The sequence below is a fragment of the Streptomyces sp. WM4235 genome (genome assembly GCF_001279725.1).
GTDB lineage: Bacteria > Actinomycetota > Actinomycetes > Streptomycetales > Streptomycetaceae > Streptomyces.
The window spans coordinates 1-57,387 of the sequence record NZ_LGDE01000170.1 but is presented as its reverse complement, the minus strand read 5'-3'; the positions used below and the strand labels follow the sequence as shown (position 1 = coordinate 57,387).

General features: G+C 70.2%; 51 protein-coding genes and 1 tRNA gene. 36 read left to right on the top strand and 16 right to left on the bottom strand.

The genetic code is table 11. The annotated features are described in order from the left end of the window. Positions 1–179: 179 nt before the first annotated feature. A tRNA-Leu gene (locus ADK55_RS14630) sits at positions 180–267 on the bottom strand. Between the two features lie 172 nt (positions 268–439). Here ADK55_RS14630 and ADK55_RS14625 point away from each other — a divergent pair. The 3 genes from ADK55_RS14625 to ADK55_RS40720 all read left to right on the top strand — a co-directional run bounded on the left by ADK55_RS14625 (position 440) and on the right by ADK55_RS40720 (position 3,087). Then, complete coding sequence (locus ADK55_RS14625) at positions 440–1,765, top strand: M20/M25/M40 family metallo-hydrolase (RefSeq protein ID WP_053678806.1); 1,326 nt, start codon at positions 440–442, stop codon at positions 1,763–1,765. Between the two features lie 137 nt (positions 1,766–1,902). Then, positions 1,903–2,136: a chaplin ChpH gene (gene chpH, locus ADK55_RS14620; RefSeq protein WP_053678804.1), complete on the top strand. Its 234-nt coding sequence runs from the start codon at positions 1,903–1,905 to the stop codon at positions 2,134–2,136. 171 nt (positions 2,137–2,307) lie between these two features. Continuing rightward, positions 2,308–3,087, top strand: a complete 780-nt coding sequence (locus tag ADK55_RS40720; protein ID WP_053678802.1) for a chaplin — start codon at positions 2,308–2,310, stop codon at positions 3,085–3,087. Positions 3,088–3,126: 39 nt separating this feature from the next. Here the strand turns inward: ADK55_RS40720 and ADK55_RS14610 are convergent, their stop codons facing one another. Then, entirely contained in the window at positions 3,127–3,315 is a 189-nt protein-coding gene (locus ADK55_RS14610) for a DUF5703 family protein (RefSeq protein ID WP_053678800.1), read from the bottom strand. Between the two features lie 47 nt (positions 3,316–3,362). Here ADK55_RS14610 and ADK55_RS14605 point away from each other — a divergent pair, with 47 nt between their 5' ends. Then, the gene (locus tag ADK55_RS14605; protein ID WP_053678798.1) at positions 3,363–4,022 is read left to right on the top strand and encodes a hypothetical protein; all 660 of its coding nucleotides are present in this window, start codon (positions 3,363–3,365) and stop codon (positions 4,020–4,022) included. A 79-nt stretch (positions 4,023–4,101) separates the two neighbouring features. Here ADK55_RS14605 and ADK55_RS14600 read toward each other — a convergent pair whose 3' ends face one another. Next, positions 4,102–6,456, bottom strand: coding sequence for an ATP-dependent DNA helicase (locus tag ADK55_RS14600; RefSeq protein WP_234350041.1), 2,355 nt, complete (start codon positions 6,454–6,456; stop codon positions 4,102–4,104). Then, positions 6,453–7,445: an aldo/keto reductase gene (locus tag ADK55_RS14595; protein WP_053678795.1), complete on the bottom strand. Its 993-nt coding sequence runs from the start codon at positions 7,443–7,445 to the stop codon at positions 6,453–6,455. The genes ADK55_RS14600 and ADK55_RS14595 overlap by 4 nt, the downstream gene beginning before the upstream one ends. 101 nt (positions 7,446–7,546) lie before the next feature. Between ADK55_RS14595 and ADK55_RS14590 the strand changes: the two genes are divergently transcribed. Together ADK55_RS14590 and ADK55_RS14585 are read left to right on the top strand one after the other, a co-directional pair. Continuing rightward, positions 7,547–8,596, top strand: coding sequence for an LLM class F420-dependent oxidoreductase (locus ADK55_RS14590; RefSeq protein ID WP_053678793.1), 1,050 nt, complete (start codon positions 7,547–7,549; stop codon positions 8,594–8,596). Positions 8,597–8,787: 191 nt separating this feature from the next. Continuing rightward, on the top strand, positions 8,788–9,576 hold the full coding sequence (locus ADK55_RS14585; protein ID WP_053678790.1) for a hypothetical protein: 789 nt from the start codon (positions 8,788–8,790) through the stop codon (positions 9,574–9,576). Positions 9,577–9,606: 30 nt separating this feature from the next. Here ADK55_RS14585 and corA read toward each other — a convergent pair whose 3' ends face one another. After that, complete coding sequence (corA, locus tag ADK55_RS14580) at positions 9,607–10,599, bottom strand: magnesium/cobalt transporter CorA (protein WP_053678789.1); 993 nt, start codon at positions 10,597–10,599, stop codon at positions 9,607–9,609. Between the two features lie 54 nt (positions 10,600–10,653). Here corA and ADK55_RS14575 point away from each other — a divergent pair, with 54 nt between their 5' ends. The 4 genes from ADK55_RS14575 to mshC all read left to right on the top strand — a co-directional run bounded on the left by ADK55_RS14575 (position 10,654) and on the right by mshC (position 14,174). Next, the gene (locus ADK55_RS14575; protein WP_053678787.1) at positions 10,654–11,361 is read left to right on the top strand and encodes a histidine phosphatase family protein; all 708 of its coding nucleotides are present in this window, start codon (positions 10,654–10,656) and stop codon (positions 11,359–11,361) included. Positions 11,362–11,444: 83 nt separating this feature from the next. Further along, entirely contained in the window at positions 11,445–12,035 is a 591-nt protein-coding gene (locus ADK55_RS14570) for a DUF3090 domain-containing protein (protein WP_053678785.1), read from the top strand. Further along, positions 11,999–12,835, top strand: coding sequence for an SCO1664 family protein (locus ADK55_RS14565; RefSeq protein ID WP_199826516.1), 837 nt, complete (start codon positions 11,999–12,001; stop codon positions 12,833–12,835). The genes ADK55_RS14570 and ADK55_RS14565 overlap by 37 nt, the downstream gene beginning before the upstream one ends. Before the next feature lie 109 nt (positions 12,836–12,944). Then, complete coding sequence (gene mshC / locus ADK55_RS14560; RefSeq protein ID WP_053678781.1) at positions 12,945–14,174, top strand: cysteine--1-D-myo-inosityl 2-amino-2-deoxy-alpha-D-glucopyranoside ligase; 1,230 nt, start codon at positions 12,945–12,947, stop codon at positions 14,172–14,174. A 97-nt stretch (positions 14,175–14,271) separates the two neighbouring features. On the opposite strand, the gene ADK55_RS14555 is transcribed toward mshC, so the two are convergent. The 5 genes from ADK55_RS14555 to ADK55_RS14535 form a co-directional block, all read right to left on the bottom strand. Further along, entirely contained in the window at positions 14,272–15,273 is a 1,002-nt protein-coding gene (locus ADK55_RS14555) for a PAC2 family protein (RefSeq protein ID WP_053678779.1), read from the bottom strand. 127 nt (positions 15,274–15,400) lie between these two features. Further along, the gene (locus ADK55_RS14550) at positions 15,401–17,008 is read right to left on the bottom strand and encodes a glycerol-3-phosphate dehydrogenase/oxidase (protein WP_053678777.1); all 1,608 of its coding nucleotides are present in this window, start codon (positions 17,006–17,008) and stop codon (positions 15,401–15,403) included. Between the two features lie 44 nt (positions 17,009–17,052). After that, on the bottom strand, positions 17,053–18,579 hold the full coding sequence (gene glpK, locus ADK55_RS14545) for a glycerol kinase GlpK (protein WP_053678775.1): 1,527 nt from the start codon (positions 18,577–18,579) through the stop codon (positions 17,053–17,055). 77 nt (positions 18,580–18,656) lie between these two features. Beyond that, entirely contained in the window at positions 18,657–19,439 is a 783-nt protein-coding gene (locus ADK55_RS14540; protein ID WP_053678773.1) for an MIP/aquaporin family protein, read from the bottom strand. A 314-nt stretch (positions 19,440–19,753) separates the two neighbouring features. Next, positions 19,754–20,521 (bottom strand): IclR family transcriptional regulator, encoded by a 768-nt coding sequence (locus ADK55_RS14535; RefSeq protein ID WP_053678771.1) that lies wholly within the window; start codon positions 20,519–20,521, stop codon positions 19,754–19,756. Between the two features lie 252 nt (positions 20,522–20,773). Here ADK55_RS14535 and metH point away from each other — a divergent pair, with 252 nt between their 5' ends. From metH to ADK55_RS14515, 4 genes are all read left to right on the top strand, one after another. Beyond that, entirely contained in the window at positions 20,774–24,286 is a 3,513-nt protein-coding gene (gene metH / locus ADK55_RS14530) for a methionine synthase (RefSeq protein ID WP_053678769.1), read from the top strand. 111 nt (positions 24,287–24,397) lie between these two features. Then, a complete protein-coding gene (locus ADK55_RS14525; protein WP_053678850.1) occupies positions 24,398–25,099 on the top strand; it encodes an HAD family hydrolase in 702 nt (233 codons plus the stop codon). 481 nt (positions 25,100–25,580) lie between these two features. Further along, entirely contained in the window at positions 25,581–27,185 is a 1,605-nt protein-coding gene (locus tag ADK55_RS14520) for an ABC transporter substrate-binding protein (protein ID WP_053678767.1), read from the top strand. A 74-nt stretch (positions 27,186–27,259) separates the two neighbouring features. Next, positions 27,260–28,837, top strand: a complete 1,578-nt coding sequence (locus ADK55_RS14515; RefSeq protein WP_053678848.1) for an ABC transporter substrate-binding protein — start codon at positions 27,260–27,262, stop codon at positions 28,835–28,837. A 78-nt stretch (positions 28,838–28,915) separates the two neighbouring features. On the opposite strand, the gene ADK55_RS14510 is transcribed toward ADK55_RS14515, so the two are convergent. Both ADK55_RS14510 and ADK55_RS14505 read right to left on the bottom strand, forming a co-directional pair. Continuing rightward, a complete protein-coding gene (locus ADK55_RS14510) occupies positions 28,916–29,590 on the bottom strand; it encodes a response regulator (protein ID WP_053678766.1) in 675 nt (224 codons plus the stop codon). A 65-nt stretch (positions 29,591–29,655) separates the two neighbouring features. Then, a complete protein-coding gene (locus tag ADK55_RS14505) occupies positions 29,656–30,582 on the bottom strand; it encodes a RecB family exonuclease (RefSeq protein ID WP_107089186.1) in 927 nt (308 codons plus the stop codon). A gap of 166 nt (positions 30,583–30,748) precedes the next feature. On the opposite strand from ADK55_RS14505, the gene ADK55_RS14500 reads away from it, so the two are divergent. From ADK55_RS14500 to ADK55_RS14490, 3 genes are all read left to right on the top strand, one after another. Then, on the top strand, positions 30,749–31,948 hold the full coding sequence (locus tag ADK55_RS14500) for a site-2 protease family protein (RefSeq protein WP_053678761.1): 1,200 nt from the start codon (positions 30,749–30,751) through the stop codon (positions 31,946–31,948). Positions 31,949–31,966: 18 nt separating this feature from the next. Further along, positions 31,967–32,881 carry a tRNA (adenine-N1)-methyltransferase gene (locus ADK55_RS14495; RefSeq protein WP_053678760.1) on the top strand — a complete coding sequence of 305 codons (915 nt, stop codon included), beginning with the start codon at positions 31,967–31,969 and terminating at the stop codon, positions 32,879–32,881. A gap of 190 nt (positions 32,882–33,071) precedes the next feature. Further along, positions 33,072–33,686 carry a hypothetical protein gene (locus ADK55_RS14490; RefSeq protein ID WP_053678758.1) on the top strand — a complete coding sequence of 205 codons (615 nt, stop codon included), beginning with the start codon at positions 33,072–33,074 and terminating at the stop codon, positions 33,684–33,686. Between the two features lie 4 nt (positions 33,687–33,690). On the opposite strand, the gene ADK55_RS14485 is transcribed toward ADK55_RS14490, so the two are convergent. Beyond that, the gene (locus ADK55_RS14485; RefSeq protein ID WP_053678756.1) at positions 33,691–34,011 is read right to left on the bottom strand and encodes a ferredoxin; all 321 of its coding nucleotides are present in this window, start codon (positions 34,009–34,011) and stop codon (positions 33,691–33,693) included. Between the two features lie 264 nt (positions 34,012–34,275). Between ADK55_RS14485 and arc the strand changes: the two genes are divergently transcribed. The 6 genes from arc to prcA all read left to right on the top strand — a co-directional run bounded on the left by arc (position 34,276) and on the right by prcA (position 40,440). Then, positions 34,276–36,042, top strand: coding sequence for a proteasome ATPase (gene arc / locus ADK55_RS14480; protein ID WP_053678846.1), 1,767 nt, complete (start codon positions 34,276–34,278; stop codon positions 36,040–36,042). A 252-nt stretch (positions 36,043–36,294) separates the two neighbouring features. Further along, positions 36,295–37,806, top strand: a complete 1,512-nt coding sequence (gene dop, locus ADK55_RS14475; RefSeq protein WP_053678754.1) for a depupylase/deamidase Dop — start codon at positions 36,295–36,297, stop codon at positions 37,804–37,806. Between the two features lie 192 nt (positions 37,807–37,998). Next, complete coding sequence (locus ADK55_RS14470; protein ID WP_030016348.1) at positions 37,999–38,211, top strand: ubiquitin-like protein Pup; 213 nt, start codon at positions 37,999–38,001, stop codon at positions 38,209–38,211. A 195-nt stretch (positions 38,212–38,406) separates the two neighbouring features. Beyond that, entirely contained in the window at positions 38,407–38,838 is a 432-nt protein-coding gene (locus ADK55_RS36380; protein WP_324611182.1) for an endonuclease VII domain-containing protein, read from the top strand. After that, positions 38,790–39,629, top strand: a complete 840-nt coding sequence (gene prcB, locus ADK55_RS14465; protein ID WP_053678751.1) for a proteasome subunit beta — start codon at positions 38,790–38,792, stop codon at positions 39,627–39,629. The genes ADK55_RS36380 and prcB overlap by 49 nt, the downstream gene beginning before the upstream one ends. A gap of 46 nt (positions 39,630–39,675) precedes the next feature. Beyond that, positions 39,676–40,440: a proteasome subunit alpha gene (gene prcA / locus ADK55_RS14460; protein WP_078998917.1), complete on the top strand. Its 765-nt coding sequence runs from the start codon at positions 39,676–39,678 to the stop codon at positions 40,438–40,440. A 57-nt stretch (positions 40,441–40,497) separates the two neighbouring features. Here the strand turns inward: prcA and ADK55_RS14455 are convergent, their stop codons facing one another. Then, positions 40,498–41,493, bottom strand: coding sequence for a LacI family DNA-binding transcriptional regulator (locus ADK55_RS14455; RefSeq protein WP_053678748.1), 996 nt, complete (start codon positions 41,491–41,493; stop codon positions 40,498–40,500). A 135-nt stretch (positions 41,494–41,628) separates the two neighbouring features. Here ADK55_RS14455 and ADK55_RS14450 point away from each other — a divergent pair, with 135 nt between their 5' ends. The 13 genes from ADK55_RS14450 (at position 41,629) to ADK55_RS14390 (ending at position 54,679) form a co-directional block, all read left to right on the top strand. After that, on the top strand, positions 41,629–42,891 hold the full coding sequence (locus ADK55_RS14450; RefSeq protein ID WP_053678746.1) for an MFS transporter: 1,263 nt from the start codon (positions 41,629–41,631) through the stop codon (positions 42,889–42,891). 58 nt (positions 42,892–42,949) lie between these two features. Further along, entirely contained in the window at positions 42,950–44,311 is a 1,362-nt protein-coding gene (gene pafA, locus ADK55_RS14445; RefSeq protein ID WP_053678744.1) for a Pup--protein ligase, read from the top strand. A gap of 130 nt (positions 44,312–44,441) precedes the next feature. Then, positions 44,442–45,446 (top strand): FKBP-type peptidyl-prolyl cis-trans isomerase, encoded by a 1,005-nt coding sequence (locus ADK55_RS14440; protein ID WP_053678742.1) that lies wholly within the window; start codon positions 44,442–44,444, stop codon positions 45,444–45,446. A gap of 69 nt (positions 45,447–45,515) precedes the next feature. Next, a complete protein-coding gene (locus ADK55_RS14435; RefSeq protein WP_053678740.1) occupies positions 45,516–45,896 on the top strand; it encodes an FKBP-type peptidyl-prolyl cis-trans isomerase in 381 nt (126 codons plus the stop codon). 151 nt (positions 45,897–46,047) lie between these two features. After that, positions 46,048–47,007 (top strand): helix-turn-helix transcriptional regulator, encoded by a 960-nt coding sequence (locus tag ADK55_RS14430; RefSeq protein ID WP_053678738.1) that lies wholly within the window; start codon positions 46,048–46,050, stop codon positions 47,005–47,007. Between the two features lie 45 nt (positions 47,008–47,052). After that, complete coding sequence (locus ADK55_RS14425; RefSeq protein WP_053678736.1) at positions 47,053–48,021, top strand: helix-turn-helix transcriptional regulator; 969 nt, start codon at positions 47,053–47,055, stop codon at positions 48,019–48,021. 15 nt (positions 48,022–48,036) lie between these two features. Beyond that, positions 48,037–48,309 carry a hypothetical protein gene (locus ADK55_RS14420; protein ID WP_078998915.1) on the top strand — a complete coding sequence of 91 codons (273 nt, stop codon included), beginning with the start codon at positions 48,037–48,039 and terminating at the stop codon, positions 48,307–48,309. A 25-nt stretch (positions 48,310–48,334) separates the two neighbouring features. Beyond that, positions 48,335–48,535 (top strand): hypothetical protein, encoded by a 201-nt coding sequence (locus ADK55_RS14415; RefSeq protein WP_053678733.1) that lies wholly within the window; start codon positions 48,335–48,337, stop codon positions 48,533–48,535. Between the two features lie 197 nt (positions 48,536–48,732). Next, entirely contained in the window at positions 48,733–49,029 is a 297-nt protein-coding gene (gene tatA, locus ADK55_RS14410; RefSeq protein WP_053678731.1) for a Sec-independent protein translocase subunit TatA, read from the top strand. Positions 49,030–49,085: 56 nt separating this feature from the next. Further along, positions 49,086–50,042, top strand: coding sequence for a twin-arginine translocase subunit TatC (gene tatC / locus ADK55_RS14405; protein ID WP_053678729.1), 957 nt, complete (start codon positions 49,086–49,088; stop codon positions 50,040–50,042). A 70-nt stretch (positions 50,043–50,112) separates the two neighbouring features. Next, on the top strand, positions 50,113–51,000 hold the full coding sequence (locus ADK55_RS14400; protein ID WP_053678844.1) for a diacylglycerol kinase: 888 nt from the start codon (positions 50,113–50,115) through the stop codon (positions 50,998–51,000). Between the two features lie 99 nt (positions 51,001–51,099). After that, on the top strand, positions 51,100–53,937 hold the full coding sequence (locus ADK55_RS14395; protein ID WP_053678727.1) for a DEAD/DEAH box helicase: 2,838 nt from the start codon (positions 51,100–51,102) through the stop codon (positions 53,935–53,937). A gap of 91 nt (positions 53,938–54,028) precedes the next feature. Further along, positions 54,029–54,679, top strand: coding sequence for a TetR/AcrR family transcriptional regulator (locus tag ADK55_RS14390; RefSeq protein WP_053678726.1), 651 nt, complete (start codon positions 54,029–54,031; stop codon positions 54,677–54,679). 63 nt (positions 54,680–54,742) lie between these two features. Here ADK55_RS14390 and ADK55_RS14385 read toward each other — a convergent pair whose 3' ends face one another. Together ADK55_RS14385 and ADK55_RS14380 are read right to left on the bottom strand one after the other, a co-directional pair. Next, positions 54,743–55,726 (bottom strand): pseudouridine synthase, encoded by a 984-nt coding sequence (locus ADK55_RS14385; RefSeq protein ID WP_053678724.1) that lies wholly within the window; start codon positions 55,724–55,726, stop codon positions 54,743–54,745. 30 nt (positions 55,727–55,756) lie between these two features. Continuing rightward, the gene (locus ADK55_RS14380; RefSeq protein WP_053678722.1) at positions 55,757–57,313 is read right to left on the bottom strand and encodes a serine hydrolase; all 1,557 of its coding nucleotides are present in this window, start codon (positions 57,311–57,313) and stop codon (positions 55,757–55,759) included. Positions 57,314–57,387: the final 74 nt, after the last annotated feature.

Below are 57,387 nucleotides of genomic sequence, written 5' to 3'. Positions count from 1 at the left end.
ACGTGATCCCGCGGCCGGGACCGCGGTCGCCCTCGGCCCGGGGCGACCGCGGGCGGCGGTCGGCGCCGTGGCCGCGACACTCGGGCCGCCCTGGGGAATCTCCGGGGCCCTTGGTCGCGTGGTCGGTCCCGCCACGGCCCGGAAAAGCAAAAGAACCCCACATGAAGTGGGGTTCCTGCTGGTGTCCGAGGGGGGACTTGAACCCCCACGCCCGATAAAGGGCACTAGCACCTCAAGCTAGCGCGTCTGCCATTCCGCCACCCGGACAAGGTGTCTGTCTCGCGTCCCTCGCGGGCCGTTCCGACGTGGAAAACATTACCAAACATTCCGGGGTCCTCGATCACACCCCCCAGGTGACCGGGGATCGCCCTTGGGGACGGCGGCCCGTGGGGCGAGGATGGGGGGAGGAAGTCGGCACTGATCAGTGGGAGGAAGCAGCGTGAGCGAATCGAGCGCGGGCAGGACCGTCTCCGGTGAGGACGAGGTCGTCGACCTCTGCCGTGACCTCATCCGGATCGACACCAGCAACTACGGGGACCACTCCGGCCCCGGTGAGCGGAAAGCGGCCGAGTGGGTCGCGGAGCAGCTGGCCGAGGTCGGGCTGGAGCCGCAGATCTTCGAATCGCACAAGGGGCGGGCCTCCACCGTCGCGCGCATCGAGGGCGAGGACCCCTCCCGGCCGGCGCTGCTGATCCACGGCCACACCGATGTCGTCCCCGCCAACGCCGCGGACTGGACGTACGACCCGTTCGCGGGCGAGATCGCCGACGGGTGCCTGTGGGGGCGCGGCGCGGTCGACATGAAGGACATGGACGCGATGACGCTGGCCGTCGTGCGCGACCGGATGCGCAGCGGCCGCAAGCCCCCGCGCGACATCGTGCTCGCCTTCCTCTCCGACGAGGAGGCGGGCGGCGTCTACGGGGCCCGGCACCTCGTCGACAAGCACCCCGGCCTCTTCGAGGGGGTCACCGAGGCCATCGGCGAGGTCGGCGGCTTCTCGTTCACCGTCAACGAGAACCTGCGCCTGTACCTGGTGGAGACCGCCCAGAAGGGCATGCACTGGATGCGGCTCACGGTGGAGGGCACCGCGGGCCACGGCTCCATGACCAACAACGACAACGCCATCACGGAGCTGTGCGAGGCCGTGGGCCGGCTGGGCCGCCACCAGTGGCCGGTGCGCGTGACCAAGACCGTGCGGTCCTTCCTGGACGAACTCTCGGACGCGCTCGGAACCCCCCTCGACCCCGACAACATGGACGCGACGCTCGCCAAGCTCGGCGGCATCGCCAAGATGGTCGGGGCCACCCTGCGCAACTCGGCGGCCCCGACGATGCTGGGCGCCGGCTACAAGGTCAACGTCATCCCCGGCCAGGCCACCGCGCACGTGGACGGTCGCTTCCTGCCCGGTTACGAGGACGAGTTCTTCGCGGACCTCGACCGGATCCTCGGCCCGCGCGTGAAGCGGGAGGACGTCCACGCGGACAAGGCCCTGGAGACGGACTTCGACGGAAAGCTCGTCGACGCCATGCAGACCGCGCTGAAGGCGGAGGACCCGATCGCGCGCGCGGTTCCGTACATGCTCTCCGGCGGCACGGACGCCAAGTCCTTCGACGACCTCGGAATCCGCTGCTTCGGCTTCGCCCCGCTCCAGCTGCCCCCGGAGCTCGACTTCGCCGGCATGTTCCACGGCGTGGACGAGCGGGTGCCGGTGGACGGGCTGAAGTTCGGTGTTCGGGTGCTCGACCGATTCATCGACAACGCCTGAGGCGCGAGATTCGGGAGGGTGTGCGGACGTCACCGAGAAGAGTGAATGCACTCATACGCTCGTAGCCCCGGTGATCCTTCCTCGTTACAGGTGGTGCGGTCCGCGGCTGGGACCGCACTTGCCTACTAGGAGGAACAATGCTCAAGAAGGTTGTCGCCGCTGCGGCTGCCACTGGTGGTCTCATTCTCGCGGGTGCGGGCATGGCTGCCGCCGACGCGGGTGCCCAGGGTGCGGCCATCGGTTCGCCCGGTGTCCTGTCCGGCAACGTCGTCCAGGTTCCGGTCCACGTGCCGGTCAACGTCTGCGGCAACACGATCAACGTGATCGGTCTGCTGAACCCGGCCTTCGGCAACACCTGCGTCAACGCCTGACGTATCTGAAGTCCCGGGCCCCGGAGCGCGTTCCAGCGCTCCGGGGCCACCGGGCTTTCCGGGCCCGATCTCGATCACGCGGCCCGGCTTCCGACATCTCGGCGCGGCAGGCGGGGGAGCCTGCAGGGCCTGCGCGTCGACCGAAACGTGCACAACAGGGGACGAGTACAGATGCGACGACCGGTAGTACAGGTCACCAGGAAGACCCTGATCACCATGGCGGCCGCGGGAGGTGTTCTCGCGCTGGGTGGCGGTGTCGCCCAGGCGGACGCCGGAGCGTCCGGCCATGCCGCGAACTCCCCGGGCCTGCTGTCCGGAAACAACCTCCAGGCGCCCGTGGACGTACCGGTGAACGCCTGCGGGAACACCGTGAACGTGGTGGGGGGCCTGAACCCCGCCTTCGGCAACCGCTGCGAGAACGCCGGCAAACCGACACGACCGAGCCACCCCGGAAACCCGGGCCACCCTGGCCACCCCGGAAACCCCGGTCACCCGGGCCACCCCGGAAACCCGGACGAGCCGTGCGACGACGACGAGCCGGGCACCCCGGGCAACCCCGGCACCCCGGGCAACCCCGGTAACCCCGGCACTCCTGGGAACCCCGGAACTCCTGGGAACCCGGGTACGCCCGGTAACCCGGGTACTCCTGGGAACCCCGGAACTCCTGGGAACCCGGGTACGCCCGGCAACCCGGGCAACCCCGGAACTCCGGGCACGCCGGGTACGCCCGGTAACCCCGGAACTCCTGGGAACCCCGGCACCCCGGGCAACCCCGGTACGCCCGGCAATCCCGGGACTCCGGGCAACCCCGGTACTCCCGTGAAGCCCGGCCAGGGCCAAGGGCTTGCCGAAACCGGCGCCGGTGACGTCCTCAGCGCCGGCGTTCCGCTCGCGGGCGGGCTGTTGCTCGCCGGCGCCGTGCTCTACCGGCGCGCCCGCAACGCCGCCTGACGGCCGTTCACGACGCGGGTCCCGCCCCCGGGACCCGCGTCACCACGTGGCGCGGACCTGGCGGATGATCCGGCGGCGCAACCGCACGCGGCGACTGCCGTCCCGGTGCAATGTCAGTCGGTCCAGCTCCCAGTGCCCGTACTCGGCATGGTCGGTCAACAGGCGGGTGGCCTCGTGGCGAGGAACCCCGCGGGGCACGTACACGTCGACAAATTCGTATTCCGGCATCGCATCTATTGTGCGGGCAGAGCCCTGCTACGGATAGCGTCTGCACTATGTCTGATGCCGCTCTGCCCACTGTTGCCGAGGTACGTGCCGCCGCCGAGGCGGTCAAGGCCGCGCTCGACCGTCACCTCGCCGCGGTCGAGAGCAGGATCGGGGACGAGGACCCGGCCGTCTACGCCGCCTTCAACGAACTCGCCGCAGCCGCCGAGGAGTACGACGAGCTCCTGTACGACCGCTACGACGAGGTCACCCCCTTCGAGATCCCGACGCCCGAGGACGGTGTCCCGTACACCGGCCCCGCCGAGCCCGCCGCCTTCAGCGTGCTCATCCGCCGCGACTACGCCGTCGTGGAACCCCAGCGACTGATCGCCCAGGCCGAGCGTGTCGCCGCGCACGACCGGGACGCCGAGCTGGTCGACGACGGCGGCACCGCGGGTGCCCTCGGCGTGCTCTTCGGGGAGTACGAGCCCGACGAGATCGCCTCCCGCTACAAGGAGTTCGGCTTGGAGGAAGGGGACTCCACGCTCTGGCTCGCCGCCTCGGAGGAGATCGCGGAACCGGGGGAGTGGCTGGACACGCCCTTCGGGCACACCGACCCGCAGGACGTCCTGCACCGGTTCGACGTGAGCGCGGTCTTCGACGAGGAGCCGGACGACTTCGAGGACGACGAGGCCGAGGAGGCCACCGCGCCGGGCCTGACCCCGGCCTGACCCCTCACCCCGCAAGTCGGTGCGCACGTCGGTGTGCCCCCGCCCGGACCCGGGCGGGGGCACACCGACGTCACCCGCGCTACCGCGGTTGTTCGGCCGAGGCCACCAGGGCCCGCAGCAGGCCCGTCAGGCGGGTCGTGCGCGGCTTCGGCAGCCCCTGGGTCACCGCCGCCGGCAGGGCCTGGTCGACGCCGTGCACCACGGACAGGTGCCGCTCGGCCCGCCCGAACGCCGTGTACACCCAGTCCCGCGACAGAGCCTCCGCCGCGTCGCCCGGCAGGACCACGACCACCGCCGGCCAGCGCACGCCCACGGCCTGGTGCGCGGTCACCGCCCAGCCGTGCCGGACCCGGGACTCCACCTGCTCCTGCGGTACGACGACCCGCTCGCCCGAGGCGTCCAGGTGCAGCCCCTCAGCGTCGGCCGACACCACCCGCGCGGGCAGCGCCCGCCCCGGCGAGGGAACGTGGACCACCCGGTCACCGGGGTCGAAGCCGCGGAAGCGGCCGGGGCCGGGGTTCAGCCGCTCCTTGAGGGCAGTGTTCAGCGCCCTGGTGCCCGCCGAGCCGCCGTGGCCGGGAGTGATGACCTGCACGTCGTCCGCCGGGACGCCGAACGCGCGGGGCACCGACTCGGCCACCAGCTGGACGGTTCGGTGCACGGCCTCCCCGGCGTCGCGCACCGGGACGATGACGACCTCCTTGCCGGGAGCCTCGACCTGGTTCAGCTCCCCGATCCCGATGCCCGAGACCAGCTCGCCGAGCGGACCGGGGTCCGGGATGCGGGAGACTGACTGCGGGCAGGCACGGGCCGCCACCACATCCGCGAACACCCGCCCCGGCCCGGCCGAGCCGAGGACGCCGGGGTCCCCGGACAGCACCAGTCGGGCGCCGTCCGGCACCGACTCCACCAGCGCGGCGGCGGTCTCCACGTCCAGCTGGGGGGCGTCCAGGACGATGAGCAGGTCCAGCGCGAACTGTCCGTCCGCGTCCCGCCCGGGCCCCTCGGCGCCGGCGAGCAGGCCCGCCACGGTCACGGCGCCCTCGTGCGGCGCGTGGGCGGCCAGGCACGCCCGCAGCCCGAATTCCCGGGCGGCCGCGAGCAGGGCCGTCGGTTCGGCGCGAGCCGCCTCGCCACCTGTATGGGTGACCAGGCCGTGGCCGGAGACCGCCCGGATCAGATCGGCGCCCGGTCCGGTGGCGGCCTTCTCCCAATCGGCCGCCCCGCCGAAGGTGTTGGCGAGCCGGGCCAGCCCGTCGGCCAGGCTCTCCTCGGCCAGGGCGCAGCCCTCCAGACCGAAGAGGACGCGCACCGGGGGCTCCTCGCCCTCGGCGTACTCGGTGCCCGGCGGGTCCAACTGCTCGTTGAACACCAGCACCGTGCCGTCCCCGATGGCCTGCTCCAGCGCCTCCCCGGCGTCCGGGACGCCGTACTGGGCCAGCGCCTTCTCCAGGATCGGCGCCTCCAGCGCGGTGTGTCCCTTCAGGGCGGCCTGGTCCAGCAGCCAGCCCACCAGGGCGGCGCTGCGGCGCTCGTCGGCCGGGCCCGCCTCGGGGCCCAGCAGGGCCCGGGCGAATCCGTCCGCCTGGGTGGGACGCACCCCGGCCACCGCCAACAGCAGCCAGGGGTCCTCGGCGAGCCGCTCGGCCGCGCCCTCGCCGAGCACGGCCGCGGCCTGAGCCGCCAAGGCCTCGGGAGCCCCACCGCGCAGCAGGACGGCGCGTACGGCGTCGACGTCGCCGACGGCGACCGCCGCGACGGGCGCGGGCGTGCGGGGCTGCGGGGGAGCGGCGGCCGGAGCGGGGCGCGGCGCGGCCGGGGCGTCGTCGAAGTACACGGGAGCGGGCTGGGCGCCGCTCTCCACGGCCCGTACGGCGGCCAGCAGGTCGGCGGCCGTCCCGCTGAGCTTCGCGCCGGCCTCGATCGGTGCCTCGCGCTCCGCCTTGCGCCGGGCGATCCGCTCGCGCTCGACCTTCTGCGCGGCCAACTCCGCCGCCGCCTCGCTGAGCGCGGGCTTGGCACCCTCCGCGTCGCCGGCGGCCGCGTCCCCGGTCGCCGTCGCGCCCGACTCATCGGCATCGGCATCGGCATCGTCGTCGGCGGCGTCGGACGCGGCCTCCGGATCGGCGTCGGCATCCTCCGCGGTCGTGTCCGTCACCGGGGTGTCGGCATCCTCCGCGGTCGTGTCCGCGGTCGTGTCGGCGGTCGTGTCCGTCACCGTCGGCACCGGGGCGTCGGCCTCCGGCCCGTCGGCATCCTGCTCGGCATCCGGTGCGGCCTCCGTGTCCGACGGGGGCTCGGACGGTGCTTCGGCGGCCTGATCCGTCTCCGGCGGAGCGACGCCGTCGGAGCCGTCCGTGGGCCCGCCCTCCGGGCCGGGGGCGGCCAGTTCATCCGCGGCGGCGGGCTCGGGGGCGTGACGGTCCGTACTCACAGCGTGCTCCAGTCCTGATCGGGGTAGCGGTGCACGGGCGCCGACACGTCGTCCAGCGCACGGCAGATCTCCTCGGGAAGACTAAGGGCCTCCACCGACAGCGCCGCGCCGAGCTGCGCCGCCGTCCGCGCGCCGACGATCGGCGCGACGACTCCCGGCCGGTCCCGGATCCACGCCAGCGCCACCTGGAGCGGGGTCACCGCCAACCCCTGCGCCGCCGTCGCCACCGCGTCCACGATCCGGCTCGCGGGATCGTCCAGGTACGGGTCCACGAAGGCCGCCAGGGTCTCCGACGCGGCCCGCGAGTCGGCGGGCGTCCCGTCCCGGTACTTGCCCGTCAGCACCCCGCGCCCCAGCGGCGACGAGGGCAGCAGGCCCACGCCCAGGTCCAGTGCCGCCGGCAGCACCTCGCGCTCCACGCCCCGCTGGAGGAGCGAGTACTCCATCTGGGTCGACGCCAGGCGGGTCCGCTGGCCCGGCGCCGCCAGCTGCCAGGTCGCCGCCTTCGCCAACTGCCAGCCGCTGAAGCCGGCCACCCCCGCGTACCGCGCCCGTCCGCTGCTCACGGCCAGGTCCAGGGCCTGGAGGGTCTCCTCCAGCGGGGTTCCCGGGTCGAAGGCGTGCACCTGCCACAGGTCCACGTAGTCGGTGCCCAGGCGGGCCAGCGAATCGTCCAGCGCGGCCAGCAGGTGGCCGCGCGAACAGTCGAAGCGCCGATCCGGGTCCCGTACGGACCCCGACTTGGTCGCGATCACCAGTTCCCGCCGCGGCGCCGCTCCGCCGATCAACTGCCCCAGGAGGTGCTCCGCCTCCCCGCCCCCGTACACGTCGGCGGTGTCGACGAAGGTGCCGCCCGCCTCCCAGAAGGTCTTCAACTGCTCGGCCGCGCCCGCCTCGTCGGGTCCTTCGGCGGACCGTCCCCAGGTCAGGGTGCCGAGGCCGATCCGGGAGACGCGCAGTCCGGTGCGGCCGAGATGCCTCTGCTCCATGAGCGCTGAGACTACTGGGGCACTGACGCGGGGCACCGTGGCGCGCTACAGTCCCCCGCAGACCAACGTTACTGATCGGTAAACCGGTAAGGGGACGACACATGCGGCTCGGCATCAATCTCGGTTACTGGGGTGCGGGCATGGACGCCGACAACCTCGCCGTCGCCCAGGAGGCCGACCGCCTCGGGTACGACGTCTGCTGGGCGGCCGAGGCCTACGGCTCGGACGCGGCCACGGTCCTGGCCTGGGTCGCGGCCCAGACGGAGCGGATCGACGTCGGCTCGGCCATCTTCCAGATCCCGGCCCGCCAGCCCGCCATGACGGCCATGACCGCGGCCACCCTGGACTCGCTCACCAAGGGCCGCTTCCGACTCGGCCTCGGGGTCTCCGGACCGCAGGTCTCGGAGGGCTGGTACGGCGTGAAGTTCGACAAGCCGCTCGCCCGGACCCGCGAGTACGTGGAGATCGTCCGCAAGGCGATGAGCCGCGAGCGGCTGAACTACGAAGGGCAGCACTGGACCCTCCCGCTGCCCGGCGGCCCCGGCAAGCCGATCAAGCTCACCGTGCACCCCGAGCGCGAGCACATCCCGCTCTACATCGCCGCGATCGGTCCGAAGAACCTGGAGCAGACGGGCGAGATCGCCGACGGAGCCCTGCTGATCTTCCCGGCGGCGGAGCACCTGGAGGAGACGGCCCTGCGACACATCCGCGCGGGCCGCGAGAAGGCGGGTCTGACGATGGACGGCTTCGACGTCTGTCCGACCGTGCCACTGGCCATCGGCGCCGACGTGGGCGGGCTCGCGGACATGTTCCGCCCGTACACCGCGCTGTACGTCGGCGGCATGGGCAGCGCCAAGCAGAACTTCTACAACCAGTTGGCCCAGCGCATGGGCTACGAGAAGGAAGCGGCCGAGATCCAGGAGAAGTACCTGGCCGGCGACAAGGCGGGCGCGGCGGCCGCAGTCCCGCACTCGCTGATCGACTCGACCACCCTGCTGGGCTCCGTGGAGCGGATCGCGGACGGGATGCGGGCCTACGCGGAGGCCGGGGTCACGACCCTGACGCTGGCCCCGGCCGGATTCACGCTGGAAGAGCGGATCACCGCCCTGCGCGCCGGCACCGAGGCGCTGGAACTGGCGGGTCTCGCCTGAGGCGAGGAGTCGGAAGTTCTGCGGCCGTGGTGGGGGCTCGGGGGGTCTTCCCCGCCACGGCCGACACCGCCAACAACGCGATCGGCGGTCCCCGGGTTACGCCCTGCGGGCATCGCCTTCGGTTCGTTCATTCGGCCGAGCGGTGCGACGTATCGGTTGCCCGTCCGCTCCATCCGCATTTGACTCGTTACATGCTCTCTGCCCGCAGCCTGTTCCAGGAGATCGTCGACCACGACGACTCCTTCCAGCTGTTCTGCTCCATCGCCGCCAGCGGGGAGTCCCAGGGAGGCTGGGAGAACGCCCGGATCGCGGCCCTCGTGCCGGCCGGCATGCGCGATCTCGCACCCAAGATCACCCGCCACGGCGCCGACGAGGACAAGCACGGTCGGATCTTCCGGGCCCTGCTCCGCAAACGCGGCCTGCCGGCGGTTCCCGTGCCGCCCGAGACCGACTACACGATGCTGCTGGAGCGGCGCGGCATCGGGCTCGCCCACGACCAGCTGCGCCGCGACGAACCGCTGACCGAGGAGGACATCGTCGTCTACCTCGCGCACAGCCGGGTCACCGAACAGCGCGCCGCGGACCAGATGGTGATGTTGGTCAAGTGCTTCGGGGACCACCCCGAGATCGGCAAGGCCATCCGCATGATCAGCAACGACGAGGACAACCACCTCGCCTACTGCCACGAGGAACTCCTGAGGCTCGCCCGCGAGGGCCACGCCCGGACCATCCAGCGGACCCTGCGCACCAGCGCGCTCGCCGAGATCGGCGTCTACCGCGACGTGAGCCTCGCCGTGATGGCGCACATGGGGCGGATCCTGCGCTGGCCCGCGCCCAAGTCCGCCGCGCTCGCCGCCGGCATCCGCGGCATGTACGCGTACGAGCGCTTCAGCGGCTGGCACCGCATGATCGACCTGCGCCTGCCCGAACGGCGCGACGCGCTGGGCGGCGAACCCGTCACCGCACCCGAGTTCGCCTGAGCGGCCCGGCGGCGCCCCGCGGGAGACGGCCTACAGCCAGCCGCGGCGCTTGAACATCCGGTGCAGGCCCAGACACAGCACCGTCATGATCACCAGCAGTACCGGATAGCCCCAGCGCTGGTGGAGTTCCCACATGTGGTCGAAGTTCATGCCGTAGACCCCCGCGACCATCGTCGGGACGGCCGCCATCGCCGCCCAGGCGGAGATCTTGCGCATGTCGTCGTTCTGTCGGACACCCATCTGCGCCAGATGCGCCGCCAGCGCGTCCGACAGCAGCCGGTCCAGGCCCTCGATGTACTCGTTCGCCTTCGTCAGGTGGTCGGCGACGTCACGGAAGAAGGGCTGGGCGTGGTCGTGCACGAACGGCACGCTGCCGAAGGCGAGGCGGTCCATCGGCTGGAGCAGCGGACTCGTCGCCCGACGGAACTCCAGCACCTGCCGCTTGAAGCCGTAGATCCGGGCGGCGGTGTTCTTCGTGTCCGTCACGTTCGGCGCGAACACCTCGGCCTCCAGCTCCTCCAGGTCGGACTGGAGCTCGGCCGCCACCTCGATGTAGTGGTCCACCACGGCGTCGGACACCGCGTACAACACGGCCGTCGGCCCGTGCTTGAGCACGTCCGGCTCGTGCTCCAGCCGGTGCCGGACGGCGGCCAGCGCGGCGCCCTCGCCGTGCCGGACGGTGACCACGAACGAGTCACCGATGAAGACCATCAACTCGCCGGTGGTCACGGTGTCCGTCGCCTCGTCGTACATCACCGGCTTCAGGACCACGAAGAGCGAGTCGTCGTACACCTCCAGCTTCGGCCGCTGGTGCGCCCCCAGCGCGTCCTCCACCGCCAGGGGATGCAGGCCGAACTCCTGGCTGACGTGCTCGAATTCCTTCTCCGTCGGCTCGTGCATGCCGACCCAGACGAAGGCGTCGCCGCCGGCCCGGGCCTCGTCCAGGGCGTCCGAGAAGTCCTTCGGGGCCTGGGAACGGCGGCCGTCCCGGTACATCGCGCAGTCGACAATCACCCGGGGCATTCTTCCCTGCGCCCAGCCCACCCGCACACAGGCGGCACCGCTTAGGCTGGGCGCATGGCCACGCTGATCCTCGTACGACACGGGCGGTCCACCGCCAACACCGCAGGCTTGCTCGCCGGATGGACCCCGGGAGTGGCCCTCGACGAACGCGGCGCCGAACAGGCCGCCGCGCTGCCCGGGCGACTCGCGGGCGTGCCCCTCGCGGCCGTCGTCAGCAGCCCGCTCCAGCGCTGCCGGGAAACGCTGGCCCCGCTGCTCGCCGCCCGACCCGAGCTGACCGAGCACACCGACGACCGGATCGGCGAGTGCCACTACGGCGACTGGTCCGGCCGCAAGCTCTCCGAACTCGCCGACGAACCCCTGATGAAGATCGTCCAGCAGCACCCCTCGGCGGCGTCCTTCCCCGGCGGCGAGTCCATGCGGGCCATGCAGGCCCGCGCCGTGGACGCCGTGCGCGAATGGGACGCGCGGATCGAGGAAGAGCACGGCGGCGACGCCGTCTTCCTCATGTGCTCGCACGGCGACATCATCAAGTCCCTTGTGGCGGACGCCCTCGGCATGCACCTCGACCTCTTCCAGCGGATCCACGTCGACCCCTGCTCGGTCACCGCGATCCGCTACACCACGACCCGACCCTTCGTGTTCCGGCTCGGCGACACCGGCGACTTCGGGTCACTGATCCCGCGCGCGTCCGCCGAAACCCCGCAGGATCCCGAAGCCGACGGGAACGCCGTCGTGGGGGGCGGTGCGGGCGCGGCCTGATCGAACGGCGCAGTAGGGTGGACGGGCCAACACAACCGCACAGCACCGCCCCTCCCCCCGCCGCCGAAACTTGGAGACTGGACGTGCCCCGTCAGGTTTTCCTTTACGACCCGCCGGACCGCTTCGTGGCCGGCACGGTCGGTCTGCCTGGACGTCGTACGTTCTTCCTCCAGGCCTCCTCGGGCCCCCGGCTCACGAGCGTGTCCCTGGAGAAGACGCAGGTCGCGGCCCTGGCCGAGCGGATGGACGAACTGCTGGACGAGGTCGTGCGGCGCACCGGCGGCAACGCCCCCGTCCCCGCCGTCGCCTCCACCGAGTCGCCCGACACCGCACCGCTCGACGTCCCCGTCGAGGAGGAGTTCCGCGTCGGGACCATGGCCCTCGCCTGGGACGGCGAGGAGCAGCGCATGATCGTCGAGGCCCAGGCACTCGTCGAACTCGACGCGGACTCGGAAGAGGATCTCGCCGAGGCGGAGGAGCGCCTGCTCCAGGACGAGGAGAACGGGCCCCCGATGCTCCGCGTCCGCCTTTCCGGCAGCCAGGCGCGGGCCTTCGCCAAACGCGCCCTGGACGTCGTCAACGCGGGCCGCCCGCCGTGCCCGCTGTGCAGCCTGCCGCTCGACCCCGAAGGGCACGTGTGTCCGCGCCAGAACGGCTACCGGCGCCAGGCGTGAGCCCCGTGACCCCGATCGAGGAGCTGCTCACCCGAGGTGAGCTGACCGTCCGCGCCCGCATCGCCGAGGCCTCCAACGCCGTCCTGTACTGCACGGTGACGCACGAGGGCGAGAGCGTCGACTGCGTCTACAAGCCGATCAAGGGCGAACGGCCGCTGTGGGACTTCCCCGACGGCAACCTCGCCCAACGCGAGCGCGCCGCCTACCTGGTCTCCGAGGCCACCGGTTGGGGACTCGTGCCGACGACCGTGCTGCGTGACGGCCCTTACGGCGAGGGCATGGTCCAGCACTGGATCGACGCCGGGGAACCACCGGAGGCCGAGCTCCTCGCGCTCGTCGAGGGCGAGGAGGCGGGGGAGGGCTGGAAGCCGGTGGCCTTCGCCGAGGTGGGCGAGGGGCGCACCGCGCTGCTCGTCCACGCCGACGACCCCCGGCTGCGCCGGCTCTCCGTCCTCGACGCCGTGATCAACAACGGCGACCGCAAGGGCGGCCACCTGCTGCCCGCCCCCGACGGGCGGCTCTACGGCATCGACCACGGAGTGACCTTCCACACGGAGGACAAGCTGCGCACCCTGCTGTGGGGGTGGGCGGGGGAGTCGCTGACGGACGAGGCACGGTCCGCGCTGGCCTCCCTGGCCGATCAGCTGGCCGACGGAGGCCCGCTCGCCACCCGGCTGGCCGAACTGATCACCGCCGTCGAGTTGGACGCCGTACGGGCCCGTGTGGCCCATCTGGTGCGCACGGGGACCCATCCGAAGCCGTCCGGGCAGTGGCCCGCGATCCCCTGGCCGCCGGTCTGAACAGGCCGGCGCGACATGCATGGAACCGGCCAGATCGCAAGAGTGTCGATCAAGCCAACAGTGCAGGTCCGGTTCGTTTCCGGAACACCAGTCCGGTTAGTCTCGATGCATGCATGCCTGGCCCGCTTCTGAGGTCCCCGCCCTTCCTGGCAAGGGCCGCGACCTCCAGATCCACGACTCCGCGACCCAAGGGACGATCACCCTCGACCCCGGTCCCGTCGCCCGTATCTACGTCTGCGGCATCACCCCGTACGACGCGACCCACATCGGTCACGTGGCGACCTACAACGCGTTCGACCTCGTCCAGCGCGTGTGGCTCGACAACAAGCGGCAGGTTCACTACGTCCAGAACGTCACCGACGTGGACGACCCGCTGCTGGAGCGGGCGCTGCGGGACGGCCAGGACTGGACCGAGCTCGCCGAACGCGAGACGGCCCTCTTCCGCGAGGACATGACCGCCCTGCGGATGCTGCCGCCCCGGCACTACATCGGCGCCGTCGAGGCCATACCCGGCATCGTGCCGCTGGTCGAACGGCTCCGGGAGGCGGGCGCCGCCTACGAGCTCGACGGCGACATCTACTTCTCCGTGGAGTCCGACCCCCACTTCGGGCAGGTCTCCCACCTCGACGCCGAGGCGATGCGGCTGTTGTCCGCCGAGCGCGGCGGCGACCCCGAGCGCCCCGGCAAGAAGAACCCGCTCGACCCGATGCTGTGGATGGCCGCCCGCCCGGGCGAGCCGAGCTGGGACGGCGGCTCGCTGGGCCGCGGCCGACCCGGCTGGCACATCGAGTGCGTCGCCATCGCCCTCGACCACCTCGGCATGGGCTTCGACATCCAGGGCGGCGGCTCCGACCTGGCCTTCCCGCACCACGAGATGGGCGCCTCGCACGCACAGGCCCTGACGGGCGAGTTCCCGATGGCCAAGGCGTACGTCCACGCCGGCATGGTCGCCCTGGGCGGCGAGAAGATGTCGAAGTCGAAGGGCAACCTGGTCTTCGTCTCCGCGCTGCGCCGCGCCGGCGTCGACCCCGCCGCCATCCGACTCGCGCTGCTGGCCCACCACTACCGGGCCGACTGGGAGTGGACGGACGAGGTCCTCGCCGAGGCGGTCGCCCGCCTCGAACGCTGGCGTGCGGCCGTGTCACGACCCGACGGCATCCCCGCCGACACCCTGGTCGAGGAGGTCCGCGAGGCCCTCGCCGACGACCTGGACGCCCCCGCCGCGCTGGCCGCGGTGGACCGCTGGGTCGAACTCCAGATCGCCGCGTCCGGCGACGACGAATCGGCCCCCGGCCTGGTCTCCCGTACGGTCGACGCCCTGCTGGGCGTGGCCCTGTAGAACGCGGGGGAGCACCGCTCCCCGACAACGAAGCGCGCCCCGGCGGTACCGCCGGGGCGCGCTTCGCTCGTTCACCACACCCCCGGCGACCGGCCGGTCAGGCCTCGGGGGTGTCCTCGTCCGTGTCCGGTGTGTCGGGTGCCTCGGGCGAGCCCGCCGACTCCTCCGGTCCGGGCCTCGGCTTCGGCTGCGGACGACCGCCGCCCGAGAGGTCGCGGAAGTACGAGCCGGAGTCGCCCGCCGTGCCCGGATCGGCCGCCGGGTCACGGCGCCGCAGGTACCGCTCGAACTCCCGGGCGATGGCGTCCCCCGAGGCCTCCGGCAGGTCCGCGGTGTCCCGCGCCTCCTCCAGCGTCTGCACGTACTCGGCCACCTCGCTGTCCTCGGCGGCCAGTTGGTCCACGCCCAACTGCCAGGCCCGCGCGTCCTCGGGGAGTTCGCCGAGCGGGATCCGAATGTCGATCAGATCCTCCAGCCGGTTCAGCAGCGCCAGCGTCGCCTTCGGGTTCGGCGGCTGCGACACGTAGTGCGGCACCGCCGCCCACAGCGACACCGCCGGCACGCCCGCGTGCGTACAGGCCTCCTGGAGCACGCCCACGATCCCGGTCGGACCCTCGTACTTGGTCTCCTCCAGGTCCATCGTGCGCGCCAGGTCGGCGTCGGACGTCACACCGCTCACCGGGACCGGCCGGGTGTGCGGTGTGTCCCCGAGCAGCGCCCCCAGGATGACGACCATCTCCACGCCCAACTCGTGGGCGAAGCCGAGGATCTCGTTGCAGAACGACCGCCAGCGCATGGACGGTTCGATGCCCCGCACCAACACCAGGTCGCGCGGTTTGGCGCCGCCGATCCTGACCACCGACAGACGCGTCGTCGGCCAGGTGATCTTCCGTACCCCGTTGTCCAGCCAGACCGTCGGCCGGTTGACCTGGAAGTCGTAGTAATCCTCGGCGTCCAGAGCCGCGAAGACCTCGCCCTTCCACTCCCGGTCCAGGTGCGTCACCGCACCGGAGGCGGCGTCACCCGCGTCGTTCCAGCCCTCGAACGCGGCCACCATGACCGGGTCGATCAGCTCGGGCACGCCCTCAAGCTCGATCACCCAGGTCTCCTTCCGAAGTTCCCTTGCGTACGTGGGTCAGCCTAAGCCTTGAAACGACACCAACCACAGCCCACGACAGAGGGGCGGTTCCCCTCGGAACCGCCCCTCTGCCCACCTGCCGAGCAGGCTAAGCCTTGTCGCCCAGCATCTCCTGGACACGGGCGCGCACCGCGTCGTCGTCCAGGCCGCGGACCGTCACCGTGGTACGGCGACGCAGCACGTCGTCGACCGTCTCGGCCCACTCGTTGTCACGGGCGTAGGCGACCTGCGCCCAGATCTCCGGCCCGTCCGGGTGGATGCGCTCGGCGAGCGCCGCGTCCTCGTTCGCCAGCCGCGCGATGTCGAAGGCCAGCGAACCGTAGTGCGAGGCCAGGTGCCGGGCGGTCAGCGGGTCCATGCGCGTCCCGGGCTCCCGGTCCACCAGCAGCCGGTGCGCCACCGCGTTCGGGTTGGCGACACCGGGCAGGGCGATCCGGCGCACGAGCGACTTCAGCGGCTCCATGTCCTCGGTCAGCGGGCTGCCCGGGAGCTTCGCCAGCTTGTCCATCACCACACGGCCGATGTGCCGGTAGGTGGTCCACTTGCCGCCGGCCACCGACAGCATGCCGCCCGCGCCCTCGGAGACCACGGTCTCCCGCTTGGCCTTCTCCACCCCGCCGGGGCCGCCGGGCAGCACCCGCAGGCCCGCGAAGGCGTACGTCATCAGGGAGCGGTCGAGGTCCGCGTCCTTCACCGAGAACGCCGCCTCGTCGAGGATCTGCTGGATGTCGGCCTCGGTGGCGCGCACGTCCGCGGGGTCGCCCTCGTACACCTCGTCGGTGGTGCCGAGCAGCAGTTGGTCCTCCCACGGCAGGGCGAAGGTGATGCGGTACTTGTCGATCGGGGTGGCCATGGCGGCCTTCCAGGGCGACTTGCGCTTCATCACGATGTGCGCGCCCTTGGACAGGCGGATCGACGGCATCGAGTGCTTGTCTTCCATGCGCCGCAGGTGGTCCACCCACGGGCCGGTGGCGTTGAGCACGACGCGCGCGTCGACCCCGAACTCGGTGCCGTCGAGACGGTCCTTGAGCTCGGCGCCGCTGACCCGGCCGCGCGTCATGCGCAGACCGGTGACCTCGGCGTGGTTCAGGACGACCGCGCCCGACTCGACGGCCGCGCGGACCGTCATGACGGCCACGCGGGAGTCGTTCATCTGGTGGTCGTAGTAGACGGCGACGGCCTTCAGGTTGTCCGTCTTCAGACCCGGGTTGTCGGCGACGGCGCGGGCCGGGGATATGACCTTGCCGATGCCGTCACCGAACGCGGAGAGCGCCGAGTACGCGAACACGCCCGCGCCCAGCTTCGCGGCGCCGACCGGGCCGCCCTTGTACACCGGGAGGTAGAACGTGAGCGGGTTGACCAGGTGCGGGGCCACGTCCTTGGCCAGCACCCGGCGCTCGTGGTGGTTCTCGGCGACCAGCTTGACCGCACCGGTCTGCAGGTAGCGCAGGCCGCCGTGCACCAGCTTGGACGAGGCGGAGGAGGTGGCGCCGGCGAAGTCGCCGGCGTCCACCATGGCGACCCGCAGACCCGACTGCGCGGCGTGCCAGGCCACCGAGGTGCCCAGGATTCCACCGCCGATGACCAGCAGGTCGTACGTGGCCTTGGCCAACTGCTCGCGGGTCTCGGCGCGGCTCGGGTTCGAACCGGCGGTCGGGTGCGTACCCAGGGCGGGAACGCTCTGCGGGCTGCTCATATCGCTTGACTCCTACTTACTCGTCGATTGCGCCGGCTGAGCGGTCAGCTGGCGTCTTCGTCGTCGACCCAGCCCATGGACCGCTCGACGGCCTTGAGCCAGCTCTTGTACTCGCGGTCCCGCTGTTCGGCGGGCATCCGCGGGGTCCACTCCGCCGCGCGGCGCCAGTTGGCGCGCAGGGCGTCGGTGTCGGGCCAGAAGCCGACGGCCAGGCCGGCGGCGTAGGCGGCGCCGAGGCAGGTGGTCTCGGCGACCATGGGGCGCACCACCGGTGCGTCCAGGAAGTCCGAGAGCGTCTGCATCAGCAGGTTGTTGGAGGTCATGCCGCCGTCGACCTTGAGGGCGGCGAGCTCGACGCCCGAGTCCTTGGTCATGGCGTCGGTGATCTCACGGGTCTGCCAGGCGGTGGCCTCCAGGACGGCACGGGCGATGTGCGCCTTGGTGACGTACCGGGTGAGGCCGGCGATCACGCCGCGGGCGTCGGAGCGCCAGTACGGGGCGAAGAGGCCGGAGAAGGCGGGCACGAAGTAGGCGCCGCCGTTGTCCTCGACGGAGGAGGCCAGGGTCTCGATCTCCGCGGCGGACTTGATCAGGCCCATCTGGTCGCGCATCCACTGGACGAGCGAGCCGGTGACGGCGATGGAGCCCTCCAGCGCGTAGACCGGCTTCTGGTCGCCGATCCGGTAGCCGACCGTGGTCAGCAGGCCGCTGTAGGAGTTGATGATCTGGTCGCCGGTGTTCATCAGCATGAACGTGCCGGTGCCGTAGGTGGACTTGGCCTCGCCCTCGGCGAAACAGGTCTGCCCGAACAGGGCGGCCTGCTGGTCGCCGAGCGCCGAGGCGACCGGGACGCCGGCGAGGACGCCCTCCTTGACGTGGCCGTAGACCTCGGCGGAGGACTTGATCTCGGGGAGGACGTTGGTCGGGACCCCCATGGACTCCGCGATCTTCGGGTCCCACTCCAGGGAGTGCAGGTTCATCAGCATGGTGCGCGAGGCGTTGGTGACGTCGGTGACGTGCACGCCGCCCTGGGTGCCGCCCGTGAGGTTCCAGATGACCCACGAGTCCATGGTGCCGAAGAGGATGTCGCCGGCCTCGGCGCGCTCGCGCAGGCCCTCGACGTTGTCGAGCAGCCAGCGGACCTTGGGGCCGGCGAAGTACGAGGCGAGCGGGAGGCCCGTCTCGCGGCGGAAGCGGTCCTGGCCGACGTTGCGGCCGAGCTCCTTGCACAGGGCGTCGGTGCGGGTGTCCTGCCAGACCAGCGCGTTGTGCACCGGCTCGCCGGTGTTCTTGTCCCACAGCAGGGTGGTCTCGCGCTGGTTGGTGATGCCGACGGCCTTGACGTCCGCGGCGGTGATCTCGGCCTTGGCGATGGCTCCGGCGACGACCTCCTGGACGTTGGTCCAGATCTCGGCGGCGTCGTGCTCGACCCAGCCCGGCTTCGGGAAGATCTGCTCGTGCTCCTTCTGGTCGACGGCGACGATGCGGCCGTCGCGGTCGAACACGATGCAGCGGGAGGAGGTGGTGCCCTGGTCGATCGCGGCGATGAAGGGGCCGGTGCTGCTGGTCATGGTGGGTGCTCCTGGCAGGTCTCTGGGTTGGCGGAATCAGGGGGCGGTGCGGATCTTGCGATACGTGCCGGTGCTGATCAGGCGAACGCGATGTTGTACAGACCACCGGCGGCGGCGGCACCGACGAGCGGGCCGACGACCGGGATCCAGGAGTATGCCCAGTCGGAGCCGCCCTTGTTGGGAAGCGGCAGCAGGGCGTGGACGATGCGCGGGCCGAGGTCGCGCACCGGGTTGATGGCGTAGCCGGTCGGACCGCCGAGCGAGAGGCCGATGCCGACGACCACGAACGAGGTGATCAGGACGCCGATGACGCCGAGGCCCTTGCCGTCGTCCTGGAGACCCTGGGTCAGGATGGCCAGGACCAGGACGGCGGTGCCGATTATCTCGGTCGCCAGGTTCTGGACGGTGTTGCGGATCTCCGGACCGGTGGAGAAGATCCCGAGGACCGGGCCCGCCACGTCGTGCGGGTGCGGGTCCTCCGGGCCGAGCTTCGCGTCCCGGATGTGCTCCGGGTCCGCCAGGTGCACACGGAACTGGCCGTAGTACGTGACCCACATCAGCACCGCGCCGAGCATCGCGCCCAGGAGCTGGCCGGCGAAGTACACCGGGACGTTGCCCCAGTCGCCGTCCTTGATCGCGAGGCCGACGGTGACCGCCGGGTTGAGGTGGGCGCCGGAGAGGGGCGCGGAGACGTAGGCGGCGATCAGTACGGCGAAACCCCAGCCGAACGTGATGGCGAGCCAACCCGCGTTGCGGGCCTTGGAGCTCTTCAGCGTGACGGCGGCGCAGACGCCGCCACCGAGCAGTGTGAGCAGGGCGGTACCGATGGTCTCGCCGATGAAGATGTCGGAGCTGGACACCCGCGACTCCTTTGTCTTACGTCCAGGGGTACGTGGACACCGGGTCCCTCCGGTGGTCCACGCACTCGGTGAGTGCTGCACCGGTCCTTGGCCTTGTCACACCCTAACGCGTATTGCCGGTAGGTGTTCGACAATGCCGACCGATGAACGGCAGTTTTCCGCCCGGGTGAAGAAGGCGTCAAGGGTTGACCAGGTCAAGAGTCGGATCGTTACCAGTCGGTGCGATCGACCAAATTCAGCCATCTGATGATCAAAAAATGGCGCAAGGCATCCGGATAGCGGAGAAAGCGCCTCCGGATGCGATCAATGCAAGGTCAGAACCGGCCCGCGCCAAGGTCGCGCGAAACCGACCTCGCGCAGTCCCGGACCGACGCGACCAGCGTCGCGAGGGGCTCGCCGGACTCCGCGCAGACCCGCTCCACGGCACCCACGACCGCCACCGCGCCCACCGGCATCCTGCGCCGGTCGTGGATCGGCGCCGCCACCGAGGCGAGACCCTCCCAGGTCTCCTCGACGTCCGAGGCCCAGCCGCGGGCCCGCGTCAGGTCCAGGATCTCCTCGAATCCGGCGCCGTCCGTGACGGTGCGGGGCGTGAACGCCTCCCGCTCGACCTCCACGACCTGCGTGTGCGCCACCGGGTCGTACGCGGACAGCACCTTGCCCAGGGCCGTGGAGTGCAGCGGCTGCATGGCCCCCACCTCCAGCACTTGACGGCTGTCGTCCGGCCGGAACACGTGGTGCATGATCAGCACCCCGCTCTTGTGGAGCACGCCCACGTACACGCTCTCGCCGCTGGCCCGGGCCAGGTCGTCCGTCCAGACCAGGGCGCGGGCGCGCAGCTCGTGCACGTCCAGATAGCTGTTCCCCAGACGGAGCAGCTCGGCGCCCAGCTGGTAGCGGCCCGAGGCGGGGTCCTGCTCCACGAAGCCCTCGGCCTGCAGGGTGCGCAGGATCCCGTGCGCGGTCCCCTTGGCGAGGCCAAGGGAGGTCGCCACGTCCGACAGTCCCAGCCGGCGCTCGCCGCCCGCCAGGAGCCGCAGCATCGCAGCGGCTCGTTCGAGCGACTGGATGTTCCGTGCCATCGCGCAGCCTCCTGCTGACGTAGTTCGACAATGCTGAACAGTATCGGTCGATGCCGACCTCGCGCATGGCCGGGGGAATCTTCAGGACAGCATCGATCCGGACAGCCCGGCCAGACCCCCGCGCACAGAATGCAGTCCGCCACGTGGGACGGGCCCACCGGGGTCGCCACCACGCGGTTACCCTGACCGCGTGCACCCTTGACACAGAGGGGGTGCAAAGCCGACAGCCGTCGCATCCCAGGGAGCACATCCATGGCCTCGTTGCCGAACCCGCCCGCAGACACCCAGACCCGGGCCGACGCCCTTCGGGAGGCGCTCGCCACCCGCGTGGTCGTCGCCGACGGAGCCATGGGAACGATGCTCCAGGCACAAGACCCCTCCCTGGAGGACTTCCAGCAGCTCGAAGGCTGCAACGAGGTCCTGAACGTCACGCGCCCCGACATCGTGCGCAACGTGCACCAGGAGTACTTCGCCGTCGGCGTGGACTGCGTCGAGACGAACACCTTCGGCGCGAACTTCGCCGCCCTCGCCGAGTACGACATCGCCGATCGCAACCACGAGCTGTCCGAATCCGGCGCCCGCATCGCCCGCGAGGTCGCCGACGAGTTCACCGCCTCCACGGGACGCCGGCGCTGGGTCCTGGGCTCCATGGGCCCCGGCACCAAGCTGCCCACGCTGGGCCACATCGACTACGCGACGATCCGCGACGCCTACCAGATCAACGCCGAGGGCCTGATCACCGGCGGCGCCGACGCCCTCCTCGTCGAGACCACCCAGGACCTCCTCCAGACCAAGTCCTCCGTCATCGGCGCCCGCCGCGCCATGGAGGCCCTCGGCGTGTCCGTGCCGCTGATCTGTTCCGTGACCGTGGAGACCACCGGCACGATGCTGCTCGGCTCGGAGATCGGCGCCGCGCTCACCGCGCTGGAGCCCCTGGGCATCGACATGATCGGCCTGAACTGCGCCACCGGCCCCGCCGAGATGAGCGAGCACCTGCGCTACCTCGCGCGCAACTCCCGCATCCCCCTCTCCTGCATGCCCAACGCCGGCCTGCCCGTCCTGGGCAAGAACGGGGCGCACTACCCGCTCTCCGCGAGCGAGCTGGCCGACGCCCAGGAGACCTTCGTCCGCGAGTACGGGCTCTCCCTCGTCGGCGGCTGCTGCGGCACCACCCCCGAGCACCTGCGCCAGGTCGTCGAGCGGGTCCACGCCCTCAGCCCCGTCGCCCGCGAGCCGCGGCCCGAGGCCGGCGCCTCCTCGCTCTACCAGACGGTCCCCTTCCGCCAGGACACCTCGTACATGGCGATCGGGGAGCGCACCAACGCCAACGGCTCGAAGAAGTTCCGCGACGCCATGCTGGAGGCGCGCTGGGACGACTGCGTGGAGATGGCACGCGATCAGATCCGCGAAGGCGCGCACATGCTGGACCTGTGCATCGACTACGTGGGCCGTGACGGCGTCGCCGACATGAAGGAACTGGCCGGCCGCTTCGCCACCGCCTCCACGCTGCCGATCGTGCTGGACTCCACCGAGGTCCCCGTCATCCAGGCCGGCCTGGAGAAGCTCGGCGGCCGCGCCGTCATCAACTCGGTCAACTACGAGGACGGCGACGGACCGGAGTCCCGCTTCGCGAAGGTCACCGCCCTCGCCCGGGAGCACGGCGCCGCGCTGATCGCGCTGACCATCGACGAGGAGGGCCAGGCCCGCACCGTCGAACACAAGGTCGCCATCGCGCAGCGGCTCATCGCGGACCTCACGGGCAACTGGGGGATCCACGAGTCGGACATCCTCATCGACACCCTCACCTTCACCATCTGCACCGGCCAGGAGGAGTCCCGCAAGGACGGCATCGCCACCATCGAGGCGATCCGCGAACTGAAGCGCCGTCACCCGGACGTGCAGACCACGCTGGGCCTGTCGAACATCTCCTTCGGCCTCAACCCGGCCGCCCGCGTCCTGCTCAACTCCGTCTTCCTCGACGAGTGCGTCAAGGCCGGCCTGGACTCCGCGATCGTCCACGCCAGCAAGATCCTGCCCATCGCCCGGTTCGACGACGAGCAGGTCGGCACCGCCCTCGACCTGATCTACGACCGGCGCGCCGAGGGCTACGACCCGCTGCAGAAGCTGATGGCACTGTTCGAGGGCGTCAACACCAAGTCCCTCAAGGCCGGCCGCGCCGAGGAACTCATGGCGCTCCCGCTCGACGAGCGGCTCCAGCGCCGCATCATCGACGGCGAGAAGAACGGCCTGGAAGCCGACCTCGACGAGGCGCTCCGGACCCGCCCGGCCCTGGACATCGTCAACGACACCCTCCTGGAGGGCATGAAGGTCGTCGGCGAGCTCTTCGGCTCCGGCCAGATGCAGCTGCCGTTCGTCCTCCAGTCCGCGGAGGTCATGAAGACCGCGGTGGCCTTCCTGGAACCGCACATGGAGAAGACCGACGCCGAGGGCAAGGGCACCATCGTGCTCGCCACCGTCCGCGGCGACGTCCACGACATCGGCAAGAACCTCGTGGACATCATCCTGTCCAACAACGGCTACAACGTCGTGAACATCGGCATCAAGCAGCCGGTCTCCGCGATCCTCGAAGCCGCACAGGAACACAAGGCCGACGTCATCGGCATGTCAGGCCTCCTCGTGAAGTCGACCGTGATCATGAAGGAGAACCTGGAGGAGCTCAACCAGCGCAAGCTGGCGGCCGACTACCCGGTGATCCTCGGCGGCGCCGCCCTCACCCGCGCCTACGTCGAGCAGGACCTCCACGAGATCTACGAGGGCGAGGTCCGCTACGCCCGCGACGCCTTCGAGGGACTGCGCCTCATGGACGCCCTCATCGCCGTCAAGCGCGGCGTCCCCGGAGCCACCCTGCCCGAACTCAAGCAGCGCCGGGTCGCCAAGCGCACCGCGCCCCTGCCCGAGCAGGACGAGTCCGAGGAGCCGGGCGGCCGTTCCGACACCTCCACCGACAACCCGATCCCCACCCCGCCGTTCTGGGGCACCCGCGTGGTCAAGGGCATCCCGCTCAAGGACTACGCCTCCTGGCTGGACGAGGGCGCCCTGTTCAAGGGCCAGTGGGGCCTCAAGCAGGCCCGCGCCGGCGGGGCGACGTACGAGGAACTGGTGGAGTCCGAGGGCCGGCCGCGGCTGCGCGGCCTCCTCGACAAGCTGCACACCGAGAACCTGCTGGAAGCCGCCGTCGTCTACGGCTACTTTCCCTGCGTCTCCAAGGGCGAGGACCTGATCATCCTCGACGAGCAGGGCAACGAGCGGACCCGCTTCACCTTCCCCCGCCAGCGCCGCGGCCGCCGCCTGTGCCTCGCGGACTTCTTCCGCCCGGAGGAGTCCGGGGAGACCGACGTCGTCGGCCTCCAGGTGGTCACCGTCGGGTCGAGGATCGGCGAGGCCACCGCCAAGCTGTTCGAGTCCGACTCCTACCGGGAGTACCTGGAGCTGCACGGACTCTCCGTCCAGCTCGCCGAGGCCATGGCCGAGTACTGGCACGCCCGCGTCCGCGCCGAGCTCGGCTTCGGCGGCGAGGACCCGGCGAAGGTCGAGGACATGTTCGACCTCAAGTACCGGGGCGCCCGCTTCTCGCTGGGCTACGGAGCCTGCCCCGACCTGGAGGACCGCGCCAAGATCGCCGACCTCCTGCGGCCCGAGCGCATCGGCGTCCACCTCTCCGAGGAGTTCCAGCTCCACCCGGAGCAATCCACCGACGCGATCGTGATTCACCACCCCGAAGCGAAGTATTTCAACGCACGCTGACGCGGATCGACGTACACTTGTCGGTCCCATACAGGCCGGTCGCCTGCTCCCCGGGGTACGCCCCGAGGAGAGAGGTGGCCGGCCTTGTCGTCCCTTCAGAGAGGTGTGCGCATGACGAGTACCGTCCCCGCCCCCGTCGCCCGTACGGCCGACGACTCGGCCCTCCAGGCGGTGCTGCTCGACATGGACGGCACGCTGGTCGACACCGAGGGCTTCTGGTGGGAGATCGAGGCGGAGATCTTCCGCGAGCTCGGCCACCTGCTGGAGGACTCGTGGCGCGACATCGTCGTCGGCGGCCCCATGAGCCGCAGCGCGGCCTTCCTCATCGAGTCCACCGGCGCGGCCATCGGCATCGCCGAGCTGAGCGTCCTGCTCAACGAGCGCTTCGAGGCCCGGATCGCCGACCAGGTGCCCATGATGCCCGGAGCCGAGCGGCTGTTGGCCGAGCTGGCCCGACACAACGTGCCCACCGCCCTCGTGTCCGCCTCCCACCGCCGGGTCATCGACCAGGTGCTGCGCACCCTGGGCCGGGACCGCTTCACGATGACGGTCGCCGGTGACGAGGTGCCCCGCACCAAGCCGCACCCCGACCCGTACCTGTTCGCCGCCCGATCCCTGGGCGCGCACCCCTCGCGCTGCGCGGTCATCGAGGACACCGCCACGGGTGTCGCCGCCGCCGAGGCCGCCGGCTGCCGGGTCGTGGCGATCCCCTCCGTCGGGGTGATCGCGCCGGCTCCCGGCCGCACGATCGTCCGCTCCCTGGAGGAAGTCGACCTTCCGTTCCTGCGGTCCCTCATCACTCCGATGAACTGATCGCATACGCTGCGTACCGAACAGAACGCGGGTGTGACGCAGGTCCCACAAGAGGATCTCTCGCCTCCCGGACCGGAGGCCGAAATTCCATCCCCCCTGGCGTAGTTGATGCGGGTGACGTTGGTCACCAGCGAAGCCCCCGAGAAGCCCCCACGGGCCCTCCGGGGGCTTCCTTTGTGTCCGGATTGATCAGCTCCTGACCGCATCTGCGGAGACTCCGGCAGATGCGGTCAGTCCGCACCGATCACCGTCCGATTACGCCCCAACTCCTGCCAGTTCCAGCCATCCCGCCCCAGGCCACTAATGTCGATCCGGGCACCGCGCCGCACCTCAGCCGTACCGGACACACACCCCTGTGCCGATACCGCGTGGACCGATCGTCACACCACCGGCCCGATCGTTCCGCCCTGAACGGGCGACCGTCGCGAAGAGCCTTTCACGCCGCTTCGAACAAGTGCCGGGTCGAGGGAGTACTTCCAGCATGAACCGCAAGACCATGGTGCTGACGGCCGCCGCAGGCCTGCTCGCCCCCGCGCTGTCCGCATGCGGCAGCGCCAGCGGCGGAGGAGCAGGAACCGGAGCGATCGTCGTCGGAACCACCGACCGGTTCGAGGCCGCCGACTACGCCCCCGCCCCCTTCGACCCCGCCTACGCCTACGACGCCGGCGCCTGGAACGTACTGCGCCAGACCGTCCAGACGCTGATGCACACCCCGCGCGGCGGCGGACAGCCCGTCCCCGAAGCGGCCTCCGACTGCCGCTTCACCGACACCGGCAACGAGAGCTACCGCTGCACCCTGCGCCCCGGACTGAAGTTCGCGAGCGGCGACCCCCTCACCGCCCAGGACGTCAAGTTCTCCATCGACCGCGTCCTCGCGATCAAGGACGAGAACGGCCCCTCCTCGCTGCTCTCCACCCTCGACACCGTCGAGGCCAAGGGCGACGACACCGTCGTCTTCCACCTGAAGACCGCCGACGCGACCTTCCCGTACAAGCTCTCCACCCCCGCCGCGGGCATCGTCAGCGCCAAGAACTACGACGCCAAGAAGCTCCGCACCGGCTTCGCCGTCGACGGCTCCGGCCCGTACACCATGAAGGCCGAAGTCAAGGACGACCACCTCGTCCGCGCCGTCTTCACCAAGAACCCGAACTACCAGGGCGACATCAAGCTCCGCAACGACAAGGTCGAACTGCGCACCTTCGCCGACTCCGAGAGCATGGGCCAGGCCCTCACCGACGGAGCCATCCACATGGTCTCCCGCACCCTGTCGCCCACCCAGATCACCGAGCTCTCCGCCAAGCCCCCCAAGGGCGTCAAGCTCGTCCCGATGCCCGGCCTGGAGATCCGCTACCTCGGGTTCAACACCGAGGCCCCGGTCGTCAAGGACAAGGCCGTACGCCAGGCCCTCGCCGCCGCCGTCGACCGCAACCAGCTCATCTCCAAGGTCTACGGCAAGGCAGCGCAGCCCCTGTACTCCCTGGTCCCCACCACCGTCACCGGCCACGTCAACTCGTTCTTCAACAAGTACGGCGAGGCCAACACCGCCAAGGCCGCCGACATCCTGAAGGCCGCCGGCATCAAGACCCCCGTCAAGCTCACCCTGAACTACACCGCCGACCACTACGGCGACGGCACGGCCGCCGAGTTCGAGACCCTCAAGACCCAGCTCAACTCCACGCGACTGTTCGACATCACCGTCCAGGGCAACGAGTGGAACGACTTCCGGCCCGCGCAGAAGAAGGGCGACTACGCCGCCTACGGGCTCGGCTGGTTCCCCGACTACCCCGACGCCGACAACTTCCTCGCCCCGTTCCTGGAGCAGGACAACTTCCTGGGCACGCCGTACGCCAACGCCGCCGTACGCACCCGTCTCATCCCCGAGTCCCGACGGGCCGCCGACCGCAACGTCGCCGCCCCCGCGATCACGGAGATGCAGGAAATCGTCGCCGAGGACGTACCCGTCCTGCCCCTGTGGCAGGGCAAGCAGTACGTCGCCGCACGCGACGGCATCACCGGAGTGGAGTGGTCCGTCAACGCCATCTCCGACCTCCAGCTGTGGGAACTCGGCCGGGGCGTCAGCGGCTGAGCAAGTCAGGAACCGGCAGCGGGAGTCGCAGGCCGGCGCAACGAAACAGTTCGACTGTGAAGGACGTTCGCGTGATGAGACGTAACCAGTGGCTGGCAGCCCCGCTCGGCGCCGCCACCGCCGCCGCGCTGCTCAGCGGTTGCGGTGCGCAGGATGGATCCGCCGCCGGAGACGGCAAGGGCGTGGTCATGGGCATATCCGACAAGGTCAAGGCCACCGACCCCGCCTCGGGCTACGACCCGGGCTCCTGGCTGCTCTTCAACAACGTCTTCCAGTCGCTGCTGACCTTCCCCAAGGGCGGCACGACCCCGGAGCCCGACGCCGCGCAGAACTGCGACTTCCAGGGCAGCGACAGCAAGGTCTACAAGTGCGTCCTGCGCGCCGGCCTGAAGTTCAGCAACGGCAACAAGCTGACCTCCCAGGACGTCAAGTACTCCTTCGAGCGCACCCTGAGGATCAACGACGAGAACGGCCCGGCCGTCATGCTCGCGTCGATCGCCGGCATCGACGCCCCCGACGAGCGCACCGTCGTCTTCCGCCTGAAGACCCCCGACGCGACCTTCCCCAGCAAGATCGCGGCCGGCGCGGGCTCCATCGTCGACCACACCGAATACCCCGCCGACAAGCTCCGCACCGACGGCAAGGCCTTCGGCTCCGGCGTCTACAAACTGGACTCCATCAACGAGAAGGCAGCCAACTTCTCCGTCAACGAGTCCTACAGCGGCAAGGCCAAGCCGAAGAACACCGGCGTCACCATGAAGTTCTTCAACGAGGACCAGGCCGCCCTCAAGAAGGTCCTCGAAAGCGGCGACGTCGACTTCGCCTTCCGCGGCCTCGCCGCCAAGGACATCGCGGGCCTCGCCGGCAACACCGGCAACCAGAAGGTCGAGGTCGTCCAGGGCACCGGAGCCGAGGTCGAGCACCTCGTCTTCAACATGAACGACCCCGTCGCCGGCAAGCTCCCCATCCGCAAGGCCATCGCCTACCTCGTCGACCGCGAAGCGCTCGTCAAGGAGGTCTACAACGGGACCGCCGTCCCGCTGTACTCGATCGTCCCGGCCGGCATCGGATCCCACACCACCCCGTTCTTCGACCGCTACGGCGGCAGCCCCCAGGTCGACAAGGCGAAGGCCGTCCTGCGCGCGGCCAACATCAAGGACAAGGTGAAGATCACCCTGTACTCGACGCCCTCCCGGTTCGGCCCGTCCACCGACCAGGAATTCCAGCTGATCGCCAAGCAGCTCAACGACAGCGGCCTGTTCGACGCCGACGTCAAGTCCGTCGAGTTCGAGCAGTACGACAAGGACATCCAGGCCGGCAAGTACGGCGTCTACGTGAAGGGCTGGGTGCCCGACTACCCGGACGCCGACAACTTCACGCAGCCCTTCTTCGGCCCGGACAACGTCCTGCGCAACAACTACGACAACAAGGAGATCAACGGGACCATCATCCCGTCGACCTCCGCGAAGTCCGACCGCACCGCGGCCAACACCGACTTCACCCGCCTCCAGGACATCGTCGCCGACGAGGTCCCGATCCTCCCGCTCTGGCAGAGCAAGCAGTACGCCGTCACCCGCCCCAACGTGACCGGCCTCCAGTGGTCCCTCGACGCCTCGACCGTCTTCCGCTTCTGGGAGATCGCCAAGGGCTAGACCCCACTCCGGCACACCCCGGACACACGACGGCCCCCCACCCTCACGGGCGGGGGGCCGTCGCGCGTCCCGGCGGAACTACTGACCCGCCCCCGGACGCACCAGACCGCTCTCGTACGCGTACACGGCCGCCTGCACACGATCGCGCAGACCCAACTTCGTCAACACGTGCCCCACATGCGTCTTGACCGTGGTCTCGCTCACGAACAGGTCCGCCGCGATCTCCGCGTTCGACAGACCCCGGGCCACCAGCTTCAACACCTCGACCTCACGCTCCGTCAACGTGCCCAACGCATCCGGCACGTTGTCCTCACCCGACGGCAGATGCCCCGCGTACTTGTCCAACAGCCGCCGCGTGATGCTCGGCGCCAACATCGCCTCACCCGCCGCGACCACCCGGATCGCCTGCACCAGCTCGACGGCCGGCGCGTCCTTCAACAAGAACCCGCTCGCCCCCGCCCGCAACGCCTCCACCACGTACTCGTCCAGATCGAACGTGGTCAACACCAGCACCTTCGCCGGCCCGTCCCGCCCCGGACCCGTGATCTGACGCGTCGCCTCCACCCCGTCCATCCGCGGCATCCGGATGTCCATCAACACCACATCGGGCTGCAAGGCCCGCACCTGATCCAGCGCCTGCAGACCGTCCCCGGCCTCACCGACCACCGCCAGGTCCTGCTCCGCCTCCAGAATCATCCGGAAACCGGTGCGCAGCAGCGGCTGGTCATCGACCAGCAGTACGCGGATCGCCACGGGGTCTACCTCGAATTCGTACGACGGCTTCGACGGACGCCGCCCATTCTGCCCTGATCCACCGATCAGGATCCCTCCGGGCGTACCGCCTCGACCTCGACCCGCACCTCGGCCCTCGGCCCGATCACCAACGGATAGACCGGGGGAGTACCCCCGAACTCCGGACACACCGCCTGATGATCACACCAGCCGCACAGCTTCGTCGGCCGCGGCCGCCAGTCACCCGTCTCCGTCGCCTCCCGGATCGCCTCCCACAGCGCCAGCAGCTTGCGCTCCACCCGCTCCAGATCCGCGACCACCGGGTCGTACGTCACCACGTCCCCACTGCCCAGATACACCAACTGCAACCGGCGCGGCACCACCCCCTTCAACCGCCACACCACCAACGCGTAGAACTTCATCTGGAACAACGCACCCTCGGCGTACTGCGGCCGAGGTGCCTTGCCCGTCTTGTAGTCCACGATCCGGACCTCACCCGACGGCGCCACGTCCACCCGGTCGATGATCCCCCGCAACCGAAGCCCCGACTCCAGCTCCGTCTCCACGAAGAACTCCCGCTCCACCGGCTCCAACCGCGTCGGGTCCTCCAACGTGAACCAGCGCTCCACCAGAGCCTCGGCCTCCGTCAACCAACCGGCCAGCCCCGCCCCGTCATCCCCCTCCGGAAACAGCTCCGTCAGCTCCGGCCTCGCCTCCAGCAACCGCTCCCACTGCCCCGGAATCAACGCCTTCGCCCGCGGCGCCGTCCGCTCCGCCGCCGGATGATCGAAGAGCCGCTCCAACACCGCGTGCACCAACGTGCCCCGCGTCGCCGCCGCACTCGGCTTCTCCGGCAACTTGTCGATCACCCGAAACCGGTACAGCAACGGGCACTGCATGAAATCGCTCGCCCGCGAAGGCGACAGCGAAGCGGGCCGCACCGCGCCACCACCCACAGAGGGCGTCGCACCGGCAGCGGCCGCGTCCGGACCGGGGGCAGGGCTCGTCGTCATGCGTGAAACCCTACGACCCGCCGCCGACAGCACACGCATACCATCGACGCCGAGCCCCCTCGCACTGCATGATCGGAGCATCACACCGCGCCACCACACCGCGACGAACCCCCACGAACCGCCGGCGCCCCCCACCACGCCGGACAGCACCGAACGAAGGACAGCCGTGGCAGACACCGACGAAACCGGCGAGCGCGCAGCCAAGCGCTCCGACCCGGGCGGCGGACTCCTCATGGGCCGCCCCTTCGGCGTACCCGTCTACGTCTCGCCCAGCTGGTTCCTCGTCGCCGCCCTCATCACCTGGGTCTTCGGCGACCAGCTGGACCAAGTACTCCCCGACCTCGGACCCGTCCGGTACCTCGTCTCCCTCTTCTTCGCCGTCGCCTTCTACGCCTCCGTCCTGGTCCACGAACTCGCGCACACCATCGCCGCACTCCGCTTCAAACTCCCCGTGCGCCGCATCCAGCTCCAGTTCTTCGGCGGAGTCTCCGAGATCGAGAAGGAATCCGAGACCCCCGGCCGCGAATTCGTCCTCGCCTTCGTCGGCCCCCTCCTCTCCCTCCTCCTCGCCGGCGCCTTCTACCTCGGCATGAACGCCGTCGACCCCGCCACCGTCCCCGGCGTCCTCCTCGGCGGCCTGATGATCTCCAACCTCCTCGTCGCCGCCTTCAACCTCCTCCCCGGCCTCCCCCTCGACGGCGGCCGCATGCTCCGCGCCCTCATCTGGGGCATCACCGGCAAACCCATGACCGGCACCGTCGCCGCCGCCTGGGTCGGCCGCGGCCTCGCCGTCGCCGTCCTCATCGGACTGCCCCTGATCACCCACACCGGCGTCATCGGCAACCGCCCCCAGGAAATCGGCGGCATGAACACCGTCATGGACGCCCTGCTCGCCGCGATCCTCGCCGCCATCATCTGGACCGGCGCCGGCAACAGCCTGCGCATGGCCCGACTGCGCGAACACCTCCCCGCGCTCCGGGCCCGCACCCTCACCCGCCGCGCCATCCCCGTCGAGAACGCCACCCCCCTCTCCGAGGCCCTGCGCCGCGCCAACGAAGCCGGCGCCCGCGCCCTCGTCGTCGTCGACGGCCACGGCGAACCCATCGCCCTCGTCCGCGAGAGCGCCATCGCCTCCGTCCCCGAACACCGCCGACCCTGGGTCGCCGTCAGCACCCTCGCCCAAGACCTCACCGACGGCATGAAGGTTTCCGCGGACCTCGTCGGCGAAGAACTCCTCGACCACCTCCGCACCACCCCCGCCACCGAATACCTCGTCGTCGAAACCGGCGGCGCGATCTACGGCGTACTCTCCGCCCTCGACGTCGAGAAGGCCTTCGTGAAGGCCATGGCGCGGCCCCAGTCCTAGAGCCAATACACTGGTCACATGTCCGAACCGACCGGTGCCGCCCGCCGACGCGGGCCCTTCGAGGTCGGGGACCAGGTTCAGCTCACCGACCCCAAGGGCCGCCACTACACGTTCACGCTCGAAGCCGGGAAGAATTTCCACACCCACAAGGGTTCCTTCCCGCACGACGAGCTGATCGGTGCTCCCGAGGGCAGTGTTGTCCGTACCACGGGCAACGTCGCGTACCTCGCGCTGCGTCCCCTGCTCCCCGACTATGTCCTGTCCATGCCCCGCGGTGCCGCCGTGGTCTACCCCAAGGACGCCGGCCAGATCCTGGCCTTCGCCGACATCTTCCCCGGCGCCCGCGTCGTCGAGGCAGGCGTCGGATCCGGCTCCCTGAGCAGCTTCCTGCTGCGCGCCATCGGCGACCAGGGCATGCTCCACAGCTACGAGCGCCGCGCGGACTTCGCCGAGATCGCGACCGCCAACGTCGAGCGCTACTTCGGCGGCCCGCACCCCGCGTGGCAGCTGACCGTGGGCGACCTCCAGGACAACCTGTCCGACACCGACGTCGACCGCGTGATCCTCGACATGCTCGCCCCCTGGGAATGCCTGGAGGCCGTCTCCAAGGCCCTCGTCCCCGGCGGCATCCTGTGCTGCTACGTCGCCACCACCACCCAGCTCTCGCGCACCGTCGAGTCCATCCGCGAATTCGGCTGCTACGCCGAACCGCAGCCCTGGGAATCGATGATCCGAAACTGGCACGTCGAGGGCCTGGCCGTCCGCCCGGACCACCGGATGATCGGCCACACCGGCTTCCTCGTCACCGCCCGCCGCCTCGCGGACGGAGTCGAACCCCCCATGCGCCGCCGCCGCCCCTCCAAGGGCGCCTACGGCGAGGACTACGACGGCCCCGGCAGCCAGTCACGCGGCGGCGCCGCCGACCGCGACTGACCCCGGCCCACCGCCGACCCAACAGCAAGGCGCCGTGGCGTAGTTCCCGAACCGACTCGGGAACTACGCCACGGCGCCTTTTCGTTGTACCGGACATCGTGCGACCCGTCCGGACCCACCCGTTCCACCCCGGTGTGAGGTGTGGCACGATGCTGGCTCCCCGTCACCCTTCGCACAGGAGACACCCCGCGTGCTGCACAGCCCCACCGAGCCGGCCCCCACGCTGGAACTCCTGGCACACCACCGCGCCAGGCCCCTCCACTGGATCGCCACGGCCTCGGCCATGGCCGCCGTCATCGCCGGAGCGGGCCTCCTGCAACCGGACCCCGCCAACGGAGCCCCCGCGGCGCCGTCCGCCGCCGGGAACCCCGGAACCCGCAGCGCACCCCGGGAGCCCGCCCCCGACGCGCACGCACTCACGTACCCACTGGACTGCCGGGGCCTCGCACAGGCCGTCACGGCCACCGCCGAGGGCGATCTCGACGGGGACGGACGCCCCGAGACCGTCGCAGCCGTACGCTGCGACGCCGGCTCGGGAACCCCGCCCCACGCCATCTACGTGCTCACCCGGGGCCCCGCCGCCGGTTCCGCCCCCCGCGTCGTCGCCACCCTGCTCGACCCCGCGCGCCGACAGAACGCCACCGACCTCACCGTGAGCGACGGGCAGGTCACCGCCACGCTCCTCGGCTATTCCTCACGCGAGGTACCGCGCTCCGACCCCGATGTGAAGCAGCTCTCCAAGTGGCGCTGGGTGGGCGGAAAATTCCGCCAGGAGCTGACGGACTCGACCGCCAGAAGTGTTTGAACCGTCACTCGGCGTCGGGACCGTAGACCTCGACCCTGTCCGAAACGCGCCTTACGTGGATGCAGTCACCCGGACATTCCTTCGCGGAGTCGACCACGTCCCGCAGCAGCGTCAGAGGAACCGGAGTGGTCGCCCCCACGTCCTGCAGGAGCTCGTCCTCGGGGCTCTTCACGTACGCCAGACCATCGATGTCCAGCTCGAACACCTCCGGGGCGTACTGCACGCAGATGCCGTCCCCGGTGCAGAGGTCCTGGTCGATCCAGACCTCAAGCGACGCATCCGTCTCACCGGCGCCGCCCGCGGGAGCCTCCTGCTGCACGGTCATATCTCCTGCCGTTCCCTGCACTGAGTGATCCATCCCGGTCGCAACTCGCAGCAAGTCGCGCGAGCCCTGACGGGTGTTGAACACTTCGACCTTACAACCGGCTGCTTTCCGATGTCGCTGGGTGGGTATTTCCTAGGCGTGAGGGAGTACGCAAGGGTGAAGATCGGACACACCCCTACCGTCTTTGTGATCTAGGGGTTTCAATCACCACCAGCCCAGGTAGGGTCAGGAAGCGTCCAGCTCCCCTTGGAGGAGGTGAGGACCGTGGCAGCCCACGACGACGACATCAACCGCGGCATCCGGCCCGGGCGAGGGTCTGATGACCCCGCCGGCCAGGTTGCCTATCTCGAGCAGGAAATCGCCGTCCTGCGACGTAAGCTCGCCGACTCTCCGCGGCACGCGAGGATTCTCGAAGAGCGGATCGTCGAGCTCCAGACAAATCTGGCCGGCGTATCCACACAGAACGAACGACTGGCGAATACCCTCCGTGAGGCCCGCGACCAGATCGTGGCCCTCAAAGAAGAAGTCGACCGGCTCGCCCAGCCGCCGGCCGGATTCGGTGTCTTCCTTCAGTCGAACGAGGACGGCACCGTCGACATCTTCACCGGAGGCCGAAAGCTTCGCGTGAACGTGAGCCCCAGCGTCGAACCGGAAGACCTCCGGCGCGGCCAGGAGGTCATGCTCAACGAAGCGCTCAACGTGGTCGAGGCCATGGAGTTCGAACGGGCCGGGGACATCGTCACCCTCAAGGAGATCCTCGAGGACGGCGAGCGCGCCCTGGTGGTCGGGCACACCGACGAGGAAAGGGTGGTGAGGCTCGCCGAGCCGCTCCTGGACATCACCATCCGCCCCGGCGACGCCCTCCTGCTCGAACCCCGCTCCGGCTACGTCTACGAAGTGGTGCCGAAGAGCGAGGTCGAGGAACTCGTCCTCGAAGAGGTCCCCGACATCGACTACGACAAGATCGGCGGCCTGGGCGACCAGATCGAGCTGATCCGCGACGCAGTCGAGCTCCCGTACCTCCACCCCGACCTCTTCAAGGAACACGAACTGCGGCCCCCCAAGGGCATCCTGCTCTACGGCCCTCCCGGCTGCGGCAAGACGCTCATCGCCAAAGCCGTCGCCAACTCCCTTGCCAAGAAGGTCGCCGAGGTCACCGGCCAGCCCGCCGGGAAGTCCTACTTCCTCAACATCAAGGGCCCCGAACTCCTCAACAAGTACGTCGGCGAGACCGAGCGGCACATCCGCCTCGTCTTCCAGCGTGCCCGTGAAAAGGCCAGCGAGGGCACCCCCGTCATCGTCTTCTTCGACGAGATGGAATCCCTCTTCCGCACCCGCGGATCCGGCGTCAGCTCGGACGTGGAGAACACCATCGTCCCCCAGCTGCTCGCCGAGATCGACGGCGTGGAAGGCCTGGAGAACGTCATCGTCATCGGCGCCTCCAACCGCGAGGACATGATCGACCCGGCCATCCTGCGCCCCGGCCGTCTCGACGTGAAGATCAAGATCGAGCGTCCCGACGCCGAGGCCGCGAAGGACATCTTCGCGAAGTACCTCAAGGCCACCCTGCCCCTGCACACGGACGACCTGTCCGAACACCAGGACTCCAGGGCCGGCACCGTCCACAGCATGATCCAGACCGTCGTCGAGCAGATGTACGCCGAAACCGAGGAGAACCGCTTCCTCGAGGTCACGTACGCCAACGGCGACAAGGAAGTCCTCTACTTCAAGGACTTCAACTCGGGCGCGATGATCCAGAACATCGTGGACCGTGCGAAGAAGATGGCCATCAAGGCCTTCCTCGAGCACAAGCAGAAGGGCCTCCGCGTCTCCCACCTCCTCCAGGCCTGCGTGGACGAGTTCAAGGAGAACGAGGACCTCCCGAACACCACCAACCCGGACGACTGGGCCCGCATCTCCGGAAAGAAGGGCGAGCGGATCGTATTCATCCGCACGCTCGTCACCGGAAAGCAAGGCGCGGACACGGGCCGCTCCATCGACACGGTGGCAAACACCGGTCAGTACCTCTGACGAAGCGGGGCGGCTGCGGGTGCCCGGCCAAGGGCACCCGCAGCCGACTGCTTTATGCCGACTGCTTTTCAGCCGGTGACAAGGCAAATTCAATGACTGAAATGATCTCCCCAGCAGCGCGCAGTGGTTCTAGGCTCTTCCGTACCGCCGGTCGCGCAGTGCGGGGACGGGCACCGCACCAAACGCACCGGAGCACCAGCGGTACTTGAGCGCCGCTCCCGAACGGGAGCGCCGCCGGGCAAGGAGGGCCGCATGACCGTACGGCGAGTAATGGGGATCGAGACGGAGTACGGGATCTCCGTCCCGGGGCACCCGAACGCCAATGCCATGCTCACCTCGTCCCAGATCGTCAACGCCTACGCGGCGGCGATGCACCGGGCGCGCCGCGCCCGCTGGGACTTCGAGGAGGAGAATCCGCTGCGGGACGCCCGCGGCTTCGACCTCGCCCGCGAGGCCGCCGACAACAGCCAGCTGACCGACGAGGACATCGGCCTCGCCAACGTCATCCTCACCAACGGCGCCCGGCTCTACGTCGACCACGCGCACCCCGAGTACAGCTCGCCCGAGATCACCAATCCGCTCGACGCCGTCCTCTGGGACAAGGCCGGCGAACGGATCATGGCCGAGGCCGCCGAACGGGCCGCACAGCTCCCCGGAGCCCAACCGATCCACCTCTACAAGAACAACACCGACAACAAGGGCGCCTCCTACGGCACGCACGAGAACTACCTGATGAAGCGGGAGACCCCCTTCTCGGACATCGTGCGCCACCTGACCCCCTTCTTCGTCTCCCGGCAGGTCGTCACGGGCGCGGGACGCGTCGGCATCGGTCAGGACGGCCGCGAGCACGGCTTCCAGATCAGCCAGCGCGCGGACTACTTCGAAGTCGAGGTCGGCCTGGAGACCACCCTCAAGCGGCCCATCATCAACACCCGCGACGAACCCCACTCCGACGCCGAGAAGTACCGCCGGCTCCACGTGATCATCGGCGACGCGAACCTGTCGGAGATCTCCACCTACCTCAAGCTCGGCACCACCGCCCTGGTGCTGTCGATGATCGAGGACGGGTTCATCAACGTGGACCTGGCCGTGGACCAGCCGGTGCGCACCCTCCACCAGGTCTCCCACGACCCCGACCTCGGCCACCTGATCACCCTGCGCAGTGGGCGGACACTGACCGCCGTACAACTCCAGATGGAGTACTTCGAGCTGGCCAGGAAGTACGTGGACGAGCGTTTCGGGTCCGACGCGGACGAGCAGACCAAGGATGTCCTCGCTCGGTGGGAGGACGTACTGGGCCGGCTGGAGACGGACCCGATGAGCCTGTCCGGCGAGCTGGACTGGATCGCGAAGCGGGAGATCCTGGAGGGCTACCGCCGACGGGACAGCCTCGACTGGGACGCCGCCCGGCTGCACCTGGTGGACCTCCAGTACGCGGACGTACGCCCGGAGAAGGGCCTGTACAACCGCCTGGTGGCCCGCGGCAAGATGAAGCGACTGGTGGACGAGACGGCCGTGGAACGGGCCGAGGGCAAGCCTCCGGAGGACACCCGGGCCTACTTCCGGGGCCGGTGTCTGGAGCAGTACGCCGACGACGTGGCCGCGGCCTCGTGGGACTCGGTGATCTTCGACCTGCCGGGCCACGACTCGCTCCAGCGGGTCCCCACCCTGGAGCCCCTGCGGGGCACCAGGGCCCATGTGAAGGAGCTCCTGGACCGCTGTCGGACGGCGGAGGAACTGGTGCGGGTGCTCTCGGGCCGCTGAGGCCATTCCGGTACCGGGAAGGGGCCTGAAAAGGCCCCGCCGAGGGAATCATGAAGTCACCCGGACGTTGTGAAAGTACCGGGACGAATGTCGGGGCCTCCTTGTAGGGTCCGGCGTAGGGTCTGATCTTGAGAGATCCCGATTCCGGGGTCTCTCGACATGAGCGTGCGAACCGAGCGGGGTGAGGTAGACATGGCGACCAAGGACACCGGCGGCGGACAGCAGAAGGCGACGCGCTCGACCGAGGAGGTCGAGGAGGCGGCGGTCGAGGAATCGACCGACCTCAAGGAGCGCCAGGAAAAACTCTCCGACGACGTCGACTCGGTACTTGACGAGATTGACGATGTACTCGAGGAGAATGCCGAGGATTTCGTGCGGTCCTTCGTTCAGAAGGGTGGCCAGTAAGGCCATTTGACCTTCGAATCGCAGGGGGGCGTGCGGTAGTTGGCAGGGATCACCAAGCGGTGCTCGAGGTGCAAGCAGGACAGGCCGCGGTCGGAATATGCGAGTAACCGTTCCATAGCCGACGGATTGCAGTCCTACGGTCGCTCGTGTTCTGCGGACTACTACAAGGCGCGCCAGGAAGCGAAGGGGCGGACGGTGCGGGAGAAGGTGACCGTACCGTCCGGTCACAAGCGGTGCCCCCAGTGTCGGGAGGTCAAACCGCACTCGGAATGGGAGCGGAACAAGACCACCTCGGACGGTTGGTCCAGTTACTGCCGCGTATTCAGGACGCAGCGCAACCGGGCGAGCTACTTCAAACGCAAATACGGCATTACCGAGGCCGAGCGTGACGCGATGATCGAGGCGCAGGGTGGTTCGTGTCTGCTGTGCCGAACCGGTCCGGCCGAGCATGTGGATCACGATCATCAGACGGGTAAGGTCCGAGGCGTGCTGTGCTTCAGCTGCAACGCAGCCTTGGGGCAGTTCAAGGATCGGCCGGACGTCATAAGGCGTGCAGCCGCTTACGTGGAAGGAAACCTGTGGAACCCAACACTCGTAGCACAGGGCGTCTACCGGCAGCCTTCCTGACGCCGGGGTCCTCGTCCTTCATGGACTTCCTCGGGGCGCACCAGCCCGAGATGCTGCCGGGGAACCGCAAGCTCCCCGACGGTGTCGTCGAGGCGCCCCACGGGACGACGATCGTCGCGACGACGTTCCCCGGCGGTGTGGTGCTCGCCGGTGACCGGCGGGCGACCATGGGGAACATGATCGCCCAGCGGGACATCGAGAAGGTGTTCCCGGCCGACGAGTACTCCGCGGTGGGCATCGCGGGTACGGCCGGCCTCGCCGTCGAGATGGTGAAGTTGTTCCAGCTGGAGCTGGAGCACTTCGAGAAGGTGGAGGGGACGACCCTCTCGCTGGAGGGCAAGGCGAACCGTCTGTCCACCATGATCCGCAGCAACCTCGGCATGGCGATGCAGGGGCTGGCCGTCGTACCGCTCTTCGCGGGCTACGACGAGGCCAAGGAGAAGGGTCGGATCTTCTCCTACGACGTGACGGGCGGTCGCTCCGAGGAGCACGGGTTCGCCGCCACCGGGTCCGGGTCGATCTTCGCCCGCGGGTCCATGAAGAAGCTGTACCGTCCCGACCTGACGGAGGAGCAGGCCACCACGCTGGTCGTGCAGGCGCTGTACGACGCGGCCGACGACGACTCGGCGACGGGTGGTCCGGACCTCTACCGTCACATCTATCCCATTGTCACCGTCATCACCGACGAGGGCTTCCGCCGGCTGACCGACGACGAGTCGCAGGCGCTGGCCCGTTCGGTGACCGACCGTCGGCTGGAGCAGCCCGACGGCCCGCGCGCCGCCCTGCTCTGACCATCCGTCGCCTCGTAGGAGCCCAGAAGAAAGGGACGGTCAGCCGGTGTCGACTCCGTTCTATGTTTCACCTCAGCAGGCCATGGCCGACCGGGCGGAATACGCCCGGAAGGGCATCGCCCGCGGTCGCAGCCTGGTCGTGCTGCAATACGCCGACGGCATCGTGTTCGTGGGGGAGAACCCGTCCCGCGCGCTGCACAAGTTCAGTGAGATCTACGACCGGATCGGCTTCGCGGCCGCCGGCAAGTACAACGAGTACGAGAACCTGCGGATCGGTGGTGTGCGCTACGCGGATCTGCGCGGGTACACCTACGACCGCGACGACGTGACGGCCCGTGGGCTCGCCAACGTCTACGCGCAGACGCTGGGCACCATCTTCTCCAGCGCGGGCGAGAAGCCGTACGAGGTGGAGCTGGTGGTGGCCGAGGTCGGTCCGACGGCCGCGGGTGACCAGATCTATCGGCTGCCGCACGACGGTTCGATCGTGGACGAGCACGGCTCGGTCGCGGTCGGCGGCAACGCGGAGCAGATCAGCACGTTCCTGGATCAGCGCCACCGGGACGGGATGACGTTGTCCGAGGCGTTGAAGTTGGCGGTGCAGGCGCTGTCGAGTCAGGCGAACGGCGCGGACAAGGCGATTCCGGCCGAGCGGCTGGAGGTCGCGGTGCTGGACCGTACGCGGGCGCAGCAGCGGAAGTTCAAGCGGATCCGCGGTCGGCAGTTGGCGCGGTTGCTGGAGGCTGACGTGCCGGCGGCGGCGCAGGCCGATGCCGTGTCGAATGACGAGGTGCCGGAGGACGACGCCGAGTAGTCATGTGTGTGGGGGGCCCCGGTCTGCCGTTCGCGGTGGGTCGGGGCCTTTGCGCGTTCAGGCGGGGGCGGGGCCGGTGGAGTCGCGGACGACGAGTTCGACGGGGATGTCGGGGGCGGACCAGGGGGTGCCGTCGAGGACGGCGAGGAGGGCGCTCATGCCCTGCTCGCCGACGCGTTCGGCGGGCAGGCGGACGGTGGTGAGTTCGGGTTCGACGGCGGTGGCGAGGGCGAGGTCGTCGAAGCCGGTGACGGAGAGGTCGTCGGGGACGCGCAGGCCGAGGCGGCGGGCGGCCTTGCAGGCGCCGGCGGCGAGGATGTCGTCGTCGCAGATGACGGCGGTGGGTCGGGGCCCGGGTGCCTTCAGGAGGGCTTCCATGGCGGTGCGGGCGCCGTGGACGGTGAGGGGGGCCCTGATGGTGCGCAGTTCGGTGGAGGGGCCCAGGAGGGCCGGCAGGGCCTTGGCGCGAATGTCGAAGGTCCAGGAGTCGACGGCGGAGGCGAGGTGGAGGAAGCGGCGGTGGCCGTGGTCGAGGAGGTGGGTGGCGGCTTGGCGCATGCCGTCGGCCATGGCGAGGTTGACGTGGGCGGCGGCGGTGTCGGAGGCGGGGTCGCTGTCGAGCATGACGAGGGGGAGGCCTTCGCGGCCGAGGGCGTCGAGGGCGTCGGCGGCCATGGAGGAGGCGATGACTCCGTCGAGGGCGGCGCGGGCGGAGGCGAAGGGGTCGCGGGCGGGGCCGGTGCCGTCGGGGGAGGGGTAGAGGACGACGCCGAAGCCGTGTTCGGCGGCGACGCGGGCGGCGCCGGTGTAGACGCGGGCGAAGAACTCGTTGGTGAGGGCGGGGACGACGAGGAGGGCGGTGCGGGTGGAGCCGAGGCGCAGGTTGCGGGCGGCGAGGTTGGGGCGGTAGCCGAGGGTGGCGGCGCTCTCGCGGACGAGGTCGGCGGTGCGTTCGGAGACGCGGCCGCGCCATTTGTCGCCGAGGACGAGGGAGACGGTGGCCTGGGAGACCCCGGCGGCGGCGGCGACGTCCCGGCTGGTGGGTCTCGTCACAGGGGGCTCCCGTTGTCGCAGGTCATGGGGTGGGGGGTGGTCCGGCGGGTGGACCGGCGGACTGGGGACATGGTACGTATGACCCGTCAAGTTATACGTATTACCCCGGCTGGTTCCGGGCAGGAGGGGGCGGACATGGCCGCGGGTTACGCGGAGCTGCTCAAGACCAGGCACGCCGCGAGGCTGTTGGTGGGCACGCTCGTGGGGCGGTTGCCCAATGGCACCGCAGCCATCGCGATCGTGCTGTTCACCCGGGCCGAGGGGGGCAGCTACAGCCTGGCGGGCGCGCTGGCGGCGGCGTACGGGGTGGCGAACGCGGTGGGGCAGCCGTTGCTGGGTCGGGCCGTGGACCTGTACGGGCAGCCGCGCGTGCAGTTGCCGGCCGCGGTGGTGTCCGCGCTGGGCATGGTGTGGCTGGCGCTCGCGGGGACCGGGTCGGTGGCGGTGGCCTACGCGGCCGTGGTCGTGGCGGGGTTGTTCACGCCTCCGTTGGAGGGCGGGCTGCGCGCGCTGTGGCCGGGGGTGCTCGGCGGCAAGGAGGAGCGGGTCCACGTGGCGTACGCCATGGACGCGGTGGCGCAGGAGGTCATGTTCACGGTCGGTCCGCTGCTGGTGACGCTCTTCGTCGCGCTGTGGGACCCGGCGGTCGCGCTGCTGGTGATCAATGGCATCGGTGTGTTGGGCGCGCTGTCCGTGGTGGTCTCCGAGCCCTCCCGTACGTGGCGTTCCGCGCCGCGGGAGGCCCATTGGCTGGGCGCTCTGCGCTCTCGGGGGTTGCTGGCGCTGTTGGGCGCGTTCTTCTTCGTCGGTACGGCGCTGGGTTCGATCACGGTGGCCGGTGTGGCGTACGCGGACGATCACGGCGGTCAGGCGGTGTACGGCTGGTTGATGGCGGCGCTGGGGCTGGGCGCGCTGGTGGGCGGTGTGGTCTACGGGGCCCGGCAGTGGGCGGGGGCCGCGGAGCGGCGGCTGCGGATGCTGGTGGCGCTGCTCGCGGTCTGTTATCTGCCGTTGATGCTGACGCCGGGGCCGGTGGGCATGACGGCGTTGTCGGCGCTGGCGGGGGTGTTCCTGGCGCCCGCCATCGCGTGCGCGTTCATCGTCGTGGACCGGCACGCTCCGCGGGGCACGGTGACGGAGGCGTTCTCCTGGCTGGTGACCTTCTTCGGGGTGGGTGCGGCGATCGGTACGGCGGCGGCCGGGCCGGCGGTGGAACTGGGTGACACGAGGGCCGGTTTCGCGGTGGCGAGTGTGGCCGGCGCGGCGGCGTTGGTGGTGCTGATGGCCACTCAGCGGGTGCTCGCCGCCCCGGTGCGCGGCGGGGTCGTGGCGGGCGCCGGCGGGGCTGTCGCGGAGGGCTCGGAGGAGGGCTCCTCGGACCCTCTGATCAGAAACTGATCGGAACGGCGCCGGCGAACCCGGTTTCAGAAGAGGGCAGAAGGCGTAATGTTCAGTCATGGACCGCCGCATTTTCGGGCTGGAGAACGAGTACGGCGTCACGTGCACGTTCAGGGGACAGCGCCGACTGTCTCCTGACGAAGTGGCGCGCTACCTCTTCCGCCGTGTTGTGTCATGGGGCCGCAGCAGCAATGTCTTCCTGCGGAACGGCGCCCGCCTCTACCTCGACGTGGGTTCGCATCCGGAATATGCAACTCCCGAATGCGACAACCTGATCGAACTGGTCACCCACGACAAGGCCGGCGAGCGCATTCTCGAAGGCCTGCTCGTCGACGCCGAACGCCGCCTGCACGAGGAGGGAATCGCGGGCGACGTCTACCTGTTCAAGAACAACACCGACTCGGCGGGCAATTCTTACGGCTGCCACGAGAACTATCTCGTGGCGCGGCACGGAGAATTCTCCCGTCTGGCGGACATCCTCATTCCCTTCCTCGTCACGCGCCAGCTGATCTGTGGCGCGGGCAAGGTGCTCCAGACCCCTCGGGGCGCGGTCTACTGCGTCAGCCAGCGGGCCGAGCACATCTGGGAGGGCGTCAGTTCCGCCACGACGCGTTCCCGGCCGATCATCAACACCAGGGACGAGCCGCACGCGGATGCCGAGCGGTACCGGCGACTGCACGTGATCGTCGGTGACTCGAACATGTCCGAGACGACCATGCTGCTCAAGGTCGGGGCCACCGATCTGGTGCTGCGCATGATCGAGGCGGGCACCGTGATGCGGGACCTGACCCTGGAGAACCCGATCCGGGCCATCCGCGAGGTCAGTCACGACATCACGGGGCAGCGCAAGGTGCGCCTGGCGAGCGGTCGTGAGGCCTCGGCCCTGGAGATCCAGCGCGAGTACTACGACAAGGCCGTGGACTTCGCCGAGCGGCGGGGTATCCGCACCGGTGTCGTCGATCAGGTCCTGGAGCTGTGGGGTCGCACGCTGGACGCGATCGACGCGGAGGACCTGGACCGGATCGGGACCGAGATCGACTGGGTCATGAAGTACCAGTTGATCGAGCGGTACCGGGCCAAGCACAACATGACCATGTCGAACCCGCGGGTCGCCCAGATAGACCTCGCGTACCACGACATCCACCGTCGGCGCGGTCTGTACTACCTGCTGGAGCGCAAGGGGCAGGCGGCGCGGATCTGCAACGACCTGAAGATCTTCGAGGGCAAGTCGGTGCCCCCGCAGACGACCCGGGCCCGGCTGCGCGGCGACTTCATCCGCCGGGCGCAGGAGCAGAGGCGGGACTTCACGGTCGACTGGGTGCACCTGAAGCTGAACGACCAGGCGCAGCGGACGGTGCTGTGCAAGGACCCGTTCCGGTCGGTGGACGATCGGGTGGAGAAGTTGATCGCCGGGATGTGATGTCCGGCGGTGGAGGGCCCCGTGCGCAGTGGCGTGCGGGGCCCTTCGCACGGCGCCGCCTTGTCGGCGAGGGGGTTGGCCGTAGAGTGGGCCGCTACGACGGACCATTCCAGCGACCCTGAGGACCACTGTGCGACGCCGACTTGCTGCCGCGCTCATCGTGCCGGCTCTGATGCTCACCGCGGCCTGTGGAGGGGGCGACGACAAGGACAAGAAGGATTCCGCGTCTCCGTCGGCCGATGCCTCGCAGCCCTCGGTACCGAAGGCGGTCGCTTCCGCGGACCCGATGCCCACCGTGGCGGGTGAGGCGGGGAAGAAGGCGGAGATCACCGTCCCCAAGGGCGACCCGAGCGGCAAGTTCGTGGTGAGCACGGTCAAGGAGGGGTCGGGCGCGGAGATCAAGAAGGGCGATCTCGTCGTCACGAAGTACACGGGCAAGGTCTGGAAGGGCGGCAAGGACCTGAACGGGTCCTACGACGAGGGTGGTGCGCCGATCGTCGTCACCGCCGGTTCTCCGGAGATCCTGCCGCTGTTCAGCGAGTCCGTGGTGGGCAAGAAGGTCGGCAGCCGTGTGCTGGTCGTGGCGCCTCCGGCGGCCGCGTTCGGTGACAAGGGTCAGCCGCAGCTGGGGGTCGGTCCGGCCGACAACCTGGTCTTCGTGATGGACATCGACTCGACCCTGCCGAAGAAGGCCGAGGGCACGCAGGCGCCGATCCCCTCGGACCTGCCCCAGGTCAAGGCGGACAAGGACGAGGCCGCCACGATCACGATCCCGAAGAACGACCCTCCGAAGGAGCTGGTCGACAAGGTCCTGATCGAGGGCAAGGGTCCCGAGGTCAAGAACGGCCAGACCGTCTACATGCAGTACAGCGGTGCCGCGTGGGCGCCGAACCAGGGCAAGGATGCCGCGAAGCTGTTCGACACGTCGTGGAAGACCGGCTCGCCGTTCTCGACGGCGATCGGCAAGGGGCAGGTCATCGAGGGCTGGGACAAGGGTCTGGTCGGCAAGAAGGTCGGCAGCCGCGTCCTGCTGGTGATTCCGCCGGAGATGGCCTACAAGGACCAGGCCAAGGGTGAGGACCTGCCGGCCAACTCCACGCTGGCCTTCGTCGTGGACATCGTCGGAGCAGTGTAAGACTGGTTCGGTCCTCTTCCCGGTTCAGGCCGGGAGGGGCCCCGGTTCGTAGATTTGAGGAGCAGTTCCGTGAGTGACCAGCTTGAGAAGCCCGAGATCGACTTCCCCGAGGGCGATGCCCCCGCCGATCTCGTGATCGAGGACATCTGGGTGGGCGACGGCGCCGAGGCCAAGGTCGGTGCGTTCATCAAGGTCCACTACGTGGGCGTGGCGTTCTCCACCGGCGAGGAGTTCGACGCCTCCTGGAACCGCGGTTCCGCGCTGGCGTTCCAGCTCGGTGTCGGTCAGGTCATCAAGGGCTGGGACCAGGGCGTGCAGGGCATGAGGGTCGGTGGCCGCCGCAAGATCACCATTCCCGCGCACCTCGCGTACGGGGACAGCGGCGCGGGTGGCGGCCTGATCGCCCCGGGCGAGACGCTGATCTTCGTCTGTGACCTGATGGACGCCTGATCCCTCGGTCGTGACAGTTGTGGGGCCCCCGCCGGACGGCGGGGGCCCTCGCTTTTGCGGGGGACCGCCGGGACGGTACGGTCAACGGTCACGAGGCCGTGCGCGTACGCGTACGCCGGGGGTGTGCGTCGAGAAGGGCGGAAGGGCGTCGATGGCGATTGCCAAGGCCGAGCGGCTGATGAATCTGGCGCTGTGTCTGCTGGGGACCCGACGGCCCCTCAGCAAGCGTGAGCTGCGCGGTTCGATCGAGGCCTACATGGAAGCCGGCAACGACGAATCCTTCAACCGGATGTTCGAACGGGACAAGGACGACCTGCGGGAACTCGGCCTGGTCATCGAGACGGTGGAGAACCTGGACGGTGACACGGGCTATCTGGCCCGTCGGGACAGCAATCGGCTGCCGCCGGTCTCCCTGGACGCCGAGGAGGCCGCCGCCCTCGGGTTGGCGGCGAAGGTCTGGCAGCAGGCCCGTCTGGCGGGCGCGGCCAGCGGCGCACTGCAGAAGCTGCGCGCGGGCGGAATGCCCGAGGCGGGCGACCCGTACGAGGGTCAACACAGTGCCATCGAGCCGCGGATCCCGGTGCACGAGGCGGCCTTCGAGCCGCTGATGTTGGCGTGCCGCGATCGGCGGCCGGTGGTCTTCGACTACCGCAAGTCCACCGCGGCGAGGCCCGAGACCCGTCAGGTCGAGCCGTGGGCGTTGGAGTGCTGGCGCGGTCACTGGTACCTGGCCGGCTTCGACCGGGACCGCGGTGCGGAGCGGGTGTTCCGGCTCTCCCGGATCACCGGCAAGGTCCGCTCCCGGGCGGCGAAGTACACCGCGCAGGTGCCGGACGTGGTGACCGTGCGGGAGACCGTCGCGAGCTGGGCCGGCGAGAGCGCCGATCGTTCCGCGCTGATCCGGCTGCGTACCGGGGCCGGCTATCCGCTGCGGGCCAAGGCCACCGGGGTGCGCGAGGGCGTGGCCGAGGGCTGGGACGAGCTGGAGATCCCGTACGGGCACGGGCTGGACGCCTGGCTGGTCGAGTTCGGCCCGGACGTCGTGGTGCTGGGGCCCGCGGACCTGCGGGCCGACGTGGTGGACCGGCTGCGCGCCGTCGCCAAGGGCTGAACCGCAACATTCGCCAGAACCGCCCTGAGGGGGAGACGTACCAGCATGGCTGCGAACGCCATTGACCAGACCCGCCGGATGCTGTCCCTGGTGACGTATCTGCGCGAACGCCCCGGAGCGCACGTCGCCGACGTCGCGCGCGCCTTTGGAATCACCGAGGACGAGCTGATCTCGGACCTCGACGTGCTGCCCATGTGTGGCACCAGCTTCCGGGGCGGGGACCTGCTCGACATCGACACCGACGGGGAGCGCATCTGGTGGCGCAACCCCGACGCGTCGGGGGAGTCCACCGCCGAGCCGCTGCGGCTGGCCGCCGACGAGGCGACCGCGCTGCTGGTCGCCGCCCGCGCGGTGGCCACCCTTCCGGGGTTGCGCGAGAGCGACCGGGACGCGTTGCTGCGGGCCACGGCCAAGCTGGAGGCCGCGGCGGGCGAGGTCGCCGGCGCGAGCTCCCGGCTGTCGGTGACCTTCGAGTCGGAGGGCGGGGTCTTCGCGGACGTCGACCGCGCCATCGCCGAGCGGCGCCGGGTCCGGCTGCGGTACTACTCGCCCGCGCGGGACGAGCTGACCGAGCGCACGGTGGACCCGATCCGGCTGTTCGCGGTGGGTCACACGTACATGGAGGGGTGGTGCCACCTCTCGGAGGCCCGGCGGACCTTCCGTCTGGACCGGGTCGCCGAGATCACGCTCCTGGACGAGCGGTCCGACCCGCCCGCGATCGAGCCGCGCGACCTGTCCGAGGGGCTGGTCCAGCCGGCCGCCGAGGACCCGGAGGTCGTGGTCGAGGTGGGCCCGGGCGGGCGCTGGGTCGCCGAGTACTACCCGCACGACAGCGCCGAGGAGCTGGCGGAGGGCGGTCTGCGGATCACCCTGCGCAGCCCGGACCCGGCCTCGCTGCGCCGGCTGGCGCTGCGGCTGGGCCGCGAGGGGCGCATCGTGTCGCCGCCGGAGCTGGCGGACAGCGCGCGGAAGGCGGCTGGAGAGGCGCTCGCGGGGTACGGGGAACAGGGCTAGGGGGAGCGGGGAGCGATGTCGCCATCATCGGGGCCGGTGCCGGGGTCCGGCCCGGCGGATTCGGCGGCGGCGCCCGCCGCGGTCACCTTCAAGGCGGGCTGTCCGCAGTGCCGGGCCCGGTTCGAGCTGGGGGCGGGCGCGCTGAGACTGGCCATCGGGGGCAGTCGGCGGACCACCTTCTACTCGTTCACGTGCCCCGAGTGCGGCGCTTCCGTCCGCAAACCCGCCGGTGAACGGATCGTGGAGCTGCTGACGGGTGGCGGAGTGAGCACCCTGCGCAGTGTCTGAGCCGGTCGTGGCCTAGGCTCGTCCCATGCTGTGGCCGATGCTCGCAATTGCCCTGGGTTTCCTCGGTCTCGCCGTTCTCGGCGTGCTGGCCGTACGAGTCTTCGTGCAGGTCCGGCGGTTGTCCGGCCAGGTGGCCGACGCCAGCCGCCGGATCACCGAGGCCTCGGGCGACCTGGAACGGGCCGCGAGCGATCTGGCCCGCACGGGACGTGCCACACTCCCGTAACCCCTGCCCATGGAAACCGCGGGTCGGGACCCGTACCGTCGGTCCCCTCACCCGTGCGCACGGATGCGGGGAGACGCCGGGGGATTGCCGGGCGTTAACCCCCGGGGGTTACGATCGTTGCAGGAGGGCGCGGCGGATCTTCGTCCGGCGTGACCCGCCACCACAACCAGCCGTTTCGGTGAGTAAGGAAGACACACATGATCGGCAATCTGAAGCCCCTTGAGATCCTTCTGATCATCGCTGTCATCGTGTTGCTGTTCGGTGCCAAGAAGCTCCCCGAGATGGCTCGCTCCCTCGGCAAGTCGGCCCGCATCCTCAAGAGCGAGGCGAAGGCCATGAAGAAGGACGGCGAGCCCGACGACGCGGCCACCGCCGCCACGGTCGCCGACCAGGCCGGCGCCCAGCCGGTCGCGCCGCGCACGATCCAGGCCGCGCCCGGTGACGTCACCAGCTCGCGCCCGGTCACCGAGCCGAACCGCACCACCCAGGGCTGACGGCCGACGGCCACACCGGTCACGCCAGTCATCTGCATCGAGACGAGGGACGTGGGTTGCTCAAGTCTGCCCGCAAGCAGGAGAAAGCGGACAAGGACGCCGAAGGGCGCATGCCTCTTGTCGAGCACCTGCGTGAGCTGAGAAACCGCCTGCTGAAGTCGGTCCTGGCGATCATTCTGATCACCAGCGTCGCGGCCTTCTTCTACAAGGACCTCATCGACTTCATGCTGAAGCCGATGCTGGGCTCCGTCGGCTGCACCGACGGGGTGGTGTCGCAGCGCAACGGCCGCCCCTGCGCCGACATGACCGTGAACGGCCTCATCGCGCCGTTCTCGATCGCCCTCAAGGTCTCGCTCACCGCGGGCATCGTGCTCTCCGCCCCGGTGTGGCTCTACCAGCTGTGGGCCTTCGTGGCCCCCGGCCTGCACGGCCACGAGAAGAAGTACGCGATCAGCTTCGTCGCGGTCGGAGCGCCGCTCTTCGGCGCCGGCGCGGTCCTCGCGTACAAGATCCTTCCGCAGACCGCGACGATCCTGCTGGAATTCACCCCCGATCACGCGCGCAACCTGCTGCCGGTCGACGACTACCTCGACCTGGTCACGCGGATGGTCGTCGTCTTCGGCCTCGCCTTCGAACTGCCGTTGCTGCTGATCCTGCTGAACTTCACCGGGGTCCTCACCGCGAAGCGTCTGGCGAGCTGGTGGCGGGTGATGGTCCTCGGCATCACGATCTTCTCCGCCTTCGCGACGCCCACCGGTGACCCGCTGACCATGGTGTCGCTGGCCGCACCGATCGTCGCCCTCTACTTCATCGCGCTCGGCATCTGCCTGATCAACGACCGCAGGCGCAGGCGCAAGAACCCCGACGCGGGTCTCGACGACGACGAGGCAGCCGAGCTGGACCTGACCCCCGCCCCGATCGGCGCGGTGGGCTCCGCGCCCGCCGCCTCCGCACTGCCGGAGCAGGCCGACGGCGGACGCCGACAGATCAACGGTTACGACGACGCGACCTGACGGCCGGGCCCCGGACCACCGGGGCCGCACGCCCCTCCCGGCGCGGGCGAGTGCTTGAGATCATGTGCGGGTGACTTCTGAGATCACCCTCTTCGTCAATCCCACCGCGGGACGCGGCCGGGGCGCGCACGCCGCGCAGCCGGCCGCTTCCGCGCTCCGGGCGGCGGGCTTCTCCGTCCGCACCGTCGTCGGCACGGACGCCGCCGACGCCCTGGCCCGGCTGCGGGCCGCGGTGCGCGAGGGCACCGGTGCGGTGATCGCGGTCGGTGGCGACGGGCTGGTCTCCCTCGCCCTCCAGGCACTGGCCGGGACCGCGGTGCCGCTGGGCGTGGTCGCGGTGGGGACCGGCAACGACTTCGCGTGCTCCCTGGGCCTGCCCGTACGGGAACCCGCGCGGGCCGGCCGGCTGGCCGCCGAGGCCCTCAAGGAGGGCCGGATCAGGGAGATCGACCTCGGGCGCGCCGCCGACACCTGGTACGGGACCGTGCTGTGCTCCGGCTTCGACTCGCGGGTCAACGACCGGGGCAACCGGATGCGGCTGCCGCTGGGCCGCTTCAAGTACGACCTGGCGATCCTCGCGGAGCTTGCGTCCTTCCGCCCCTTCCCGTACCGGATCACCCTCGACGGCGGGCCCGTCATCGAGACCGAGGCCACGCTGGTGGCCGTCGGCAACAGCTCCTCCTACGGCGGCGGCATGCGCATCTGCGCGGACGCGGTGCCCGACGACGGACTGTTCGACGTCACCGTGGTCGGCGACTGCGGCCGGGGCACCCTGCTCAAGGTGTTCCCGCAGGTCTACAAAGGGACGCATCTCGGCCACCCGAAGGTGACCGTCCACCGGGCCTCCAAGGTCACCCTGGAGGCCGCCGGCATCACCGCCTACGCGGACGGCGAGCCGCTGGGGCCGCTGCCGGTGACGGCCGAGTGCGTACCGGCGGCCTTGCGGCTCCTCACGTAGGGGGTGTCCCGCCGATCCGACCGGGCCCGTTCCGGCCACCCGTACTCGTCGTAAAGATCGCGACTGTTGTCAGGGCCGGCGGGTAGGCTCGACGACAAGATGACCGAAGAACTCTCACCCGCGGAGCGCTACGCCGCTGCCCGGATCCGCGCCGCCGAAGAGGCCACCGCCCTGGCACCCTTCCGCGAGATGTACGAATTCGGCCTGGACCCGTACCAGGTCGAGGCATGCCAGGCACTGGAGGCCGGAAAGGGCGTTCTCGTCGCCGCGCCGACCGGCTCGGGCAAGACGATCGTCGGCGAGTTCGCCGTGCACCTCGCCCTGCGGCAGGGCCGCAAGTGCTTCTACACCACGCCCATCAAGGCCCTGTCGAACCAGAAGTACGCCGACCTCGTCAAGCGCTACGGCGCCGACAAGGTGGGCCTGCTGACCGGCGACAACAGCGTCAACTCCGAGGCGCCCGTGGTCGTCATGACCACCGAGGTGCTCCGCAACATGCTCTACGCGGGCTCCCGGTCGCTGCGCGGCCTCGGCTACGTCGTGATGGACGAAGTGCACTACCTCTCCGACCGGTTCCGCGGAGCCGTCTGGGAGGAGGTCATCATCCACCTCCCCGAGTCGGTGACCCTGGTCTCCCTCTCCGCGACCGTGTCCAACGCCGAGGAGTTCGGCGACTGGCTCGACACCGTGCGCGGCGACACCGAGGTGATCGTCTCCGAGGAGCGGCCCGTTCCGCTGTGGCAGCACGTCATGGCCGGCCGCCGGGTGTACGACCTCTTCGAGGAGGAGTCCGACCACGGGGGTCGCGGCTCCGGCCGCCGCGAGGTCAACCCGGACCTGCTGCGCATGGCGCGCGAGGAGAACAGCCGCACGTACAACCCGAAGGACCGGCGGCGCGGCAAGATGGTCCGCGAGGCCGACCGTGAGCGCGAGCGACGTTCCCGCAGCCGGATCTGGACCCCGAGCCGGCCCGAGGTCATCGGCCGGCTCGGCAACGACGACCTGCTCCCCGCCATCAACTTCATCTTCAGCCGGGCCGGCTGCGAGGCCGCCGTCCAGCAGTGCCTCTACGCCGGGCTGCGGCTCAACGACGAGGCCGGGCGCCTGCGGGTGCGCGAGATCGTCGAGGCACGGACCGCCACCATCCCCAGCGAGGACCTGCACGTCCTCGGCTACTACGAGTGGCTCGAAGGCCTGGAGCGGGGCATCGCCGCACACCACGCGGGCATGCTGCCGAAGTTCAAGGAGGTCGTCGAGGAACTCTTCGTCCGCGGCCTCGTGAAGGCCGTCTTCGCCACCGAGACCCTCGCGCTGGGCATCAACATGCCCGCCCGCACGGTCATCCTGGAGAAGCTGGTCAAGTGGAACGGCGAACAGCACGCCGACATCACCCCGGGTGAGTACACGCAGCTCACCGGGCGTGCCGGCCGGCGCGGCATCGACGTCGAGGGTCACGCGGTGGTGCTCTGGCAGCGGGGCATGGACCCGGCGGCCCTCGCCGGACTCGCCGGCACCCGCACCTATCCGCTGCGCTCCAGCTTCAAGCCCTCGTACAACATGGCCGTGAACCTGGTCCAGCAGTTCGGTCGGCACCGCTCGCGCGAACTCCTGGAGACCTCCTTCGCGCAGTTCCAGGCGGACCGCTCGGTCGTCGGCATCTCCAAGCAGGTCCAGCGCAACGAGGAGGGACTCCAGGGCTACCAGGAGGGCATGACCTGTCACCTGGGGAACTTCGAGGAGTACGCGCGGCTGCGCCGCGACCTCAAGGACCGCGAGACGGAACTCGCCAAGCAGGGCGCGGCCCAGCGCCGGGCGCAGGCCGCCGGATCGCTGGAGAAGCTCAAGCCGGGCGACATCATCCACGTGCCGACCGGCAAGTTCGCCGGACTGGCGCTGGTCCTCGACCCGGGCGTGCCCGCCGGCCGCTCCAACGGGCATCGCGGACACGAGTACACCGAGGGCCCGCGCCCGCTGGTGCTCACCGCCGAACGCCAGGTCAAGCGGCTCGCCGCCATCGACTTCCCGGTGCCCGTCGAGGCGATCGACCGGATGCGGATCCCGAAGACCTTCAACCCCCGTTCGCCGCAGTCCCGTCGGGACCTGGCGACCGCGCTGCGCAGCAAGGCCGGGCACGTCAGCCCGGAGCGTCAGCGGCGAGGCCGCGCCGCCGCGGCCGACGACCGCGAGATCGCCCGGCTGCGCACCGAACTGCGGGCACACCCGTGCCACGGCTGCGACGAGCGCGAGGACCACGCCCGTTGGGCCGAGCGCTACCACCGACTCCAGCGGGACACCCAGCAGTTGGAGCGGCGGATCGAGGGGCGGACGAACACCATCGCCCGCACCTTCGACCGGATCCACGCCCTGCTCACCGAGTTGGACTACCTGCGCGAGGACGAGGTCACCGTGCACGGCAAGCGGCTCGCCCGGCTGTACGGGGAGCTCGACCTGCTGGCGTCGGAATGCCTGCGCGAGGGGGTCTGGGAAGGCCTCTCCCCGGCCGAACTCGCCTCCTGCGTTTCGGCGTTGGTGTTCGAATCCCGGCAGGCCGACGACGCGGTGGCGCCCAAGGTGCCCGGCGGCGCGGCGAAGGCGGCGCTCGGCGAGATGGTCCGGATCTGGGGTCGGCTCGACGCGCTGGAAGAGGAGCACCGCATCAACCAGGCGGAGGGGGTGGGCCAGCGCGAACCGGATCTCGGCTTCGCGTGGGCGGCCTACCAGTGGGCCTCGGACAAGAGCCTGGACGAGGTGCTGCGCGAGGCGGAGATGCCCGCCGGCGACTTCGTGCGCTGGTGCAAGCAGGTCATCGACGTGCTGGGGCAGATCGCCGCCGCGGCCCCGTCGTCCTCGGACAGCGGGAGCACCGTGGCGCGAAACGCCCGTAAGGCCGTGGACGCACTCCTTCGGGGTGTAGTGGCATACAGCTCCATCAGCTAGACACTTTTGGGGCTTCCTCCGAGAGTCGGGATGGCCGGATCTCATCTCTTGCCATGATCGATTCGACGTGTCCTGTGCGACGATCGATCGCATGAGTGGGGGAACGGACGAAGGACCGAGACGGGTCGGTCGGCCTCGCGCCGATCAACTGAGACCGGAAAGCGGCCGGCCGCCGCGCGAGGAACTCCTGCGCGCGGCGGCCGAGCTGTTCACGGCGCGAGGGTACGGGGCCACCACCACACGGGCGGTGGCCGAGCGGGCCGGAATGCGTCAGGCCACGATGTACCACTACTTCGGCGGCAAGGAGGAACTCCTCGCCGAACTCCTGGAATCCACGGTGGCGCCCTCACTGGCGCTGGCCCGCCGACTGTCGGCCGAGAGCGGCCGGCCCGCGGCGCACCGACTGTGGGAGCTGTGCCGCTCGGACGTGATGCTGCTGTGCGGGGCGCCGTACAACCTGGGCGCGCTGTACCTGCTGCCCGAGGTCGCCGGGGACCGGTTCGCCAGGTTCCACCGGATGCGCGGTGAACTGCGCGACGTCTACCTGGAGTTGCTGTACTCCGCCTCGGTCGACACCGAACTGGACGACGACAGGGCCGGGTTGACCCTGCGCAACGACCTCGTCTTCGGGCTGATCGAGGGCGTCATGCTCATCCGCCGCTCCGATCCGGCGCGCCCGATGGCGACCTTCGCGGAGGCCGCGGCCGATGCCGCCCTGCGGATCGCGGGCGTGGAGCGCTGAACGCCGGCGCGGCCCTGGCGCGAAGTGCCGGGGCGGGCGTGGCGGTCGGTCGCGTCGGGCGTGTCAGGCGCCCTGCGCGGGTCCGGCGGCTCCGGGATCGGATTCCCAGCCCGCCCGGTCGTCCCAGGCGCGCAGGCTCAGCCCGCTCTCCAGGCGATGGGGCGTACCGGTGACGGGATCGGTGAACTCCAGCTTCCGCGCGAGGAGTTGGAGCGGTCGACGGTAGTCGCCCGGATCCGCCGCCGCGGCGACCACCGGATAGACCGGGTCCCCGAGGATCGGCAGGCCCAGGCGGTTCATGTGCACCCGCAGCTGGTGGGTCCGACCGGTGTGCGGAGTCAACCGGTAGCGGCCCAGGTCGCCCCGGACGGCGACGAGCTCGACGCGGCTCTCGGCATTGGGTTGCATGTCCGGGAGCTCCACGGCCGCCATCACCCCGCGGACCTTCTCGATGTGGCTGCGAACGGTGCGGGGCAGCTCCACCGAGGGATCGTGCGGGGCGAGGGCCTCGTACTCCTTCGAGACCTTCCGCTGCTCGAAGAGCGACTGGTACGCCCCGCGGTCCTCGGGACGGATGCTGAACATCACCAGTCCGGCGGTCATCCGGTCCAGCCGGTGCGCCGGGCTCAGCGTCGGCAGGTCCAACTCCGCCCGCAACCGCGCCAGGGCGGTCTGGGTGACGTGGCTGCCGCGCGGGGTGGTCGCCAGGAAGTGCGGCTTGTCCACGACCAGCAGGTGCGCGTCCCGATGCACGACCCGGATCGGGAAGGGCACCACGGGCTCGGTCGGCATGTCCCGGTGGAACCACAGGAAGCCGCCCGCCTCGTACGGGTCCTCGGGGCGCAGTACCCGCCCGCCGACGCCGAGCACCCGGCCGTCGCGCAGGAGCCGCGCCATCGACTCGGCCCCACGGGTTCCCGCGTACCGCGCGGTGAGGTAGGTGCCGAGATCCGGCCACATCCCCTCCGGGTCGGGGGGAAGCCGCAGGCGTACCGGATCGATGCCGGAGACCTGGGGCAGGGGCGCGGGCGGGATGTTCCGTTTCATCGGGCTCCAGCCTAGGCGCTGCCGCTGCCGCTACTGCTCGGTGAAGGTGCCCAGGTGGTCGGCGTCCAGGTACTCGACGCGGAGCGTGCCGTCGGAGAACGTGACCCCGGTACGGCCCACGGCGTTCTCGCCGACGGTCTCGAAGCTGAACACGTCGCCGTCGTAGTGGGTGAGCGGGAAACGCATGGGCTTCGGCCCGAGGGCGAGGGTCAGCCCGTCGCCGTCCGGGTTGGCGGTGACGGTGGCCTCGCCGTAGTAGGGGTTGTCGTAGGTCCCGGTGTACGCGCCGTCCTCCTGGGCCGGCTTCGCGCCGGCGGGCGGGTGGGCGTAGTCGGTGGGGGAGCGGCCCGCGGCGTCCATTTGCGCGTACAGGGCCCCGGTCAGCGCCAGCCAGTCGGTGGTGGCCTTGCCGTGTTCGGCGAAGTCGAAGAAGTCCAGGGCCACGGCGTCGGCGAGACCGACCGGGGCGCCATTGGTCAGGACGACGATCCCGAGCTGTTCCAAGGGAAGCATCGTCACGTTGGTGTTGGCGCCGAGTTCGAAGGCGCCGGAGTGACTCAGACGCAGCCGTCCGGCCTGGTCGTAGGAGACGTTCCAACCGAGACCGTAGAAACCGGTCGTCGCGGTGGGCGTGGCGGGCGGCTGCGAGACGATCTCCGCGACATGGGTACGGGCCAGGGTGTCCCGCGGGACGACGCGCCGGCCGTCGAGGGTGCCTTCGGCCAGCTGGAGGCGCAGCCAGCGGGACATGTCACGGGCCGTCGAGCTGACCCCGCCCGCCGGGGACTGGGCGTCCGGGTCGCGGACGAAGCGCGGGCTCCAGGTGCCGTCGGGGTTCCTCACGTGGGTGGCGGCCTTGTCCGTCGCCCGTTCGAAGGCGGCGAACTCCGTGCTGGTGCGCGTCATGCCCGCCGGCTTGAAGAGGGTGTCCCGCGCGAGCTTCTGCCAGCTGGTGCCGTGGGCCCGGGCGATGGCCTCGGCGGCGGCCGTGAACCCGAAGTTGGTGTACGCGTAGCTCGCGCGGAAGGGGGTGAGGGGCTCCAGGCGCAGGTGATCGAGGATGTACGCCTGGTCGTAGCCGAGGTCTTCGAGGAGGTCCCCGGCATGGTCGGGGAGGCCGCTGCGGTGCGAGAAGAGGTCGGCCGTGGAGACGTGGTCGGTGACCCACGGGTCCTTGAGGGAGAAACCGGGGAGCGGGACGTGCCGGTCCCACTCGTCGGGGGTGGTCAGGGCGCCGGCCACCACCGTCGAGGAGACGGGCTTGGAGAGGGAGGCGATCTGGAAGACCGTGTCGGGGTCGACCTTCGCGCTCTCGCCGGTCCGGCGCAGTCCGAAGCCCTTGAGGTGGATGACCTCGTCGTTGTGGACCACGGCCACGGACACCCCCGGGACGCCGGTGCGCTTCATCATGTCCGTGACGGTGGCGTCGAGGCGGTCCACCGCCTTGTCGACGGCGGCGTCGGTCAGTCGGGGCTTCGGCGACGGGGGGCTCGGTGCGGCTGTCGCTCCCGCGGCGGTGGTCGCGGTGGCGGCGGTGGCCAGCATCATGGCAGCCCCTGCCGCGCCGAGCACGCGGAGCGTACGCATGGGGTCATTGTCCCGCCGGACGGGCGGGGGCGCGCGGTGGCCTGCCGGCCGGGCGTGGGGGTGGGCGGGGCGGC

Coding starts and splice junctions, on each gene's coding strand:
- ADK55_RS14595 (WP_053678795.1), bottom strand. CDS start 7,445: ATGGAGCAGAGGCATCTCGGCCGCACCGGACTGCGCGTCTCCCGGATC.
- chpH (WP_053678804.1), top strand. CDS start 1,903: ATGCTCAAGAAGGTTGTCGCCGCTGCGGCTGCCACTGGTGGTCTCATT.
- glpK (WP_053678775.1), bottom strand. CDS start 18,579: ATGACCAGCAGCACCGGCCCCTTCATCGCCGCGATCGACCAGGGCACC.
- ADK55_RS14395 (WP_053678727.1), top strand. CDS start 51,100: ATGACCGAAGAACTCTCACCCGCGGAGCGCTACGCCGCTGCCCGGATC.
- ADK55_RS14575 (WP_053678787.1), top strand. CDS start 10,654: ATGGCCACGCTGATCCTCGTACGACACGGGCGGTCCACCGCCAACACC.
- ADK55_RS14385 (WP_053678724.1), bottom strand. CDS start 55,726: ATGAAACGGAACATCCCGCCCGCGCCCCTGCCCCAGGTCTCCGGCATC.
- ADK55_RS14525 (WP_053678850.1), top strand. CDS start 24,398: ATGACGAGTACCGTCCCCGCCCCCGTCGCCCGTACGGCCGACGACTCG.
- corA (WP_053678789.1), bottom strand. CDS start 10,599: ATGCCCCGGGTGATTGTCGACTGCGCGATGTACCGGGACGGCCGCCGT.
- ADK55_RS14420 (WP_078998915.1), top strand. CDS start 48,037: ATGTCGCCATCATCGGGGCCGGTGCCGGGGTCCGGCCCGGCGGATTCG.
- ADK55_RS40720 (WP_053678802.1), top strand. CDS start 2,308: ATGCGACGACCGGTAGTACAGGTCACCAGGAAGACCCTGATCACCATG.
- ADK55_RS14605 (WP_053678798.1), top strand. CDS start 3,363: ATGTCTGATGCCGCTCTGCCCACTGTTGCCGAGGTACGTGCCGCCGCC.
- ADK55_RS14430 (WP_053678738.1), top strand. CDS start 46,048: ATGGCGATTGCCAAGGCCGAGCGGCTGATGAATCTGGCGCTGTGTCTG.
- pafA (WP_053678744.1), top strand. CDS start 42,950: ATGGACCGCCGCATTTTCGGGCTGGAGAACGAGTACGGCGTCACGTGC.
- ADK55_RS14450 (WP_053678746.1), top strand. CDS start 41,629: ATGGCCGCGGGTTACGCGGAGCTGCTCAAGACCAGGCACGCCGCGAGG.
- ADK55_RS14515 (WP_053678848.1), top strand. CDS start 27,260: ATGAGACGTAACCAGTGGCTGGCAGCCCCGCTCGGCGCCGCCACCGCC.
- ADK55_RS14485 (WP_053678756.1), bottom strand. CDS start 34,011: ATGACCGTGCAGCAGGAGGCTCCCGCGGGCGGCGCCGGTGAGACGGAT.
- ADK55_RS14520 (WP_053678767.1), top strand. CDS start 25,581: ATGAACCGCAAGACCATGGTGCTGACGGCCGCCGCAGGCCTGCTCGCC.
- ADK55_RS14390 (WP_053678726.1), top strand. CDS start 54,029: ATGAGTGGGGGAACGGACGAAGGACCGAGACGGGTCGGTCGGCCTCGC.
- metH (WP_053678769.1), top strand. CDS start 20,774: ATGGCCTCGTTGCCGAACCCGCCCGCAGACACCCAGACCCGGGCCGAC.
- ADK55_RS14470 (WP_030016348.1), top strand. CDS start 37,999: ATGGCGACCAAGGACACCGGCGGCGGACAGCAGAAGGCGACGCGCTCG.
- ADK55_RS14415 (WP_053678733.1), top strand. CDS start 48,335: ATGCTGTGGCCGATGCTCGCAATTGCCCTGGGTTTCCTCGGTCTCGCC.
- tatA (WP_053678731.1), top strand. CDS start 48,733: ATGATCGGCAATCTGAAGCCCCTTGAGATCCTTCTGATCATCGCTGTC.
- ADK55_RS14550 (WP_053678777.1), bottom strand. CDS start 17,008: ATGAGCAGCCCGCAGAGCGTTCCCGCCCTGGGTACGCACCCGACCGCC.
- ADK55_RS14590 (WP_053678793.1), top strand. CDS start 7,547: ATGCGGCTCGGCATCAATCTCGGTTACTGGGGTGCGGGCATGGACGCC.
- ADK55_RS14535 (WP_053678771.1), bottom strand. CDS start 20,521: ATGGCACGGAACATCCAGTCGCTCGAACGAGCCGCTGCGATGCTGCGG.
- ADK55_RS14425 (WP_053678736.1), top strand. CDS start 47,053: ATGGCTGCGAACGCCATTGACCAGACCCGCCGGATGCTGTCCCTGGTG.
- ADK55_RS14505 (WP_107089186.1), bottom strand. CDS start 30,582: ATGACGACGAGCCCTGCCCCCGGTCCGGACGCGGCCGCTGCCGGTGCG.
- ADK55_RS14495 (WP_053678760.1), top strand. CDS start 31,967: ATGTCCGAACCGACCGGTGCCGCCCGCCGACGCGGGCCCTTCGAGGTC.
- ADK55_RS14585 (WP_053678790.1), top strand. CDS start 8,788: ATGCTCTCTGCCCGCAGCCTGTTCCAGGAGATCGTCGACCACGACGAC.
- ADK55_RS14610 (WP_053678800.1), bottom strand. CDS start 3,315: ATGCCGGAATACGAATTTGTCGACGTGTACGTGCCCCGCGGGGTTCCT.
- ADK55_RS14380 (WP_053678722.1), bottom strand. CDS start 57,313: ATGCGTACGCTCCGCGTGCTCGGCGCGGCAGGGGCTGCCATGATGCTG.
- dop (WP_053678754.1), top strand. CDS start 36,295: ATGACCGTACGGCGAGTAATGGGGATCGAGACGGAGTACGGGATCTCC.
- mshC (WP_053678781.1), top strand. CDS start 12,945: ATGCATGCCTGGCCCGCTTCTGAGGTCCCCGCCCTTCCTGGCAAGGGC.